The sequence below is a fragment of the Paraburkholderia sp. FW306-2-2C-D06C genome (genome assembly GCF_058781505.1).
In genome coordinates, this window is the sequence record NZ_JBYSWU010000005.1 from 57672 (window position 1) to 114987 (window position 57316).

Sequence of the window (57316 nt, forward strand, 5' to 3'; positions counted from 1 at the left end):
ATGGATCGCAGTATTGCCGGTGATTGCCGGTGATTGCCGGCGATTCGCTCGAGCTAGCCAAACGGCTGGAACGGCCGGCTGAAAACGGGTGCTTACATCACTCGCAAACCGAGTTCGGTCACCAGCACGGCTGCCTGCTGATGTGAAATCGTCGCGCCTTTGAACAGCGCGGCGTCGACGAGCCGCACGCCGCTCAGATCGGCTTCGCGCAGGTCGGCGCCGTCAAAGCGCGCGCCCTTCAGATGCGCGTCCTTCAGACTGCCGCCGTCGAAAACCGCCTCGCGGAAATCGACCCCCGCGAGATCGGCGTCCGAGAAATCGAGTTGTTGCAGCGTTGTCTTGCGAAACGACAGTCCGCGTAAATGCGCTCCCACCAGCAAGGTCTCGACAAAGCTCAAGCCCAGCGCCGCGCAGCCCTCGAAGTTCGCGCCGGTCAGCTTGCAGCTGTGGAACGACGCCGATGCGAGCTTCGCGCGGCGCCAACTGGTGTTGTTCAGATCGCTCGACTGGAACGCCGCGTCGACCAGATCGGCTGACGCGAAATCCGCCTCGCGGCCGCGGCAACGCACCCAGCGGCTATGCGCCAGCGTCGCGCCGAAAAACGACGTTTCGACGATCGTGCAGCGATGAAACTCAGCACCGCGCAAATCGAGTCGCGACAGATCTGCGCCTTCGAAATCGCAGTCGGTGAAATGCAGCGGCTCTTTGCTGAGCGCGACGAGGCGCTCCACGTCGGCGCGCGTGAGCGTCGCGCCGTTCACCACATGAGCTTGCGCGCCCGAAGCCGGTGTCGTTGAATCCAGTGACATGAAAATGGAGAATGAGTGGAGAATAAAAATCGGAAGACCCCAAGCGTACCGGAATGCGCGCCGCCGTGGCAGTCGAGCGCCGATGGTTTATAGTAACGGCCCATCAGAACCCCCGCCCACCATGACTTCCAACGACGCCCCCCAGAGCCCGCTGTACGCCAGGCTGCTTGCGGAAACCGCCAAAATCGGCTGGACCGAGCTCGAACGCTTTTTTGCGCGCGGCATGCTGCTGCGCGTCGCGCGCGACCTCGATCTGGTGAGCGTCGCCGAAGCCATCGCCAGCGACGACACCGCGCAAGTCACGCAATGGCTGTCGTCCGGCCTCGTCGAACGCGTGCAGGCAGACACCGCCGCCGATTTCGCCGCGCGCGATCCCGATCTGTGGGCGGTAGTCGTGTCGCCGTGGGTCTGCGTGCAGGAACGCCATTGAGCGAAAGCGCACCCGGCGCGCAGACACTCGAAGCGGCAGCGCCCGCCGTGTGCCCGCGTTACCCGTGCGCTGGCATCGGCGCGTGCTGACACTGGCGTTTCCGATCGTCCTCGCCAATCTGACGCAACCGATCCTCGGCGCGGTCGATACGGCCGTCGCCGGGCATCTGAACGGCGCATCGTATCTCGGCGGCGTCGCGCTCGGCGCACGCGACCGGCACGCGTTCCTGCAGGCGGTCAAGGTAGCGGCGTTAGGGTCCGCACTCGGCGCAGTCGGCTTCTCGCTGGTGTACTGGGGCGCGGGGACATGGATCGTCGAACGTCTGACCGATCAGGCCACAGTGCGCGCCACTGCTGAAGCTTATTTGCCGTGGGCCGCGCGGCTGATCTTCATGGCCGCGCGCGGCGCAACGCTCGCGCGGTTCTTGCCTGGCGTCGCGCGCTCTGCCAGGGGCGCCGGGGTTGCCCCCGAAGTTGCCCATTTAACCTTTGTGCAGTATGCGGTTACGGCTTGAAACAAGCGCATACATATACGGCGCACCGCTCGCCCTAGAATGCCTGCAGCCCGCGCTCTCCGCGCGAACAGTCTGCGCGGGTCAGAAGCGCCGGCGTGCCCGCGCCGGCGTTTCGCCTTTCCTTTTCTCCGCGACGCAGCGAGTGCGGCCGTCACGTATATCCTCGATGTGGACAGCCAGGCAGACCGCCTGGCCGCTTTCACATCCGGTCAAAGCGCGGCCGGCGCGGGCACCATCGAAGGCGGCCGGTCGTCGGTGGGCACGCCGTGATAGTCGCTCGGATCTTTCGGCGGCGGTCCGCCATGATGGCCGGATGGATCATTGGCGCAGCCGGTCAGGCTGGCGGCCAGCAGTAGCGCAATCAGTAGAACGCGATTCATAGACTCTCTAGACGGAATGAATATCGGCGGCAAAGCGCCAAGAGTCTACCTGCAAAGCGCTTTACACGACGGCCCCGCACGCAGCCTCCCCCTCCCATTTCGTTACGCGTGTCCTACTATGAAGGCATGACTGCCTCATCAAAGGAGACTGCCATGGACGCTGAATCGATCGCGGGTCTGGTCGGACTCGGAATAGGTCTGCTCGTACTGCTCGCCTTGTCGATTTTCGAATCGAGAACCTACCGGCGCGAACACGGCGGCGAAGGCATGGTGCATCACTGGCTGACTCATCAACACCTGCTGGACTGGATGCATCGGCGGCATTGAGGGAGAGCCGCCCGTTCGTGCGCTTGCGCACATTCCGGCTATCTAGCGAGACACTGCGCTCGCCGACTGACTTAACCGCCACGATTAACCGCAGCGACGGTCTGCCTGCCGCCGACCGTCGCGCGCCGACGCATGCCGCAAAGCTGTTGTGGCGCGCCGGCGTCAATCTCTCCAACACGCCTCAAGCGGGCACGGCGCCCGCGCACTGAGGCGTGTTGCTGTTGATGGGACGCATATAGACATGCAGACATGCGTGTTTGGTTCATTTTCAGCCCGATGCAATTCGAGATTGACTCTGGCACCCAATGCCACGTAGAATCTCGGATTCGTCGGAGCGTAGCGCAGCCTGGTAGCGCATCTGATTTGGGATCAGAGGGTCGTAGGTTCGAATCCTATCGCTCCGACCACGGAATCAAGGGGTTATGAGTTTTTACTCATAACCCCTTTTTCTATTGATCATCCGTTCGCGCTGAATAGCCCGTCTTGCCGTCACACGTACCGCATGCGACAGTGGTGACAGTGGTACAAAGAGCGGTGCAGCCCTCCCGATCGCCGCCCCGGGGACAAGGAGCTCAACATGAATCTGATCCTCTGGCGTCATGCCGAAGCCGAAGATTTCGCCTCGAGCGATCTCGCTCGCGCGCTGACCACGCGGGGTCGCAAGCAGGCACAGAACGTCGCCAAATGGCTGCGCGCCCGCCTGCCCGACGACGCCGTGATTCTCGCGAGCCCCGCGGTGCGCACCGTCCAGACCGCCGAGACGTTGAGCGACCAGTATCGCGTGGTGCGTGAACTCGCGCCCAACGCCGGCGCCAACGACGTGCTCACCGCGGCAGGCTGGCCCGAAGGCATCGCGCAAACTGTCGTAATCGTCGGCCATCAGCCGACCCTCGGCCATGTCGCCGCGCTGCTGCTTGCCAACAGCGAAGCGAGCTGGCCGCTGAAGAAGGCAGGCGTGTGGTGGATCTCCAACCGCGAGCGAAACGGCGACGAACAGGCCGTGCTGCGCGCGGCGATCAGCCCTGATCTGGTCTGAGCACGCGCGGCGAGGCGTCGAGCGCCGCCGTAGACGGTCGCGCCGCAACAACACATCCCCGGCATACGACAAGCCGCGGACGCCCAGCTTACGGGCAGTCATCCAATCGTCACGGCTTTGCCATGCGAACGTCACCAGGCGTTACTACATTGGCGAAAAAAGCAATCTCCCTTTTTTCGACCAGGACGCCACATGCGAGAACTGCCGACGCCCACCCTGCCCCTCGCTTCGATCTTCGAGTTGCGCCGCCTGCCGCGCGCCGAAGAGACGGTCACCGCCCAGCATCGCCTGCAAGTCACATGGGCACGCTCCGACGAAGAACTGCGCGAGGCCCAGCGGCTGCGCTACCGGGTGTTCGCCGATGAAATGGGCGCACGCCTGACGGGCCCGGCCGGCCTCGACGTCGATTCGTTCGATGCGTATTGCGATCATCTGCTGGTGCGCGACCTCGACACGCTGAAGGTGGTCGGCACATATCGCGCGCTGCCGCCGCATCAGGCCGCGCGCGTCGGCCGCCTGTATGCGGAGAGCGAATTCGACGTCTCGCGTCTCACACACCTGCGCGCCAAGATGGTCGAAGTGGGCCGTTCGTGCGTGCACCCCGACTACCGCAGCGGCTCGGTGATCATGTCGCTGTGGGCTGGGCTCGCCGCCTACATGAAGCACAACGGCTACGAGACGATGCTCGGCTGCGCGAGCGTCGCGATGGTCGACGGCGGTCACTACGCGGCGAATCTGTATTGCTCGCTGCGCGACAACGCGCTGACGGCGCCGGAATATCGCGCGTTTCCGCATACGCCGCTGCCGGTCGACGAGCTGCAAACGGGTGCGGACGTCGCACCGCCGCCGCTGGTGAAGGGCTATCTGCGCCTTGGCGCGAAAATTTGCGGCGCACCGGCCTGGGATCCCGACTTCAACACGGCAGACTTCCTGACGCTGTTCCGTCTGTCGGACATCAACGCACGTTATGCGCGTCACTTTTTGGGCGACGCGCTGCCGCGCTGATTGACTCGAACGCGCTCGACGCGTCTGCCAAACGCGTCTGTGCTGAGTTCACGGCAGGTTCGCGACGCGCAAAGAAAGCCCGGCGAATTTGCCGGGCTTTTTTTCAACAGTCGTTTTTTAATCGTCCGTATAAACCACGCGATACGGGATGCCCACTTTCTCCCATTCCGCGGCTTCCTGAATCAGGCTGTAATCGGTGAGCGGATTATTCGCCACCCATTCGCTCGGCAAGCGCGCTTCATAGCCGCCGTTCACCTGCGCGACTGCGATGCCGGGCAAACCGACATCGGCACGCCGCCGGCACAGCAGCGCCGCGAGCCGCAAGCAGAACAGCAGCGGCCATTCCACTTCGCGCGTTTGCGACAGCTTGCCGAGTTTGCCCGCGTGGCCAAGCACCAGCGCGGCGAGCCGCGCCTGATCGGTGCGCGAAAAGCCCGGCATATCCGCATTGCTCGCGATATAGGCCGAATGCTTGTGATACGCGCTGTGCGAGATCGACCGCCCGATTTCATGCAACGCCGCAGCCCAACCGAGGAACATGCGGTTTTCCACCCGGCGTTCTTCGTCCGGCTCATCGAACTGATCGTAGAAACTCACCGCCAGATCGCCGATGCGCCCGGCCTGCGCACGATCGACGCCATAGCGGCGCATGAAGCCCCCGGCAGTGACCGTACGCATGTCTTCGTGCTGCGAGCGGCCCAGCAGGTCATACAGCACGCCCAGACGCAATGCGCCGTCCGTCGTATCGACGTAATCGACGCCGAGTTCGTCGAACACCGCGATCATGATCGACAGACCGCCCGCCAGCACCGGGATCCGGTCGGCCTTCAACGCGACCAGCTTCAGGCGATTGACGTTCTCCGCCTTGATCAACGCGCGCTTGAGCCGTTCGAGCCCGCCGCGCGAGATGCCGTGTGTAATGCCCGGATCGTTGAAGCCGTTCGCCTCGACCAGTTCGGCCAGCGCACGCGCGGTGCCCGACGAGCCGATCGCCTGCTCCCAGCCGGCCTTCTTGTACTCGGCGGAAATGATCTGGATTTCGCGGCTCGCGGCGAGTTCGGCCTGGCGCATCGTGTATTCGTCGACATTACCCGCCGGAAAGAACGCGCGGCTATGGCTCACGCAGCCGATATACAGGCTTTCCATCTTGATCGGCGTGTAGTGCGAACCAATGATGAATTCCGTCGAGCCGCCGCCGATGTCCACCACCAGCCGCTTGCCCGAGCTCGCGGGCACCGAGTGTGCGGCCCCGGCGTAGATCAGGCGCGCTTCTTCACGGCCGGCGATCACTTCGATCGGGAAGCCGAGCGCGGCTTGCGCCTCACCGAGAAACTCGTTGGCGTTCTTGGCGATGCGCAGCGTGTTGGTGGCGACCGCGCGAACGTGATCGGGATGAAAGTCGCGCAGCCGTTCGCCGAAGCGCTTCAGCGCGTCCCAGCCGCGCACTTGCGACGCGCGATCGAGCATCTTGTCGCGCGACAGACCGGCGGCGAGGCGCACCGGTTCGCGCAACGCGTCGACCTGATAGATCTGGCTGCCCGCGTCGGTTTCCTCGACCCTGCCCACAATCAGGCGGAAGCTGTTGGAGCCGAGATCCACGGCAGCGAGGAGTTGTGGAGTATTGACCATCGATTGAGCGGGCTCCATGCGCGCGAGCGCGGCGGCCGAGGATGCGGAAGACGCCGAACGTCCCTCGGGCGCCGTATGCGCCTTATAGCCGGCCGCGCTGTTAAAAGACGCCATTTTAAGCGTACCGGACCTCACGGTGTCACCTTGCAGTGTTGGGTGTGCGCCATGGTCCCATAAACACTGCGTCATATTGACGACACGCGGCAAATGCGGCGTAGAATTTGAGACATCTAAAATGTCATAACAATGTAATCATACTGTGAGAATTTCCGAGCGTCTTTCCGCCTCCGTTCCTGACATTCCATTCTCGCTGCCGATGTCCATCCGCTACCCCTTATTGAATCGCGAGCTGGGCATTCTAGGTTTTAACGAGCGTGTGTTGGCACAAGCTGCCGACCCCGCCGTCCCTTTGCTCGAGCGACTGCGTTTTATCTGCATCACCAGTAGCAACCTCGACGAATTCTTCGAAGTCCGCATGGCCGGGCTGCAGGAACAGATGCGCGACAACCCGGGCGCGCTGTCGCCCGACGGCATGTCTCTCCAGCATGTGTACGACCTCGTCGTCGAACGCGCGCAGAGGCTCGTGCATCGTCAGTACACGATGCTGAACGACACGGTGTTCACGGCGCTCGAAGCGGAAGGCATTTACTTCCACGGCACTGAAGCGTGGAACGAAGCGCAAACCGAATGGGCGCGCAACTACTTCTTCGACGAACTGCTGCCCGTGCTCACGCCGATCGGACTCGACCCGGCGCATCCCTTCCCACGCGTGCTCAACAAGAGCCTGAACTTCGTCGTCGAACTGGAAGGCAAGGACGCCTTCGGCCGCCAGGCGATGATGGGCATCGTCCAGGCGCCGCGCGCGTTGCCGCGCCTCGTGCGGATGCCACAGGAGCTGTCGGGTTATCCGCACGGCTTCGTGCTGTTGAGCTCGCTGTTGCAGCGCTTTGTGGGCGAGCTGTTTCCGAATCTGGTGGTGCGCAGCTGCAACCAGTTTCGCATCACCCGCAATAGCGAACTGTTCGTCGACGAAGACGAAATCACCAATCTGCGCGTCGCGTTGCAGGGCGAATTGCCGGCGCGGCATCTGGGCAATGCGGTGCGGCTGGAAGTGTCGGCGGAAACACCCGCGCACGTCGTGCGGCGCCTGCTCGACGAAGGCAATCTGTCGGACAAGGACTGCTATTACGCTAACGGCCCCGTCAATCTGGTGCGGCTGATGCAATTGCCGGAGATGGTGGACCGGCCCGACCTGAAGTTCGTGCCGCACATCCCCGCCATACCGTCGCGAATCGCCAACAGCACCAGCCTGTTCGACATGATCGATCAGGACGACGTGCTGCTGCATCATCCGTACGAGAGCTTTCAGCCGGTGCTCGAACTGCTGTTGCAAGCGGCCAAAGATCCGAACGTGGTGGCAATCAAGCAGACGATCTATCGCACCGGCACCGATTCGCCGCTGATGGACGCGCTGATGCAAGCCGCCCGCAACGGCAAGGAAGTCACGGTGGTGGTCGAACTGCTCGCGCGCTTCGACGAAGAAACCAACATCAACTGGGCATCGCAGCTCGAAGCGGTGGGCGCACACGTGGTGTACGGCGTGGTGGGTCACAAGTGCCACGCGAAGATGATGCTGATCGTGCGGCGCGTGTCGGCGGGCGGCAAGACCTCGCTCAAGCGTTATGCGCACCTCGGCACCGGCAACTATCATCCGCGCACCGCACGGCTTTACACCGACTTCGGCCTGATGACCGCCGACCAGAAAATCTGCGAGGACGTCCATCACGTGTTCCAGCAACTGACCGGCATCGGCGGCGAATTGCGGCTGCATGAGTTGTGGCAATCGCCGTTCTCGCTGCATCCGAAAATGGTCGAAGCGATCCGGGCGGAAGCCGAGCATGCGCGCGCCGGCAGGAAAGCGCGCATCGTCGCGAAGATGAATGCGCTGCTCGAGCCGACCGTGATCGCCGAGTTGTACGAAGCGTCGCAAGCGGGCGTGAAGATCGATCTGATCGTGCGCGGCGTGTGCTCGCTGCAACCGGGCGTGCCCGGCCTGTCGGAGAACATCACGGTGCGCTCGATTGTCGGGCGCTTTCTCGAACATCATCGCATCTTCTATTTCTACGACGGCGGCAAGGAGCAGGTGTATCTGTCGAGCGCCGACTGGATGGACCGCAACTTCTTCCGGCGTGTGGAAGTGGCGTTCCCGGTCAACAACCGCCGTTTGAAGCGGCGTGTGATTGCTGAAGGCCTGTCGGCGTTTCTCGGCGACAACCAGTCCGCGTGGCTGATGCAAAGCGACGGACACTATCGCCGGCGCCAGCCGGGCAAATCGTCGCGCAATGCGCAGATGAGCTTGCTGAGCAAATTCTGTTCGTGAGCGAATCGGCAAGCCAGCCAGGCTCGTAAAAAAGCCCGCCTTGAATCAAGGCGGGCTTTTTTTCAGGTCGACGCTCTTCAAGCCGGCGCCGGTTGCCTGCGCGCCGTGCGATACACCGGGAAGCGCACGGTGAAGGTGCTGCCGCGCCCCTCTTCGCTCTTCACCTCGAGTTGCGCATCGTGCCGTTGCAGCACATGCTTGACGATCGCGAGCCCGAGGCCGGTACCGCCGGTATCGCGCGAACGGCTGCGGTCGACACGATAGAAGCGCTCGGTGAGCCGCGGGATGTCCGCCGCAGGAATCCCCAGGCCGCTGTCGGTGACCGAAAACACCGCGCTGCCGCCATTCGCGTGCCAGTCCACCTGGATCAGGCCGCCATCCGGCGTGTAGCGGATCGCGTTGGTCACGAGGTTGCCGAACGCGCTGAGAATTTCTGTTTCGACGCCCGTGACCGTGAGCCCTTCGTCGGCGTCGAAGAGGATCTTGTGATGGTCGCTCGACAGGCTCTCCGCGTCGTCTTTCAGATGCCGCAGCACCGCGCGCATGTCGATCATCTGATCGCTTGGCGGCTTGTTGTCGCCTTCCAGTTTGGCGAGCACCAGCAGATCGTTGACGATGTGCCGCATGCGCGAGGCCTGCTGCTCCATCAGATCGAGATAGCGCGAGCGTTCTGCTTCGCTCAACGGCAACTCGCGCATCGTCTCCAGAAAACCCGAGAGCACGGTGAGCGGCGTCTTCAGCTCATGCGATACATTGGCGACGAAGTCACGGCGCATCGCGTCCGTGCGCTCCAGCTCGGTGATGTCTTGCGACAGCACCAGCTTGCGATTTTCGCCGTACGGAAACACCTGCACCGACAGCACGTTCTGGCGCTTGTCGCCCATCCCGCGCATGATCAGCATCTCTTCGTAACGATGCAAACTCAGATAGCGGACGAAGTCGGGCTGGCGCACCAGATGCGTGATGTGCTGGCGCAGATCGCGTTTCGCGTCGAGCCCGAAGTGGAGTTCCGAGATCGCGTTGCACCACTCGATCTGGTCGTGATCGTCGAGCATCGCGACGCCGTTCGGCGAAGCCTGGATCGCCTGGATGAAACGCGAGTGCTGCTGCTCGACCTGACGTACCTGTGCATGCCAGCGCTTCGCGAGCTTATGCAGACGGTAATAGATTTCGCCCCAGACGCCAGGCGCGCTCGGCACTTCGCCATAGACCGGCGCGTCGAGCAAACGCCATAGGCGCTGCTTGTGAAAAGTGCCGAAGAGGCTCTGTGCGAGCAGCAAAACGATCGCGAGGGCCAGTCCTGCCTTGACGTTCACGAGTGCGCCGACCACCGCGCACAGAACAGCCAGCAGCACGACCGACACGAGGGAGCGCGCCCAGATGATGTTCATGTTCTAGCGATCGAAGAGAAAACCGTACGCGCCGTGGTCCGGGACCGCGACGCCAATTCGTCACGTGCGTGACACAGGTGGCGTGAGCGCCGTTACCAGGGCCTTCGAAACTTTCGGCGCGACCGAAAGAAGTCAGGCGCTCTTCGCGAGCCGGTAACCGCTGCCGCGCACCGTCTCAATCATAGCATCGCACCCGGCCGGCTTGAGCGCCGCGCGCAGACGCTTGATGTGCACATCCACCGTGCGTTCTTCGACGAACACGTGATCGCCCCACACCTGGTCGAGCAGTTGCGTGCGGCTGTGCACTCGCTCCGGATGCGTCATGAAGAAGTGCAGCAGACGGAATTCGGTCGGGCCGAGATCGAGCTTGATCTCGCTGCCTTCGGCATGCGCGGCCACCCGGTGCGTTGCCGGGTCGAGCTTCAGACCGTTGATCGCGACGACGTCTTCGGTCAGCTGCGGCGCGCGGCGGCGCAACACCGCCTTGATACGCGCCATCAGTTCCTTCGGCGAAAACGGCTTGGTGACGTAGTCGTCGGCGCCGATTTCGAGGCCCAGCACCTTGTCCTGCTCGTCGCCGCGCGCGGTCAGCATGATGATCGGAATGTGCTTGGTGCGTTCGTTGTTGCGTAGATCGCGTGCGAACGCGATGCCCGACTTGCCCGGCAACATCCAGTCGAGCAGGACGAGGTCGGGCAACACATCGCTGATCAGATTCTGCGCCTGCTCCGCGTTGTACGCGCGAATCGGGCAGTGTCCGGCGTGTTGTAAATTGACCGAAATCAGTTCGGAAATGGCGGGCTCATCTTCAATGACGAGAATGCTGCTGGGCATCGGCACCTCTTTGACCTTTATCCAGAGTTAACTGAGGGCTTCGCGTTCGAGCGCGTCGCGCGACTTGTGCCGAACGTCAGTACCCTTGACGATGTAGATGATGAATTCGGCGATGTTCTTCGCGTGGTCGCCGATCCGCTCGATCGCCTTGGCGATGAACAGGAAGTCGAGGCCCACCGAGATCGAGCGCGGATCTTCAGTCATGTATGAAATCAGCTTGCGCACGAACGCGCGGAATTCCTCGTCGATCGCCTTGTCGTCGCGCACGATCTGCGCGGCGGCCACCGTGTCGAGGCGCGCGAACGCATCCAGCGCGCGGCGCAGAATCGACACCGCCATCTCGCCCGACAACTTGATCTCGGCGATATTGATGGTGCGCGACGCGCCGTCTTCCATCAGTCGCTTGGTGCGCTTGGCGATCTTTTCGGCTTCGTCGCCGGCGCGCTCGAGATTCGTGATGGTCTTCGAAATCGCGATCAGGAGGCGCAGGTCACGCGCGGCCGGCTGACGGCGCGCGATGATGTTGCTGCACTCTTCGTCGATATCGACTTCCATCTGGTTCAGGCGATCTTCCGCGGCGATCACCTGCTCGGCGATGTCGAGATCGAATTCGTTGAGCGCCTGCATCGCGTTGACGATCTGCGATTCGACCAGACCGCCCATCTCGAGAACCTTCGACGAAACGAGATTCAGGTCGGCGTCGAACTGGCTGGACAGGTGTTTATCGGGCATGTCGTACTCCGTTATTTTGCTCGTCGGCTTAGCCGAAGCGGCCGGTGATGTAGTCCTCGGTTTCCTTGCGGACCGGCTTGATGAAGATCTTTTCAGTGTCGCCGAATTCGATCAGTTCGCCGAGGTACATATAGGCAGTGTAGTCCGAACAGCGGGCCGCCTGCTGCATGTTGTGGGTCACGATCACCACCGTGTAATCGCTCTTCAATTCGGCGATCAGTTCCTCGATACGGCCCGTCGAAATCGGGTCGAGTGCGGAGCACGGCTCGTCGAGCAGCAGCACTTCAGGACGGATCGCAATGCCGCGGGCGATACACAGGCGCTGCTGCTGGCCGCCCGACAAACCGTAGCCGCTCTGGCCCAGCTTGTCCTTTACCTCGTTCCACAGCGCGGCCTTGGTCAACGCCCATTCCACGCGGTCGTCCATTTCCGAACGCGGCAGCGTTTCGAACATCTTCACGCCGAACGCGATGTTGTCGTAAATCGACATCGGAAACGGCGTCGGCTTCTGGAACACCATGCCGATCCGCGCGCGCAGCAGCGAAATATCGCGCCTGGAAGTCAGCAGGTTTTCGCCGTCCATCAGGATCTCGCCTTCGGCCCGCTGCTCCGGATAGAGCGCGTACATCTTGTTGAAGGTGCGCAGCAGCGTGGACTTGCCGCAACCCGACGGGCCGATGAACGCGGTCACCTTGCCTTCGGGAATGTGCAAATTGATGTTCTTCAGCGCGTGATACTTGCCGTAGAAGAAATTCAGGTCGTTGACCTCGATCTTCGGACGCGACGGCGTTTGTGCCTGGCCGCTTTGGGCGGGATCGAAACCGGCGGGCGCGGTGGCGCGCGCGATCGGATTGATTTGAGTTTCTGCCATATTCATCGGATTACACTCCGCCCTTACTTATTCGAAAAGATCGTACGCGCGAGGATGTTCAGTCCCAGCACCGCGAGCGTGATCAGGAAAACGCCGGCCCACGCGAGCGATTGCCATTGCGCGAACGGGCTCATCGCGAACTTGTAGATCGTGACCGGCAGGTTCGCGACCGGCTGGCCCATGTCGAACGAGAAAAACTGGTTCGACAGCGCCGTGAAGAGCAGCGGCGCGGTTTCGCCGGCGATCCGCGCGACGCCGAGCAGCACGCCGGTGACGATACCGGCAATGGAGGCCTTCAGCGTGATCGACAGCACCATTTTCCACTTCGGCGTGCCGAGCGCGAAAGCGGCTTCACGCAGCGCGTTCGGCACCAGCTTCAGCATGTTTTCCGTGGTGCGGATCACGATCGGAACCTGCAGCAGCGCGAGCGCGAACACGCCGGCCCAGCCGCTGAAGTGGCCCATCTTCGCGACGACCAGCGCATAGACGAACAGACCCACCACGATCGAGGGCGCCGACAACAGAATGTCGTTGATAAAACGCGTGATGCTCGCGAGCCAGCCTTTCTGGCCGTATTCGGCCAGATACACGCCGGCGAGGATGCCGATCGGCGTGCCCACGAACGTCGCGAGCGCGACCAGCATCAGACTGCCGACGATCGCGTTGGCGAGACCGCCGCCATCGGTGTTCGGCGGGGGCGTGGATTGCGTGAACAATTCGACCGACAGGCCGCCGATACCGAGACGCAGCGTCGTATACAGAATCCACACGAGCCAGAGGAGACCGAAGGCCATCGCCCCGAGCGACAGCGTCAGCGCGACGGCGTTCTTCAGGCGGCGACGGCCTTGCAGACGCACGCGCATCGCTTCGAGCGCGGCGGCGTCATTCGAACCCGGCATGTTCAACGTGGGCTGGCTCATTTCGCGCCCTCCCCTTTTTCGAGGCGAAGCAGCATAACCTTCGAGATCGCCAGCACGATGAAAGTAATCACAAACAGGATCAGGCCGAGTTCCATCAGCGCCGACGTATGCAGGCCCGCGTCAGCTTCAGCGAACTCGTTGGCGAGCGCCGAGGTAATGCTGTTGCCCGGCGAAAACAGCGACACGTTGTCGAGCAGATTGGTGTTGCCGATCACGAAGGTGACCGCCATCGTCTCGCCGAGCGCGCGGCCGAGGCCGAGCATCACGCCGCCGATCACACCGCTCCTGGTGAAGGGCAGCACGATCCTCCACATCACTTCCCAGGTCGTGCAGCCGATGCCGTATGCCGATTCCTTCAACAGGACCGGCGTGACTTCGAACACGTCGCGCATGACCGAGGCGATATACGGAATGATCATGATCGCGAGAATCACGCCCGCGCACAGAATGCCGATGCCGATGGGCGCGCCCTGAAACAGCGCGCCGACGAGCGGAATGCCGCCGAGCACCGCGCCGAGCGGCTTTTCGAACCACGTCGCGAAGATCGGCGCGAACACCAGCAGGCCCCACATGCCGTAGACGATCGACGGAATCGCAGCGAGCAGTTCGATCGCGATGCCGAGCGGACGACGCAGCCAGGCTGGCGAGAGTTCGGTCAGGAAGAGCGCGATGCCGAAGCTGACGGGCACCGCGATGATGAGTGCAATGATCGAGGTGGCGATCGTGCCGTAGATCGGCACCAATGCGCCGAATTGCTTGCTGGGTGGATCCCAGTCGGCGGTCCACAGGAAGCTGAGGCCGAATTGCTTGATCGACGGCATGGACGCGACGATCAGCGAGACGATGATGCCGCCGAGCAGCAGCAGCGTAACAATGGCGGCGAGGCGTGCGAGGCCGCCGAAAATAACGTCGCCGGCGCGGCTGGGCGCTTTCTGCTGCGCCGAACTGCCGGGCGGTGTCGACCTGGTCGCGCCAGACGCTAAATGGATATCGGACATGAGAGCCTGATGGACCTGTTTCCAGTTGTCGGATGACATGTGTCGTGCGGCCGGCAATGCCGTTGGCCGTCCTCACATGAGGACGGCCAACGTCTTACGAGATGCGACTGCTTACCGCTTCGCTTATTCCGCGAGCGGCTTGCCCGAAGCGTCCTTCACCTTCGCCTTCCATTGCGTGCGGATTTCCGACACAACCGAATCCGGCAGCGAGATGTAGTCCAGGTCGTTTGCGGCTTGCGTGCCGTTCTTGAACGCCCAGTCGAAGAACTTCAGCGTTTCGGCGCCTTGCGGAGCCTTCTCCTGCGTCGTGTGCAGCAGCACGAACGTCGCGCCGACGACCGGCCATGCGTTCTTGCCCGGCTCGTTCGTCAGGATCTGGTAGAACGACTTCGACCAGTCCGCGCCCGCTGCCGCTGCCTTGAACGTTTCCGTCTTCGGCTCGACCACCGTGCCCGTCGAGTTCTTCAGCGCGACATACGTCATGTGGTTCTGCTTCGCGTACGCCCATTCCACGTAGCCGATTGCGCCCGGCAGGCGTTGCACGAAGGCTGCGACGCCGTCGTTGCCCTTGCCGCCCGTACCGGTCGGCCAGTTGACCGTCGAACCTTCACCAACCTTCGACTTCCAGTCTGCGTTGACCTTCGACAGATAGTTCGTCCAGATGAAGCTGGTGCCCGAACCATCGGCGCGGCGCACCACGGCGATGTCGGTATCCGGCAGCTTGACCTTCGGGTTCAGTGCCACGATCGCCGGATCGTTCCACTTCTTGATCTTGCCCAGGTAGATGTCGCCGAGCACTTCGCCCGACAGCGTCAGTTCAGCCGGCTTCACGCCCGGCACGTTCACGACCGGCACCACGCCGCCGACCACCGTCGGGAACTGGAACAGGCCTTCCTTGGCGAGTTCGTCGTCCTTCAGCGGGGCGTCCGAACCGGCGAAGTCGACCGTCTTGGCGACGATCTGCTTCACGCCGCCCGACGAACCGATACCCTGGTAGTTAACCTTACCGCCGCCGGACTTCTGGTAGGCGTCGGCCCACTTCGTGTAGATCGGTGCTGCGAAGGTGCTGCCCGCGCCGGTGATGTCTGCGGCCTGCGCTGCGATCGCGAAAAGCGCGCCAGCGACGCCAGCGAACACGGTTTGCATCAATTTCATGAGACCTCCAAGGGTGTGAGCGGATGACACGAACACCGCGAAGCTTAGGGTCTCTTTATGACAGTAACGTGACCAATCATGAAACGTATGTGACAACCGGATTACTAATGTGAAAGGCGTTTTGACAGCTGAATCGGCGTTTTTACGATGTTGCCGCTGTAACTGTAGAGATTAGGTGAAAAAGATGGGGCGCGAACGTTTGCGTGAACTTTTGTGCACGACGAACGGGACGTGACGCGGGATTTTGGGGTTTGGCGGATGCCGGTTCTGGACGTGCCGGTTGCGGACAATCGGGTGATGGTCCGCAACCGGCACCGCCTGGCAGTCGTGTTCGCTTAAGCCGTAGCCAGCTTCACAGCGTTAGCGATCGTTTCGGCATGGTGGACCGCGTCATTGACGTGCTCCGCCTCGACCATCACGCGCAGCACCGGCTCAGTGCCCGATGCGCGGATCAGCACGCGGCCGCGACCATTTAGCGCCCCCTCGGCGTTGCTGATCGCCCGACGGATCGCGTCGCTGCCCTTCCAGTCGGCGCCCGGCTGCATCCGCACATTGATCAGCTTCTGCGGGAACAGTGTGACGCCCTCGAGCAATTCGGCGAGCGTCTTGTCGCTGCGCTTCATTGCCGCCAGCACCAGCAGCGCCGACACGATGCCGTCGCCGGTTGAATGGCGGTCAAGGGAGAGGATATGGCCGGAGCCTTCGGCGCCCAATTGCCAGCCGTGCTCGCGCAACTGCTCGAGCACGTAGCGGTCGCCCACTGCCGCGCGGACAAACTTCACACCGGCTTGCTGCAACGCGACTTCGACTGCCATGTTGGTCATCAAGGTGCCGACCGCGCCTTCCACCTTACCGTCCGTCGCGATCCGGTCTTTCACCAGCACGTACAGCAGTTCGTCGCCGTTATACAGGCGGCCGGCCGCGTCCACGACCTGCAAGCGGTCGGCGTCGCCGTCGAGCGCGATGCCGAGGTCCGCATGGTTTGCCCGCACCGCACGCACCAGCGCGTCCGGCGCGGTCGCGCCCACGCCGTCGTTGATGTTGAAGCCGTTCGGCGCGACGCCGATCGGGATCACGTCGGCGCCGAGTTCATGGAACACGTGCGGCGCGATGTCATACGCGGCGCCGTGGGCACAGTCGACCACCAGTTTCAGGCCGCGCAGGTCGAACGCAGCCGGGAATGTGCTCTTGCAGAACTCGATGTAGCGGCCGGCGGCGTCGTCGAGACGCCGGGCCTTGCCGAGTTGTTCGGACGCCGCGCACGCGAGCGGCAAATCGAGTTGCTCTTCGATCTGCAATTCCGCTTCGTCCGGCAGCTTGTTGCCGTCGGCGGAGAAGAACTTGATGCCGTTGTCGTAATACGGATTGTGCGACGCGCTGATCACTACGCCTGCGGCAAGCCGCAGCGCGCGCGTCAGATAGGCGATGCCCGGCGTCGGCATCGGGCCGGCCAGCATCACGTCGACGCCTGCTGCGGAAATTCCCGCTTCGAGCGCGGCTTCGAGCATGTAGCCCGAGACGCGGGTGTCCTTGCCGATCAGCACCGTGGGCCGCGCGCCCGTCCTGGCCCAGCGATCCGCGCCCGCGAGCACCTTGCCGGCCGCGTAGCCGAGCCGCAATACAAATTCCGGCGTGATGGGCCCCTCGCCAACCTTGCCCCGAATCCCGTCCGTTCCGAAATAACGACGTGCCATATTTTATGTTCCTCCTTGCTTGCGGGCTCAGCGGCGCACACGGCTGTGATTCGCCGCGTCGCGCATGGCTGCCCATACTTTCAATGCATCTACTGTTTGCGCAACGTCATGCACGCGCAAGATTGCGGCACCCCGCTCGGCGGCGCACACCGCTGCGGCAATGCTGCCCGCGACACGCTCCGGCGCCGGACGCCCGACCACTGCGCCGACCATCGACTTGCGCGACATGCCCGCGAGTATCGGGAACGGCGGCTTCGCGTGCGGCGCCGTGTCCGGCAGATGCGCGAGCAGCGCGTAATTATGTTCGACCACCGCCTTGCCGAAGCCGAATCCCGGGTCGACACTGATCCGCGCGCGGGCGACACCGGCTTGCATCAACGTCGCCACGCGCTCTTCGAGAAAGCCACGGACTTCGGCCACCACATCCTCATAGGCAGGCTCGCCGAGCTGCATGGTTTGCGGCTCACCGAGCATATGCATTACGCACAGACCGCATCGACTGTCGCGCACCGCGTCGATCGCGCCGGGCATCCGGAATCCCCAGATGTCGTTGATCAGGTCGGCGCCCGCGCTCAATGCGCGGCGCATAACTTCCGGCTTGTATGTGTCGACCGACAGCGGCACATTCGCGCCGCGCAGTTGCTCGACTAGCGGAATCACCCGCTCCAACTCCTCGTCGAGCGGCACCGGCGGCGCGCCCGGGCGAGTCGACTCGCCGCCGATGTCGATGATGTCGGCGCCATCGAGCAGCATGCGTTCGGCCTGGCGCAGCGCGTCGCCGCGCATCGCGTACTTGCCGCCGTCGGAGAAGGAATCGGGTGTGACGTTCAGAATGCCCATCACCAACGGGCGTTCAAAGGTCAGTTTGAAGCGGCCGCATTGCAGCGGCTCGGGCATGGGAAAAGCGGGGAATTCAGCGTTCAACACGTTCGACACGTAGTGGATCATTCAGATAAAACGGACAAATGCAAAACGGGCCGGTGTGAATCACACCGGCCCGCACTTTCTTCCTGTCGCCTATCAGGCCGGCGCTGTTGCACTGCCCGGCTTGACCTCGGTGCCCGGGCTGCCGCCCGACGAGGCGTCGCTTGCCGACGGCGGCGAACTCTTCGGCGAACGCGGCGGACGGCCTGCCATGATGTCGTTGATCTGATCGGCGTCGATCGTTTCCCACTCCATCAGCGCGGCGGTCATGGCTTCGACCTTGTCGCGGTTCTCGCCCAGCAGGCTCTTCGCGAGATTGTACTGTTCGTCCAGCACGCGGCGGATTTCCGCATCGACCTTCTGCTGCGTCGCTTCCGAAATGGTCCGCGTGAAGCCACGGCCGAACGGCGTTGCGTCGTTTTCGTCGTCGACGTACACCATCGGTCCGAGCGCATCCGTCATACCAAAGCGAGCCACCATGGCGCGAGCCGTCTGCGTCGCCTTGTTGAAGTCGTCCGATGCGCCGGTGCTGATCAGGTTCAGGAACAGTTCTTCCGCGACACGACCGCCGAACAGGATCGCGAGACGATCCAGCAGGTAGTCCTTCGAATACGTTTCGTTGTCATGCTCCGGCAACTGCCACGTGACGCCCAGCGCACGGCCGCGCGGAATGATCGTGACCTTGTGCACCGGATCGGCCTTCGGCAACAGCTTGGCGATCACCGCGTGACCCGACTCGTGATACGCCGTGGCGCGCTTCGATTCTTCGCGGATCACGGCCGACTTGCGCTCCGGCCCCATGAAGATCTTGTCCTTCGCGTCTTCGAAGTCCGTCATTTCGACGATGCGCTTGCCGCGGCGCGCCGCGAACAAGGCTGCTTCGTTCACGAGGTTCGCCAGATCGGCGCCCGAGAAGCCCGGCGTGCCGCGTGCGATCACCGCAGCGTCGACGTCGTTCGAAATCGGCACCTTGCGCAGGTGAACCTTCATGATGTGCTCGCGGCCGCGGATGTCTGGCAGACCCACGTACACCTGGCGGTCGAATCGGCCCGGACGCAGCAACGCCTTGTCGAGCACGTCCGAACGATTCGTTGCAGCGATCACGATCACGCCCGAGTTCGCCTCGAAGCCGTCCATCTCGACCAGCATCTGGTTCAAGGTCTGTTCGCGTTCGTCGTTACCGCCGCCCATGCCGGCGCCGCGATGACGGCCGACCGCGTCGATTTCGTCGATGAACACGATACACGGCGCATGCTTCTTCGCCTGCTCGAACATGTCGCGCACGCGGGCCGCGCCGACGCCGACGAACATTTCGACGAAGTCCGAACCGGAGATGCTGAAGAACGGCACCTTCGCTTCGCCGGCGATAGCGCGCGCCAGCAGCGTCTTACCGGTTCCCGGCGGGCCGACCAGCAGCACGCCGCGCGGAATGCGGCCACCGAGCTTCTGGAACTTCTGCGGATCGCGCAGGAAGTCGACCAGTTCGGAGACTTCTTCCTTGGCTTCGTCGCAACCGGCGACGTCGGTGAAATTGATTGCGTTGTTGTTTTCGTCGATCAGACGCGCACGGGATTTGCCGAACGAGAACGCACCGCCTTTCCCGCCCCCCTGCATCTGTCGCATCATGTAGAACCAGAAACCGATGATCAGGATCGTCGGCCCGAGGTAGTACAGCGCGGACACCAGCGCATTCGGTTCGTCATCGGCCTTGCCGCTCACCTGAACGCCATACTTCATCAGATCGCCGACCATCCAGATGTCGCCCGGCGACACGATCTGGTACTTCTGGCCGTCTGCTGGAGTGACCGTGAGGTTCCGCCCCTGAACGATGACAGTCTTGACTTTGCCGTTCTTCGCGTCGTCCATGAACTGCGAATAGGAAACGCCTTCCTGGACACGGGGCTTGTCGAACTGCTTGAACACCGTAAACAGCACCAGTGCGATAACCAGCCACACTGCTGCCTTCGAAAACATATTGTTGTTCAAAGCACCACTCCTTCACTTAGACGGGCGCCTACATTTGCCTTGCGGCACCACGAAAGCATTCTAATCCAGTCCGCAGACCCCTGCCATAAGGTTTCGCTACCACAGAAATAGCGTAGCGGGTTGTTGCAGCGCCATTTTCCGGCGCCACGGAGCCCTTATCGGCCCATCCGGAACTGTCCTGCAGCGCCCCTTTCATGCTGGCCGCTTCAGATGCTTACCCAAAATAAACGTTTCTGACGATTTGTCCCGCGACGCTTTCGGCTTGCGGGCCGCCACCACCTTGAACTGATGCTTGAACTTTTCGACAATCTGGCTGTAACCGCTGCCGTGAAAGCATTTGACTAAAAGGGCACCATCCGGCTTCAAGTGATTTTGCGAGAATTCCAGCGCGAGATCGCACAAATGCTCGATCCGCGCGGCATCCGCCACCGCCACTCCCGACAGGTTGGGCGCCATATCCGAAATTACAAGATCAACCTGGCGCTCGCCGACTAATTCTTCCAGTTGGACCAGCACCGAGTCTTCGCGGAAGTCGCCCTGAATGAAATGGACGTCGGCGATCGGCTCCATCGGCAGGATGTCCAGCGCGATGATGGTGCCGTCAATGCCACCCTCGCGCTCGGCGTCGCGTTGCGTGCCCTTGGCGAGCTTGTTGCGGGCGTACTGGCTCCAGCTGCCCGGCGTGGAGCCGAGGTCGACGATCACCTGGCCGGGCCGGATCAGCTTGTCCTGCTCGTCGATTTCCTTGAGCTTGTAGGCTGCGCGGGCGCGATAACCCTCCCGTTGCGCCATTTTTACGTACGGGTCGTTGATGTGATCGTGCAACCACGCCGTATTGAACTTGTTTTTTGCCATTAAACGTTGAACTCTTGCTGCGTGATGTCGCGCTTTAGGGGATAATACGCGGTTAATTCGCGCGGCCACCGCCAAAACTGGCAGTCATCCGCGATTCTGTTGTTCTGACGCGCCGCCCTGCGCAAAATGCCGAATCTCTCGGAAATGCAGGTGCCGCCATTTTAGTCGAGTCTCCCACTTTCCATGCCAGCCCTCAAAGTCTCTTCCGACCAACGCGCCGAGTTGCGCTCCCAGGCACATGCGCTCAAACCGGTCGTGCTCGTCGGCGCCGAAGGGTTGACCGACGCCGTGCTCGCCGAAATCAAGGTCCACCTTGGCGCGCATCAGCTGATCAAAATCCGCGTGTTCGGCGACGAACGCGAGGAACGCATCGCCATCTACGAACAGATCTGCGACAAGCTCAACGCCGCGCCGATCCAGCATATCGGCAAGCTGCTGGTGATCTGGAAGCCGGAAGCCGCGCAACCGGCCGTGAAGGCGCGGCGCGGCGCCCTGCCGAGCGCCCGCGAAGCCGCGGTCGACGCCAAACCGGGTAAAGGCCGCGCGCCTCGCGTGGTCACGGTCGTGAAGCCCAGCGAGATCCCGATGCGCAAGCCGAAGGCGAAAGCCGTCGTGGTGCGCGGCAATGAACGCGTAACGCAAGGCGGCAACATCAAGCGGGCCAAGAAGCGCCAGACCAGCGCGAAGCGCGCGCATCAGTCGAAGTAAGCGAATGATGACGGTGCGGGCAAGGTCCGCACTTTAACGTGTGCCGCCTGGGCAAACCGAAGCGACGCTTGCGGCGCCGCCGAGCCTCACTCAGCCGGCCACTTTCCCAGCGGAAGCTCGAGCGCCCTGCTCCGCCGCCGCTACGCCGACACCCACCGGCAGCTTCCACACCAGCGCCAGGCCCAGCAGGCTCTCGATCAGATAGAACAGACTCGACACGCCGTGCAGAATGCCGAAGCGCGTCGCATAAGCCGAATGCCCGACGTCGCTGCCCGCTTCGAGCGCGGCAATGCGCATGGCATTCATGAAAGGCTGCAACGCAAAGTAACCCACCAGCACGCATACGAGCATGCCGGCGATCAGCCAGCGCAAGCGGCGATATGCGTCGCTGCCGCGGCGAACCAGCACATTGGCCAGTCCGAGCAGCAAGATGCCGCATACCGCACCCAGTACACCTTCGATACGGAACAATTGCGCCGCAACCGCACCCGCCGTCATCCGGTCCAGCGAGGTGAACAGCACCGGCGCGACCGCATAGCCGGTCGTCAGCAAACTGCCGACCCACAACACGGTCAGCAGACGAAACAGTCGATGCGGCATCAAGGACACCGGGGCCACCTTCAAACGTAGCTCACCGCGACGACTTCGTACTCGCGCACGCCACCCGGCGCCTGGACCGATGCAACATCGCCCTCCGACTTGCCGATCAAGGCGCGCGCGATCGGCGAACTGATCGAAATCAGCCCGTCATCGATGTCCGCCTCGTCGTCGCCGACGATCTGGTATTTGACCGAAGCACCCGAATCGAGGTCTTCCAGTTCCACCGTCGCGCCGAACACCACGCGGCCGTCCGCGTCCACCTTGGACGGGTCGATGACTTGCGCACCGGCCAGTTTCGATTCGATTTCGGCAATACGGCCTTCGATGAAACCCTGCTTTTCCTTCGCCGCGTCGTATTCCGCGTTTTCCGACAGATCGCCCTGGGCACGCGCTTCCGCGATCGAGTTGATCACCGAGGGACGTTCAACCGATTTCAGGCGCTGCAATTCATCGCGCAACATTTCTGCGCCGCGCTTCGTCAATGGAATAGTGCTCATAAACAACTCTAGAGGCTAAAAAACGGCCATAAAAAAAATCACCGCGGTTAAGTGCATTCCGCGCGGGCCAGAGCACCGGGGAAACCCGGGCTCAAGCATCTGCGGAACGCCGCTTAACCGCGGCACTTACATCCTGGACAGATATTCGAAGCCTTAGTTTAGGCGAGCGTGGAGTCCTTGTAAATCATAGACTTCCAGGTTCTTCAAATAGCGCAAACCTTCCACTGCGGCCCGCGCGCCGGACATCGTCGTGTAGTACGTGACCTTGTTCGCCTGCGCGCTCATGCGGATCGAGCGCGAATCGGCAATCGCGGCGCGGGTTTCGTCGACGGTCGTGAAGACCAGCGCGATCTCGCCGTTCTTGATCATGTCGACGATGTGCGGACGGCCGTCCTTCACCTTGTTGACGACCTTGACCGGCACGCCTGCCGCTTCGATCGCGGCAGCCGTGCCCTTGGTCGCGACGATCGGATAGCCGAGCTCGTGCAACATGTGCGCGACTTCGACGGCCTTCGGCTTGTCGGCGTCCATCACGGTCAACAGCACCGTGCCCGACTCCGGCAGACGCGAACCCGCCGCGAGCTGCGACTTGAAGAGCGCCTCGCCGAACGTCTGCCCCACACCCATCACTTCACCGGTCGAACGCATTTCCGGTCCGAGCACCGGGTCGACTGCCGGGAACTTGACGAACGGGAACACCGCTTCCTTCACGCTGAAGTACGGCGGATCGATTTCCTTCGTCACGCCCTGCTGCGCGAGCTTCTGGCCGACCATCGCACGCGCCGCGATCTTCGCCAGCGGCAGGCTGGTCGCCTTCGACACGTACGGCACCGTACGCGACGCACGCGGGTTCACTTCCAGCACGTAGATGATGTCTTCCTTCGCACCATCCGCCTGCGGCACTTGCTGGATCGCGAACTGCACGTTCATCAGGCCGACCACGTTCAACGCCCTGGCCATCGCGCCGGTCTGGCGCTTGAGCTCTGCAACGGTTTCCTTCGACAGCGAGTACGGCGGCAGCGAGCAAGCCGAGTCGCCCGAGTGCACACCCGCCTGTTCGATGTGCTCCATCACGCCGCCGATGAACACGGCTTCGCCATCAGAAATGCAGTCCACGTCGCATTCGATCGCATCGTTCAGGAAGCGGTCGAGCAGCACCGGCGAATCGTTCGACACCTTCACGGCCTCGCGCATGTAGCGCTCGAGATCACGCGGCTCGTGGACGATTTCCATCGCGCGGCCACCCAACACGTACGACGGGCGCACCACCAGCGGATAGCCGATTTCGTCGGCGAGCTTGAGCGCTTCGTCTTCGGCGCGCGCGGTGCGGTTCGGCGGCTGGCGCAGACCCAGGTCTTGCAGCAGCTTCTGGAAACGCTCGCGGTCTTCAGCGGCGTCGATCATGTCCGGCGACGTGCCGATGATCGGCACGCCGTTCGCTTCGAGATCGAGTGCGAGCTTCAGCGGGGTTTGACCGCCGTACTGCACGATCACGCCGACCGGCTTTTCCTTGTCGACGATTTCGAGCACGTCTTCGAGCGTCAGCGATTCGAAGTACAGACGATCGGACGTGTCGTAGTCGGTCGAAACCGTTTCAGGGTTGCAGTTGACCATGATCGTTTCGTAGCCGTCTTCGCGCATGGCGAGCGCGGCGTGCACGCAGCAGTAGTCGAACTCGATGCCCTGGCCGATCCGGTTCGGGCCCCCGCCCAGCACCATGATCTTCTTGTTGCTGGTCGGGTTCGCTTCGCACTCTTCCTCGTAGGTCGAGTACATGTACGCGGTTTTCGTGGCGAACTCGGCCGCGCACGTGTCGACGCGCTTGTAGACCGGACGCACGTTCAGCTCGATACGACGCTGACGCACTTCCGCCGGTTTCGCGCCGAGCAGCTTCGCGAGGCGTCGATCCGAGAAGCCGCTTTGCTTCAGGTACTTGAGCTCTTCCTTCGACAGGCTCGCGAGCGTGCGGCCCTGCAACGCCTTTTCCTTCAGGATGATCTGTTCGATCTGCGCGAGGAACCACGGATCGATCGAGGTTTCTTCGAAGATTTCCTGCGCGCTCATGCCGACACGGAACGCGTCGCCGACATACCAGATGCGATCCGGACCGGCTTCGCCGATCTCACGGATGATCTCGTCGCGGTTGTCGGTCTTTTCGTCCAGACCGTCGACGCCGACTTCGAGACCGCGCAGCGCCTTCTGGAACGATTCCTGGAAGGTGCGGCCGATCGCCATCACTTCGCCGACCGACTTCATCTGGGTGGTCAGGCGCGAATCGGCTTCGCGGAATTTCTCGAACGCGAAACGCGGGATCTTGGTGACGACGTAGTCGATGGTCGGTTCAAACGACGCCGGGGTCTGGCCGCCGGTGATTTCGTTCTTCAACTCGTCCAGCGTGTAGCCGACGGCGAGCTTCGCTGCGACCTTCGCGATCGGGAAGCCGGTGGCCTTCGACGCCAATGCCGACGAACGCGACACACGCGGGTTCATTTCGATCACAATCATCCGGCCATCTTTCGGATTGATCGAGAACTGCACATTCGAGCCGCCCGTGTCCACGCCGATCTCGCGCAGCACCGCGAGCGACGCGTTACGCAGCACCTGATATTCCTTGTCGGTGAGCGTTTGCGCCGGCGCGACGGTGATCGAGTCACCGGTGTGGATGCCCATCGGGTCCAGGTTTTCGATCGAGCAAATGATGATGCAGTTGTCCTTCTTGTCGCGGACCACTTCCATCTCGTACTCTTTCCAGCCGAGCAGCGATTCTTCGATCAGCAATTCGCGGGTGGGCGACAGATCGAGGCCACGCCTGCAGATCTCTTCGAATTCGTCGCGGTTGTACGCGATGCCGCCGCCCGAGCCACCCAGCGTGAACGACGGACGGATCACGACGGGATAGCCGCCGCTGCCGGTTTCCGCGGCGATCTTCGCCTGCACCTGCAGCGCTTCTTCCATCGAATGCGCGGTGCCCGACTTGGCCGAGCCGAGGCCGATCCTGGTCATCGCGTCCTTGAACTTCTGGCGGTCTTCCGCCTTGTCGATCGCTTCCGGCGACGCGCCGATCAGCTCGACCTTGTACTTGTCCAGCACGCCGTGCGCGTGCAGATCCAGCGCGCAGTTCAGCGCGGTCTGGCCACCCATCGTCGGCAGGATCGCGTCCGGGCGCTCCTTGGCGATGATGCGCTCGACCACTTCCCACGTGATCGGCTCGATGTAGGTCACGTCGGCCGTGTTCGGGTCGGTCATGATCGTCGCCGGATTGCTGTTGACGAGAATGACCTTGTAGCCTTCCTCACGCAGCGCCTTGCATGCCTGCGCGCCCGAGTAGTCGAACTCGCACGCCTGGCCGATGATGATCGGACCCGCGCCGATGATGAGGATGCTCTTGATGTCTGTCCGCTTGGGCATAACGCTCTCGCTAATGTATTCCTGAATTCTTTCCGTCGGCGCGCGTCGTTTCTACGTTGCACGCGCTCTGTTGTGTGCGGCTCCGCGACGCCCCCAGGGGTGTGGCGAGCCGCGCGCTGCCGAGGCCTTTATGCCGCTGCGGACTTGCCGGCCTTCTTCGCATCCATCAACGCGGTGAAGCGGTCGAACAGATAGGCGATGTCGTGCGGGCCGGGCGACGCTTCCGGGTGACCCTGGAAGCAGAACGCCGGCTTGTCGGTCAGCGCGAAGCCTTGCAGCGTGCCGTCGAACAGCGATACATGGGTAACCTTGGCGTTGGCCGGCAGCGTGTCGGCGTCGACCGCGAAGCCGTGATTCTGCGACGTGATGACCACGCGCCCGTCGTCCAGATCCTTCACCGGATGGTTCGCGCCATGATGGCCGGTCTTCATCTTCATCGTCTTCGCGCCGACCGCGAGGCCCATGATCTGGTGGCCGAGGCAGATGCCGAAGGTCGGGATGCCGCGCTCGATCAGTTCCCTGGTGGCCGCGATCGCGTAGTCGCACGGTTCCGGGTCCCCCGGGCCGTTCGACAGGAAGATGCCGTCCGGGTTGAGCGCGAGCGCGTCAGCCGCGCTGGCTTGCGCCGGCAGCACGGTGACGTGACAGCCGCGTTCAGCCAGCATGCGCAGGATGTTGTACTTGACGCCGTAATCGAATGCGACCACGCGGTGCTTCGGCGCGTTCTGCTTGCCGTAGCCCTCGCCCAGACGCCATTCGGTCTGGGTCCATTCGTAGGTTTCCTTCGTCGACACGACCTTCGCGAGGTCCATGCCCGACAGGCCCGGGAACGAGCGCGCGAGTTCGATTGCCTTCGCTTCGTCATCCGAGCCAGCCAGAATGGCGCCGTTCTGCGCACCCTTGTCGCGCAGCACGCGGGTCAGCTTGCGAGTATCGAGCCCGGCGATGGCGACCACGCCTTCATCCTGCAGGTATTGCGGGAGCGTACGCTCCATGCGGAAGTTCGAGGCGAGAACCGGCAGATCGCGAATGATCAGGCCGGCGGCATGGACTTTGGTGGCTTCGACGTCTTCGGCATTCACACCGACGTTGCCGATGTGCGGATACGTGAGGGTCACGATCTGACGCGCGTAGCTCGGGTCGGTCAGGATTTCCTGATAGCCAGTGATAGCGGTGTTGAACACGACTTCGCCGATCGTATGCCCTGGGGCGCCGACCGAGTAACCACGAAAGACCGTGCCGTCGGCGAGCGCGAGCAGAGCGGGAGAAAATGACGGCAACACGGGAGACTCCTTGGGGAACACCCTGTTGCCGACCTGTCTATCCGACTGCGAGCCGCAGCAAGGCGCATCGGCGAAGATGCGGGCGCAGGCTCGCTCGCGGTCTGCTGCCTACGCTGCAAGGGGCGCGACGGGTCCATTGTGTAGACGGATCGGCTGGGTGCGGGGCCCTTGCTACGCTGGCGGCGCGCGGCGGATGAACGGTATGGGAGAGGTAGACGCTAGGGTGCGGGTTGATAAGCTCAAACCTTCAAATTATAGCCTGAAACCACCATTCCCTCCAAATCCGAGATGACTAGCGGACGTGGAAAGGCGCCTCCTGATTTCTGCCAGAGCCTTGCTGCGCTTGACGCGCAAGCTGTCTGAGGAAATTTGCACGAGCCAGAATCAGGATCGGCGCGGCAAATGGGAAGCAGACGCGGGACGCAGACGCGACGCCGGCGACGGCTCTACCTGATAACCGCGAACAGCCCGCTCAGGACTGGCGTTCCGCGTGCACGTGCGCCGGATGAATCTGCGTGCGGCCTGGCAATACGTACCAGATCGCGCTCAATACTTGCAACGCCACCAGAATGCCCCAGGCGCTCAGATGCGCGGCCGCCGGATAGTGGCCGCCGCTCGCCGGCCAGTGCGATAACACGGCGCCGACGCCGATCTGAAATCCGAAAATCAGCAAAAAAATGATCAGCGTCAGCGTGGTGTTGGCCCGGCCGATCATCTGCGCCGGGAAATGCCGCGCCATCACCGCGTAGCTGAGAATGCCGGTCCCGCCGAAAATTCCGTACGCCGCCCACAGCAGCCCGGCAGGCAGCGGCGCGCCGAACATGATCAGCAACTGCGTGAGGACGAAGAACGCCATGCCCATGCCGCAGAACGCGTACAGCGACACCCCGCGCCGCTCGAGACTGCGCGCCGCCGCGCCGAAGCCAACGCAGCCGGCCATCATCGCGAAGCCGAGAATCGATACCAGCGCAGCCGCTTCACGCGGCTCGACACCCTGCACGTCGCGCAGCCAGGCGCCGACCCAGAGCGACTGAATCGCGTAGAACACGCCTTGAGTGACAACCGAAAACGACGCGATCTTCCAGAACGCCGCGCTTCTCAGGATGTGCAAGGTGCCTTTGAACTGAGTGCCGACGCTCGCCTGATGGTGGGTTTCCCTTGTGTCCGGTGCGAGCGTCCACAGCGCCGCCGCGACCAGCACAGTCAGGAGACCCAGCCCGACGCAGACCGCGCGCCAACCCGCGAAGGTCAGCACCCAGGTGAGCGGCGAGCCGACCATCACGCCGCCCAGACCGCCCACCGCCATCACCAGCCCGTTCATCAGCGGCAAGCGAGCCGGCGCAAAATGCTGCGCCAACGCCTTGAAGGCGGCGCCAAGACACACCGATACGCCGACGCCAATCAGCAGGCGCCCGAGCATCATCACGCCGACGCTGTGCGCCGCGCCGAACACCCCTATCCCCGCCGCGGCAAACAACAGCGTGGCGGCCGTCACCCGGCGTGCGCCGAAATGGTCGAGCAGCACGCCGGCGGGAATTTGCGCGCCCGCGAAGCCAAGAAAGTACAGACTGGTCAGCAAACCGAGGTCGGCGGCCGACAAGCCGAGATCGCGCGTGATGACGGGCGCAAAGCCGAGATTGACACCGCGAAATACGTACGAGACGAAGTAACCGGCGGAAAAGAGCAGAAAAACGCGGAGCTGGGTCGACGACATAAACGGAGAATGGACTGCCGATCTGGCCGAAGCACGAAAGATAAAGCAAACCAGCCCAATTCGCCGGAAATAATCTGCAGAATGAAAAACGCCGTCACCACAGGAGACGGCGTTGGAAAAAACACGGTGTGATCGGAGCGCAATTCACGCGCTGCCCCCGCAGCGCATGTGGTCACTCCCGTGGGAGCCGCTTTTGGTCTACTTACCCTTCTTCGCGTTGGCCGCGGTCTTCGGGCGGCTGTCTGCCGCGGCCTTCGACGCCTTGCTGGACGTGGAAGCCGACACCTTCGTCACCTTGCCCTTGCTGGCGCCCGATGCTGTCGGCTTGCTGGCTTTGCCCACCGGTTCGGAAACCTTCACCACGGCGGACCGGCCACGCCCCTTCTTCCTGTCGTAGCGTGAATCGTTCCTTGTGTCTGCGACGCGGGTGCCGATCTTCTCGACGCCGCCGCCCTGCACGTCCGTCGCGATGCGCTCGGGGCCGGGTTCGCTCGGCATCGCCTTGCCGACCGGCACGTGCAGCACGATCACCTGGCCACGCGAGACCTGATCGCGATGCGTGCGATTCCACGCCTTCAGCTGACCGACCGAGACGCCGTAGCGCACGGCGATAGCCGCCATGGTCTGATTGCGGCGCACGCGGATCAGCATCTTGCGGGTATCGGGGACGTCGGGCTCCATCGCCAGCACGGCGCTTTCGGCGACGTCCGCGCTGATGTCCTCGTCGTCGTCCGAAGCGCGCGGCACGACGATCGTCGAGCCCGGCTTCAGACGCATGCCGGCCGGAATCTTATTTACTTCCATCAACGTGTCGGCGTCGACACCGATCTTTTGCGCGATCGCCGCCGGCGCCGAACGCTCCGTGACCGTGTAGGTGGTCCAGGACGACAGCGAACCGGAGTAGGTTTTCAGATTGCGCTCGAAGGCGCTCGCGTTGTCGAACGGCAGCAGGATTTGCGGCTGCGTGGCGCCGAGAATCACCGGCTTCCTGAACGACGGATTCAGCGAACGGAATTCGTCGAGCGAAAGATTCGCGAGCTTTGCCGCCATTTCCACGTCGATGTCGTGCGAGGTGGTCACCGTCACGAAATACGGGTGGTTCGGAATCGACGGCAGCGCGAGCCCGTACATCTGCGGGTTCATCACGATGTTCTTCACCGCCTGCAGCTTCGGCACGTAGTTACGCGTCTCGTTCGGCATGCGCAGGCTGAGATAGTCGGTGGGCAGACCCGCCGCTTCGTTGCGCGCGATCGCGCGCTGCACGTTGCCTTCACCCCAGTTGTACGCGGCGAGCGCCAGCTGCCAGTCGCCGAACATGTCATGCAGGCGCGACAGATAGTCGAGCGCGGCGCTGGTCGAGGCCAGCACGTCGCGGCGCTCGTCCTGCCACATGTTCTGCTTGAGGTTGTAAGTGCGGCCGGTGCCCGGCATGAACTGCCACATGCCGGCCGCCTTCGCCACCGACAACGCTTGCGGGCTATACGCCGATTCGATGAACGGCAGCAGCGCGAGCTCGGTCGGCATATGGCGCGCCTCGAGCTCCTCGACGATGTGATACAGGTACTTCTGCGAGCGCTCCGTCATGCGCTGGACGTAGTCGGGGCGCTGCGCATACCAGTTGACCTGCATGTCGACGAGGTCGGTTTGCAGATCCGGCATTTGAAAACCACGCCGAATACGGCCCCACAGGTCGGCGTCCGCGCTCGTCAGTTGAGTGACCGAGCCTTGGTCGACGTTAATCGTCTCTTTGGCGGTGGCTGTCTTGCGAAGGGCGTCGGCTACGGCTTCCTGACTGGCGGGGTTTGTTGCGGTGGTCGGGCTATTCGTCGCTGGTCCCTGGCTCGCGCAGGCGGCGAGCGTCAGAACCAACAACGCACTAAAGATAAATCTCATGAACGTCTCGGCTTCCACAAGGGCTGGAATTTGCAGCCGATAGTACGAAACGGCAACGTTTACGTCAATCGGAAAATTACGAAAAAACCAAGCAAATCTTAGGCTTGGCGAATTTTCGCGATTCTTCGCGTGAGCAATGCCCTTATGCCAATCCGGTCAACGGAAGCGGTTCTTCCATTCGCGCATCAGTGTGAATGCGGTCAACCGGTCAGGCACTTTTTCGTGCAACTGCTCCTGCAAGGTCGTTTGAATCGCCGGCTTGTCGGCGCGCAAAAACGGGTTCACCGCGCGTTCGTGGGCGATGGTGGTCGGCAGCGTCGGCACTTGACGCGCGCGCAGCGCGCTCACCTCGTCGCGCCATGCCTGCAGTTCGGCGTTGCCCGGTTCGCACGCCAGCGCGAAGCGAATGTTCGACAGCGTGTATTCGTGCGCGCAGTGGACCTCGGTGGCGCCGGGCAGCGCAGCAAGCGAATCGAGCGATGCAAGCATCTGCGCGGGCGTGCCTTCGAAAAGCCGGCCGCAGCCGCACGCGAACAGCGTGTCGCCGCAAAACACGTGCGGTGTGCCGCGCGGATCGGCCGCCTGAAAATACGCAATGTGACCGCTCGTATGCCCCGGTACGTCGAGCACGCTGAATTCGAGCGCGGGCGCCTCAATATTCACGCGATCGCCATTTCTGAGACGATGCGTGAGATGCTCGATCGCTTCACCGGCGGGGCCGTACACCGGCACCGCCTGGCCGTTCAGCAGATCGGCCACCCCGCCGACGTGGTCTTGATGATGGTGCGTGAGTAAAATAGCGCTCAGCCGCCAACCCCTTTTCGCCAGATAAGCGCGAACAGGCGCGGCCTCACCCGGATCGACGACCACCGCATGGTGTCCGTCTGACACGAGCCAGATGTAATTGTCTTCAAACGCCGGGACCGGTACGTACTCGAGCGCATTCATAGGCGACGCATTTTGATATGACTGATCGAGCGATTATAGACTGGCCCGCGTGGACCGATTCGCCCCCCGGGCGCTACGTGCTCGACTGGGAACAGACCCAGCTCGACCGCGTGGTGTCGGACGTGTTCGGTTACCATGCGCTGCAACTCGGCCTGCCGCAGCTCGACGCCTTGCGCGAAAACCGCATGCCGTGCCGCGGCCTCGTGCTCGACGCCGCGAGCGGCGCCAGCGCGCCCTACGCTTTTCCGCGCGGCCCGGCGCAGGCAGGCAATGGCCCCGGCAACGGCGCCGTGCAAGGTTCACCCGCGGGTTTGCCCGCGCCGGCCGGGCGCAGCACAGTGTGGTGCGATCTGCTCGACTTGCCGTTCGAAGCACAAAGCGTCGATCTGATCGTGATGCCGCACACGCTGGAATTCACCAGCGATCCGCACCGGCTATTGCGCGAAGCGGAGCGCGTGCTGATGCCCGAAGGGCAGCTGATCATTCTCGGCTTCAATTCGCTGTCGCTGTGGGGTGCGCGGCAGTCGGTCGGCAAGATGACCGGCCGGCCGTTCGTGCCCGCGGCGGTCGATCTGATTGCGTTCACGCGCCTGAAGGACTGGATCAAGCTGCTCGGTTTCGACCTTGAACGCGGGCGCTTCGGCTGCTATCGTCCGCCGCTTGGCAGCGATCAGTGGCTCTCGCGTTACGGCTTCATGGAGGCCGCCGGCGACCGCTGGTGGCCGATTTTCGGCGCCACCTACATGATCAAGGCGATCAAGCGCGTGCGCGGCATGCACCTCGTCGGCCCGCTGAAAGTGAAAAAACCCGTCCTTGCCGCGGGCCTCACGCCCGCCGCCACACCGAATACACGCAACCACACCCAATGACTTCTGATCTCATCGATATTTATACCGACGGCGCCTGCAAGGGCAACCCCGGCCCCGGCGGCTGGGGCGCGCTGCTGCGCTTCGGCGCCCAGGAAAAAGAACTGTTCGGCGGCGAAGCCAACACCACCAACAACCGCATGGAACTGATGGGCGTGATCGCCGCGCTCGAAGCGCTGAAGCGTCCATGCAAAGTCGTCGTCCATACCGACTCGCAATACGTGCAAAAAGGCATCAGCGAGTGGATTCACGGCTGGAAAAAGAAAGGCTGGATGACCGCCGCGAAGACGCCGGTGAAGAATGCCGATCTTTGGAAACGGCTCGATGCGCTGGTCGCGCAACACGAAATCGAATGGCGCTGGGTGCGCGGCCACAGCGGTCATCCGGAAAACGAGCGCGCGGATCAACTCGCCAATCGCGGCGTCGCATCGCTTGCAGAGATGTGATGCCCGCCTCGATGCACGCGGCGCGGCACTCACGCGCGCCCTTCTTTTCCGCTGATTTTTTTAGAGCAGGCTAATCCGACATGCGTCAACTCATCCTCGATACCGAAACCACCGGACTCAATGCACGCACCGGCGACCGGATCCTCGAACTCGGTTGCGTCGAACTGGTGAACCGCCGGCTCACCGGCAACAACCTGCACTTCTACATCAACCCGGAACGCGACAGCGATCCAGGTGCATTGGCCGTCCACGGGCTGACCACGGAGTTCCTCAGCGACAAACCGAAGTTCGCGGAAATCGCCGACCAGTTTCGCGACTTCATCCAGGGCGCGGACCTGATCATTCACAACGCGCCGTTCGACATCGGCTTTCTCGACGTCGAATTCGCGCTGCTGAGCTTGCCGCCGGTCAGCACCTATTGCGGCGAAATCATCGACACGCTCGCGCGCGCCAAGCAGATGTTCCCGGGCAAGCGCAATTCACTCGATGCGCTGTGCGATCGCTTCGGCATCAGCAATGCGCACCGTACGCTGCACGGCGCTCTGCTCGACTCGGAGCTGCTCGCGGAAGTCTATCTGGCGATGACGCGCGGCCAGGAAAGCCTCGTCATCGACATGCTCGGCGACACGCACGCTGGCGGCAATGCGCACGCGCCGCGCGTCGCGCTCGACTCGCTGGACCTCGTGGTGATTGCCGCCAGCGACGACGAACTCGCCGCGCACCAAGCTGTGCTTGACGGCCTCGACAAAGCGGTCAAGGGCACGAGCGTATGGCGTCTCGAACCCGCGCCGGCCGCGGATGAGCAAACTGCTTAAAAAATACTGGACGGGTGGAAAAATCCCTGACATAATTCGGCTCTCTTCGGGTGGTTAGCTCAGCGGTAGAGCACTGCCTTCACACGGCAGGGGTCACAGGTTCAATCCCTGTACCACCCACCAGATTCGCGTGACCCGCAAGAACAAAGGCCCTCCGGCGAAAGCCGAGGGCCTTTTTCTTTGCCGCGAAACCTCCGCGAATTTGCTTTTGGCGGAAGATTGGCGGAACGGCAAGATCCAGCCCAGACGATTTTTCAACTTTTGTCTGGAGTCTGTCGATGGCATCCATCTGGAAACGCAACGGGAACTGGCGAGCCGAAGTTCGGCGCCGGGGACACCCTCTTCTCACAAGCACGTTCGACACGAAGGCAATGGCCGAAGCGTGGGCACGACGTATCGAATCGGAAATGGACCGCGGCGCGTTCGTCGACCGCACGGAAGCTGAAAGAAACACGCTGGGCGACCTCCTCATTCGGTACAGCAAGGAAGTCTCGCCCAGTAAAAAAGGCGGCGTTGGGGAGATCCAACGGATCAAGGTTCTGTGCACCGATCCGCTAGCGCGGCTGAAGGCTGCATCGCTAAGCGGCAAGGCCATGGCAGAATTCCGGGACCGTCGCCTTAATGGCTACGGCACAAGAAAAAAGGTATCCGGTTCGACAGTCAACCGCGAACTCACGCTGATTGGCCACGTTATCAACGTCGCGCGCAAGGAGTGGGGAGTTCACGTCGATGTCAACCCAGTGTCGATCATCAGGCGCCCAAAGGAGAACCGGGGCCGCAGCCGCAGACTTGCTCAAACGGAGGAGGCGCGCCTGCTCGCAGAACTCGAACTCAGGCCGCGCCACGATCACGGCCATTTTCTGAAGGGCGGATCGCGAAACGAGTGCGCCCGGCCCATTGTGATCCTTGCGATCGAAACGGCGATGCGACGCGGCGAATTGCTGTCATTGCGCTGGGAAGATGTCCACCTCGACGATCGGTTCGTGCGACTACACGACACAAAGAACGGCGAGGCTCGCGACGTACCCTTATCTCTGCGGGCTGTTGCGACGTTGCGTGTGTGGCGCGAGAGACCCCACTGCGCAGACGACAATGTGTTTCCCACTTCCGCTGACGCGCTAAAAAAGGCGTTCGTTCGGGCATGCTTTCGCGCGAAGATCGACGATCTGCATTTCCACGATCTGCGCCACGAGGCAACCTCTCGGATTGCGGAAAAATTGGACAATATTCTCGAACTCTCTGCAGTGACCGGCCATAAAACGGTCCAAATGCTACGACGCTACTATCATCCACGCGCAAAGGACCTAGCCTTGAAACTAGGATGAGGCAAAGAGGTAGAACTAGGAAAACGAATTGAAGTAAGCGGCCTGACACGGTGCTACCAACACCATGCCAAGCCTGACCACAAACAACCTATCGAAGAGGTGAATCATGGCTGCAAAGAATTTTACTCTGGTCCACAAGGCGTCCAATCCGGACGACCTCGAAATCGGCGATGAGCAATATGTCGCCTCGCTGGAGCGGGCGATTGACGACCTGACAGCTGCGCACGGCAAGCTCACATATCTGCTCGGTCTCGCCCATCGAGATCTCAAGCAAGAGCGCGAACGACGCAACGCACTGGAAATGCAGTTACTGGGCGGCTAGCCCTTCCACGTTTCCGCATGCTATTTTCTCCCGGCGACCGGACGCCCAAAGGTTATTCATGTCCGCTCGCTGAGAACACTCTAGGCTTTCGTGTCCAACAATCGGCGAGCCACACCATGAACGATCGCAACGACGAAGTAATCAAAAATCTGCGTGACTACAATACGCCGAATGGCTTTGTGTACGCGGGAATCGACGCTGGCCAAAGCCTCCGCCCCCTTGTTGTCGCCCTGATCAAATTGCCTTTCAGGCTGATCCGCCTGCTGTTCAACTTCATTCGCGGCTAGGACATTCAATGCTCCTCCACATCAACACACCCCCATTACTAAGTATTCCTACTTTACTAGTGGCATTGATATTTATCGCTTTTTTCCCGTTACGAAACGTAGTAACACGGGTAGTAACGTACCGAGTTCTAGCGGGAGGAGCGGCTTTCGTGTGCTCGATCGACGCCCACGCAGACACGGGCGGCAGTTCGTTATGGGGCCAGTTGAGCCAGCTATTCCCGTCTTCAGGCGATCCCGTGCGGTCGATGGTGTCGGGGATCTTCGGCGACGCGGGAGGGATCGGTCTGTTCGGCGGACAGACGTCGATCGGCGACATGTTTCTCGCGTTCAACTCCTGTCTTGTGATTATTGCTGGCGCATGGCTAACGTGGATTTCCTTCAAGGCCACGGTGAATTCAGCACACGACGGCGAGTTCCTCGGCAAGCAGTATCACAGCGCGTGGGTGCCCGTGCGCAATGCGATCGGCATCATTTCGCTCACTCCGCTGCCGTTCCTCCATGGATGGAACCTCGCCCAAGCGGTGATGGCTACTTGCATGCTCATCGGCATTGGCATGGGCAACATCACAGCGACGCATTCCGTCGATTTCATCCAAGCAACGAGCAAGGTCGGCTTGGCGATGCCTGCGGTGCCGGACGTCACGCGAATCGGAGCACAGATCCGCGCTGCAAGACTGGACCTGCTCCAGCTGCAGAACGTCATGGCGCAGCGACAGCGTGACGGTGTGTCGAGCGAAGATGCGAGCGTCAACTTCACCTACACGGTCGGCTATGGCAGTGACAAGTCCATGTACCTGACGTTTGGTGCCAACCCGCCGATCAATGGTTACAGCGCAGCCCGTGGGCAAATCATGATCCCTCAGGTCAACGTTGTGAGCACCAACGATCCGGATCTGGTTGCACTGCAGAACACGATCAATACGTCAGTTTTCAACGCGGCGATTGCGCTGGCACAACGCATCGATGCGCAGTGTTCGACGCTCGTCGGGCTGGACCCGTCGGACCCGGCCTATGCGTCACGTACCGCCGCTGTGGAGCAGGCGGTATCGGGCATCGTTCAGGACGAACAAAATGCGGTTCACGATGACATTAAGGCGGCTGTTGACAATGCGAACAATAACGTGAGCGCAGCGAGCACCCAGTTTCTGCAGTCGCATGGGTGGATGGGCATTGGCTTCATTCTCCCCTTCGTGTCGCAGAGAAATCAGGAGGCGAACGACGCCGCGACCGCTTCGTCATCGACGGCAATCGGCACGGCGAAAGAACAGCCGATGGTGACTCAGACTGTCTGTTCCGGCACGGAATGGATCATCTGTAGCGATGAGCAGGTGCCCGCCACGCAGCAGACCGAGTGCGGAAGCGCCGGTGGCGGGATGTTCGCCGACTTCCTGAACGCGCTCGGCTTCAACGAGATGATGAGCATCATGAAGGGCGCGTCGGACACAGCGACAACCATCTTCAAAGAAGGGCTAGTCAAATACCTTGACGACAAGATGATCGAGGCGCTGAACAAAGGCGGATTGCTTGGCAGCCTAACAGATGCGGTCGGCGCGACAGGTAGTGGCGGGACGATCGCAACCATGTCATCGATCGGTATCAAGACCGTCAAAATCGCATCGACCATTTCGGTGACGCTTGGCGCGGCTGCGGTCGTCGCGGGTCTTATCCCGTTTGTTTCGCTCGGCGCGTCGGTCGCAGCGATCGCAGCAATTGCCGCACCGTTCGTTGCCATGCTGTTTGCGTCGGGCTTCGCGATGGCGTCAATCCTCCCATGGATTCCGTTCACTTTATGGCTCGGAGCAATCGCTTCGATGTTCGTGGTGTACGCGGAAGCCCTGATAGCCGCGCCGCTGTGGGCGCTAGCGCACCCGGAAGACAGCGGAGACGGGATGGGACAGCAGTCAACGCGGGGCTATGTGTTCACCCTGACGCTCCTGTTTGGGCCAGCCGTACTCGTCATTGCTTACACATTCTCGACCGCCTTGTTCGAAGCGCTCGCGGCCATGTCCAACAGTTTCATCTCCGCAGGCCTCATCAAAATGATCGCCGGGTCAGACGGCTGGTTCACGACCATCATTCTGCTGATCGGCGCAATCATCGCGCTTTTCACGGTCAACATTTCGCTGATCTACGCGTGCTACGGCATGCCCATTAAGGTCGTCCAGAAGGTCTTTACATGGATCGGCGGTGACTTTGGTGCAGACGTGACACCAGACATGGAGAGTGCGGGCAAGGAATCGATGTCGAAGGGTCATGCCGCAGGCGAGGCTGCTCACAAAGCGCACGACGGTGCAGTGGCAGGGGCATCAAAAGTAGGCGGAGCCCTCGTGAATGACTTCAGCAGGAAGAAAAAAGACGAGACGACCGCAGGCACGTCGGACGCCGCGCGGAACAGCATTGAACCCACCAATACCTGATCTCGAAAGCCTTTCGGCAAGGCTTCCCGAAAGGCTTCCGGCAAGACATCCGGAAAGCCTTGGCGGAAGCCTTAAAAAAACACGCATCAAAACAAGGGCTTCGAACTTCGAATCCCAAAACTACATAGGTCAGCAATCGTGAAAAACAAAATGAACAAGCAGAGCGTTTCCATTCTTGTCGCAATTTCGTTGAGCGCGATGCTCGCGGCCTGCGGCGGTGGCGGTGGCAGCGCCGCAGCCGGTTCGCCTTCCACGCCATCGACGCCAGCCACACCGACAACCGGCGCAAGCATCCCCCCACAATCCGCCGTTCCGGCGACAACGTACGCTTCTGGTTCAATGCAGGCGTCCGCTTTCTCGACGTTGAACGCGTACCGTCTCGCGATGGGAGTGGGCGTACTTGCACAGGACCCGATCCTCGACACGTCGGCCCAGGCGCATTCCCAGTACCTTTATACCAACCTCACGAATTCGAAGCTCTCCGCTGTCACTCATAACGAGGTCTCGACGTTCGCCGACTACTATGCCGACACACCGCTCGCTCGCGTGCAGAAAGCAGGTGTTCCGGCGACGGAATGGGTCGGTGAAGTTGTTGCCGAAAACTTCGCCCAGGCATCTGCAACGGCGTACGGATCAAGCTGTGTCGGTTGGCACCTGAATTCGGTCTATCACCTGCAAAGCGTCGCGGCGTCACAGCAAACAATTGGCATTGGCTTTAACCAACCAAGCGTCGGCGGCTTCGCAAACTACACATGCGTTCTGGACTTCGGACAGACAGCAGGCGTTTTCGGTACGCCTATCTCGAATGGCTTACAGACAGGCGCGGGCCAGCAAATAGCCATGACTGCGATCGCACACGCTCCCTTGTCAAACGAGACGAATGTCGTCGTAGCCATGAGTAGCGGTGAAGCGCCGAACCCGGCGCCCGATCTTACAACGCCCGGACGACCGATCATGGTCATGGTGAACGCGGCGAATGCCGGGGACGTTCTGACAGTGTCCAGTTTCACATTGACGGCGGCCAACGGCACGGTCGTGCCTGCCCGCATCATCGTCCCCTCGGCAGCGATAGCTGGTTCGGCATCGAACGCGACGGCCGACGTCAACAACGCGCTGTTCCCCGGCGTTGCCTTCCTGCTACCTCTCGCACCGCTGCCAGCCAATACCACCTACACCGTGCAATTCAGCGGCGCGCGTGACGGCTCGCCGATCAGCACGGCATGGACGTTTACAACGGCAAGCTGACGGGCGACGGAAACCCATCATGAAAAAACTTCTTTTTTTACTGTCCTTCCTGACCGTGGCCTTATTCAGCCGCGGGGCCTTGGCAGGCCCTGTGCGTTGCTCGTATGGCTATCAAGACTCGACGTGCGGGGACATTCTGTATTTCGCACCGCAGGTGGCCCCGACCTGTTCGACGGATCCGGGATGGACGACGACGGCCGCAGCGCAGTGGCTCGGTTCTCGTTGGTCATCGCCGTCATGCAACTACCAGAATCCGCCAACCTGTTCCGCTGGCTTTACGCAAACGCAAGCTCCAAGCTGGACTGGCTCGAGCTGGGCAGGATTGGGGTGCTCACCTAATCCAGGCGGGGCATCACCGGGCCAAAGCAATCCGCAATCACAGTGTCAGGCAGCGCTACCGTCGTCGTATTTCCAAAGCCAAGATCCGCGCTTTTCGTCATCGTTCACTTTTTCGCCCGCTAACAATCCGGGATATATGCACGACCTTGCGCAAGTCCTGACGGGTGTGAGTTACCCTGGCGACTCGGTATATACCAATCTAAGCCTCGGCCCAATTTATCCAAACACATGCTACTGGGCCAACTCCTACATGAACATCTGCTTTGTGAACGCAAGCGGCGCAGTAGACGGCATTGTTAACGATCCCACCGGAGGCACAAGTAGCGGCCAGTGCAACCACTAAGTGATGTGCTTTGTTCATCCGAGTGGCGTGTTGAATGGTTTTGTCGCTACGCCAGCGACGAACTATTCAAGCGGGCAATGTAACCATAAAAAATGAAGTCCCTGCCGCTGCCTGCAGGGACTTCAGCCCGACAACCATTCAACCATTTCGGCAGGCAGATGCAGGCGATGGAACTTGGCATATTCAGATATCGTGCGGCGCATCTGCGCACGGTCTGATTCTTGAAAGTCGCGGATAGCTTTTTGCCAAAGATCGGCCGGAACTTCCTCGATCGCGTAGGCCAATTGCACTTTGCTATCGTCGTCCACAACGCCATCCCTTAGAAACGCGAGCAACGACTCGGGTGTGAGATTGCCGCTGTAACTGGTCGCCGCGCTCCTGCAAAGCGCCTGTATCGCATTGTTCGGCTCCATCATGTCCTACCTCAGGGCCCCACAGGTACGTTCGATGTACCTATTGAAGCTGTTGCGGAAGGCTGTAGTCGAGGTAAACTCCCGCATTCCGCTCACTCCACCGCCCACCGCAGTGATTTTGTGCCACAAAACAAACAGGCACCTCTAGCCAACATCTGAATCAGGATCCTTTAAAAATCCCGCTCAAACGCCGTTTGGCATCGCCAACCTTGTTCAGCAGGTTTTGCACTGCGGATATCATCAATACGCAAGTAACGCTACCCGTCCAAAAGCAACTCACCAATACAATGAATTCACCGCGAAGTGATGCTGACGGCAACCAGTGTGCGCAGTAGGTCGAGATGAACGTTAAAGCGGTAGCGAAGACGCACCAATAGCCCATCCATACGCCCTTTTGCGTCATGGCGCGATCTCGCCATCGACCGAGCATCGACATACGTCCACCTAGTCGCTCAGGAAAGTAATGTTTTACACGCGCGGCCAGAGCCTCGATCGACGGACGCTCAGCGCCTTCATACTCAGTCTGCACAAAGCTGGCAGCCTGCCTTGCAGCTTCAATCTCCCTTTCGCGCCAGCGCCGCGGAACAAGCAATGGCCACTCTCCGCTAACGGTAAGCTCAATGATAGAGCCGTTATAGCTTGGGAAATAATAGAAACAGGTAAGATGCAATAGCGCGAGATAGGGCGCCCCATGAAACCCTTGGTAGCCGATTGTCCGACCTGCCACGGAGTGACAAAGCTCGTGCACGATGACAAAGTCGTTCGGCTCGTCGCTCAGCGGTAGCGTAAGCGTATGAGTCTGTGGCAAATACACCCCGGCCAACCGGCGCGAAAATTGCTCCAGTCCCGGAGCCAGCTTTAGAGTTGGCCGACTGGCAATCTCCAAAACGTCGCAAATCTCAGCATAGCGCGCCTCAACGGCTTCCTTTGTACTCACCGCCTATCTCACCAAAAAAACCAATTCCCATGGTTTACGGCAGATCAAAATCCATTCTTGAGTTTTTCTTGCGTTCGCGTATTTGTGGTAACTGATCGCCGAGCGAAGAGAACGAATGTTTCTGTTCCTCTTGTGTCCGGCTCCGGCGGCTGATATCCACATCTACCGCCGCCTGATTCAACGCCTCCCCTCTACGGTTATATAACGGCATAGGGGGTGTCTCTGCCGCGCACAGCTCAATGAGTGCCTCGTGCATTGCTGACGGGCCGTCCGCCCAAACACTAGGCCAACCTTGACTCACCGCATGGTGCAGCACCAGCTTGGCTGTCGTCTTCGGACTTGGGCATGAACGAACTTGGATGGATGCTGCATCGCGCGCGATTTCAGCCAGAACCAGGTTTCGCTCGGCGTCGAAGATCCTCCAATATCGGAGACCTGCTCGACCTGCGACACCGTCGTGCCGCATACTGTTAAATGCGAATACATCGAGGCGCCATCCAGCGGGCTCAGGGATCTCGCACCACTCCCAGCGCGCGGAAGACGTACCACACCGCGTTCTGCCCGCAGGCCTGTACCCAGCATCTTTATGAAGCGCCGCGCTCACCTCCTCAATCTCACGCTGAAGAGCCTCACTCTCCTCTTCCAACACCCGCCAGTCGGCCCGTGCGCTACGCAACTGACGCACGACAGCCACACGCACCGCGCGACGTGCGCTACGCTCTGCGCGCGGATGCTTAGGGCCAACTTTCGGTTCGGGCTGCACCACGGCATTTCGTTTCATGCTGATGAGCGCAGCGCCCCGCCTCATCATTTCCTCATTGACCAAGCGCTCATATAGCGCACGCGATTGCGCCACGAACCCGCGGCTGTTCATCGCGCGATCCTTCGCTGCGCCCCCCTTGCTCGGAATCTTGGGATTAGCGCGACGGAAAAACTGCTCTGCAACCCGGTCGATACCATCATTTTTTCGTTCGCTAAACATCAAGTGAACGTGCACGTTCCGCCCGCCATCGGCGGCTTTCTTATCGTGGATAGCCAGCGTAAAGGCATGTCCAGAACCGACAATCTCTGCGGCGAAACACCGTGCGAAGCACAGTTGCTCGTGTTCCGTTTCCAGCTCACGTGGAACCGCGAACTCGACCTCACGGTAAGCGCGGCCATTTGCCCGCTCGTAGGTATCCGCCGCTTGCCAAAAACTTAGCGGATTTTCGTGCGCAAATGACGGCATGTTGCCGTGCTCGACGTGGACCACGTCATCACGATCTCCGTAACGGCCCATGCCCTGAACATACAACGCATGTGCCGCGCCCTTTCCTGCCCGACCGGTCTTCACACGACAATGCCGAATCGCCATTTCCCGTAGGCTCATGTCTTATATCGGGGTGCAGGGGCGTCAGCCCTTGCCGCGATCGTTTCTCGAAGAGAAACGAGTAATCGCGCTTCCGTTACACGGAAGACGCTGGTCCACCCATTGTATATGCTTTGGAATGCCAATAAAATGATAGATATAACCAACACATGGCGTGTCAAGACTACTATGGCAGAAACGACCCAGCAGAAGCAGGAACGCCTAGATAGGCTCAAGGCCAGGCAACAAGCATTGCTTGATCGCGCGAGGAGTGTGCAGCGCAAAATCGCCCGCGCCGAAAGTGTCGATAAAGCAAAACGCAAGAAGCAGGACGATCGAACCAAACTCATCGCCGGTGTCGCGATTCTGAACGCCGCACAACGGGACGCGCGGATACTGTACGTCTTGCGCGAAGCCATCAGAGGTCTCACCAGCAAGGACCAAAGGTTTTTGGCCCAAGAGTCAACCTTATGGGCGGAGATAATCAAGACGCAAATCGCTCCGCATAGTCACCTACCGGAAGTCGTGACAGCCGACAGCGCCCGCGGCACATTGCTACCCGATAGCCCGGTAGCGACGAGCCACCGAGGCATGTTCGTTGAGCGCAGCGACTTGTAGGAAATCGATTTTCTGCCGCGCAACGCCAAACGAGCGTTTGTTAACAGTTGATAACGGTTGATAACGCTCGATTTCTCTGGTCGACGCACTAGAAAATAGGCTTCCCGAAAGCCATGTGCAAAGCCTTTCAAGAAGGTTCTGCGCTTACCTTTCGTGAGCCTTCAACTTGGGCTGCCGGGGTGCTTCCCGAAAGCGGCCTAAAAACGGCTGCGCGCGACCTATCGACTGCCTCAACAGCATGGGGCTAAAAACCTTGCCAAGCCTTTGTAGACATCGAATGAAAGGCTTTCGGAAAGGCTTCCTGGAAGGCTATCGGGAATCAGAAACAGGAACAGGAACAGGAGGAAACATCAGACGCGCGAGCGCGGGCGCAAGTCCTGTCGTCGAACGAAATGCCGCCGATGATGATCACGATGCCCCCTAAAAAAGGCGACGCCTTTGAACCGACAATAACGGCCAGACGCGAATACAGGCTCGTGGTGCGGCTGGCTAACGTGACAACCCGTTGGGGTCAAAGCAAGCGCGTGCGAACGGCCGCAGTGACCTATAAACCGTCCGACGCCGCATGTCCGAAGCGCTCGTCGGGTAGCCGCTCTGCCGACTCCCGCGGCCTAAGGACTCCGGCAACTCGATTCGGCTAGATTGGCTCTTTTTCTCATTGAGGCAAGCGCCAACGGCGCGCGTCAGGCCGTAGGCAAAGCTCGCGAGGAGCCGGTGGATATCTGGGGTACCCCGGAGGCGGCGAAGCCTCGGAGGGGCTGTACACAGCCTTGCGCTGTGTGCAGCCCAAATATCCACGGGCGGACGCGGGCAAACCACAGCCTCATGCACAACCGTCCGTTAAAGCCTTTAAGGTTTAAAGTTATCTGCGCGCGCGTTACGGTTTCTGAAACCCACGCCAGCACAGGCTTTGCGATCGGTTCGCGTGTGTAAACGCACGTGTTTTTATGTGGGTAAAAGCACACGCCGATCGACATGGAAGCGTGTGTGAAAACACGTGCCCACCCACAGGACGGGAGATCTTCGCGGCAAGCCGGGACACGTGCCTTTACCCACGCACGGACTTTTTCGTTTCTCCGAGCAGGTCGGCAATCTGCGCCCTCGCGCCCTTCGGAGCGCGGGCGTAAAAGGTCACTGAGTCGCTCTTAGCGTCGAACGTCATGCGATATTCGGGTAGCTCGTTCGAGTCAGCCAAAGCCTTCACCAGTCGCCGGAATTCGCGCTCTGCGGACACGCTCCCGCTCTTCTCATGAAGTGTGGCCAACTTTACGTGCCACTTTGGCTGCTTTGCACCGCAGTGCTTACGTGCCAGTTCATAGATACGGCGGTCCAACGGCTTCCTCAGGCGAAAGTAGCCTCTGCTGAGGGTCAGCACTTGCTTTGCCTGAATCGAGCGCCAAAGCCAGTCAGGCAGCGTGACCTCTACTGCGACCATGCGCTCGTCATGATCGCGCTCGATGACGCGCCACGCATCGAGGAGTCCGAACCCTGCCCGCTCGCGCCTGCCGTTGGTAGCAATGTTGGTCTCGATGCGTGTCCCACTGAGACGGCGCAGGGCGTTTGCCATGCGCTCATAGCCTCGCCCGTCTGTGCTCCGATTGGTTGTCGCAAGAAAGTCATAAGCCGTGAATCGGACCGTGCGCCCGACGTCTTCACGACCACTGTCTCGCGCAACCATGAGCTGACTGATGCAGTAGATCCATACGTCTTTGTCATGGATCGTCGCACAACCATCTACCCCTGGCTTTACCTCGACGATGGTCCCTTTGCGCTCGTAACGGCGCACACGCCTGTCACCAGCCTTCAGGGCGAACAGCGGATGCTCCATGCTGGCCAAGTCATCCTTCGGTGCGGCATCGAGGATATCCGCGACAAAGAAATCACGCTGCGGATGTCGATTGGGCGATAGGCGACCAGCGTTATTTGTGCCGTCCGGCATGTAGCCGTTTCGATTGCCCAATGTATCGAGGGGCCGCCTCGCCAAGGGGATCTCGCGCGCTTCATTAAGACTGTCTCCGTATCTCGCCCCTGCAAGAGTGCGAGCTCTCATCATGGTGCCGGACACTTGATGATCGAGCGTTACTTGCGCGACAAGTGGGTCAACGTCAGCGGGCAAGCAATCCAATTGGTCTTTGCGCCGTTGAGCAATTCGCTCTGCAGCTTCCTCTTCGCGCTGCCGACACAACGCAAGAGCTTTAGCTGCGGAGCCAGACGTATGGCTGAATGTCATGCGTGGCGTGCGGTGAAGGGCGTCAAATGACCGCCAGCGTTGCGCCAGCTACCTTTCGGGGACGGCCGCGACCACGAGGTGCGGCATCCTCCGGCTGCAAGTCCTTTAGCCATTGGCGAACGGCGCCGGCACGCCATCGCAAATGCCGATTACGTTCAATCAAGGGCGCAGGCAACCTTCCTTTGGCGCGCATTTGGTAGAACGCTGTCTCGGTGATTGCTAATAGCGACGCAAATTCGGCCGCTGTTACGAGTGCGGAGTCGTCGATAGCGCCAAACACTGCCCGAAAGTCGATTTCCTGCCCGTGACCGCTACTCATTTCTCTACCCCCGACCTTGATAATGCTGATGATTTTCTTTACGCTTGCGCGAAGCGAAAAAAGCAAATTCGGCGGGGTTTCTGCGAGGTGAAGATGGCTGTAATGCGAGGCGGTGCAGCAGGTCACCAACGAATGAAGGCGGTCACAACTACGCTTCTTGAGCGTATCCGTGACGCTGTGCCTCATATGCAAGAGCGAGAACTAGAATCCCAGCTCCCTATGGGATTGAGGTCGTACGCGCTCGACTGCCTGAACGGAGAACAACACTCAGCGGGCGACAAAAATACGGGCCAAGCGTTTCGCCGGTACCTGACTCAGAAGACGGCCCTTACTTGGTCAAAAATGTCGTTGGTGGTTGCGGCTTCTGAATCCGCTCTGGGGCTTGCTTTTTCAGACGGTGACTTATTCAGTTTAGGGGTACATGGTCTGCCGAGCGGCGCAGATCCGACGCCTCGGTTCGAGAACTACGAGAATGCGCAAAGACAGTTCAATATCGGATTGGAACGCATGCGAAGCGGCGTGCTGCCTTGCGGACTGAGCGAACGGGGCGGACGTCCGCGAGCGCCGCGAAACAAGGCAGAGGCGCAGCATGCTTTTGCGGAATGGAAGCATCGGATCGCGCAGTGCGGGGGCCGGGTATACGAAGATCGTCCCTGCGGCCCACCTGATCTGCTGGAACCCGAAGACGAAAACGAACGGCGCGAATGGGACTATCAGTCGCTTGATGAGTGCCAACGGCCGCTAGATCCGTTCAACCCTCACCCGGCCGCGCTAGATCGGATGCGACTTATGCTTGTCGGCAACTGGGGAGCCAGTCGGCCGATTTATCCCCAACCACTTACACCTCAGCGAGCGTCGCTCCTGTACGTAACGGCATCAACGACTGCCTCGAGTTGCGACGGCGACCTGGAGTCGGAGCTTCGCCACTTGCTATCCGGTGGCTAGGCTAGCCGTCATGAAATCGACCATCTTGAGTGCCGCCGAAACTTTGCGGAGCCCTGACACCGCTGCAGAACCAGACCCGCGCACGACGATGTTCGCTGGACAGGCTCTGCCATCCCTAGCTGCTCACCACCGCGACATCGAGGCCATACAGCTCGCCATCGGCGTGCCCGAAGCCGTAGCCATTCAGTTCGAGACGGCTCGTAACCTCTACCTCTATGCCTGGCACGTGTACCGCTTCTTCCCAGTGGCTCAAAGCCAAGCGCTATTCGCACTGGAGTTTGGGCTCAGAGTGCGGTTTCCCGATAGACTGCCTGAGCGGTATCAGCGTCCACGGCAGCAGCAACCGATGCTGGCTGGCCTGCTGGGCTATGCGATAGACCAGGGTCTCATCGGGAACGAAGGCTTCCGTCGCTGGCATCGGGCCGCAGAAGGCCGTGCGCGGCAGCGCCGATCATTGGAAATTATCCAAACCATGATCGATCAGCAACTCGAAAGCATGGAGGTTGACGAGGACGAGCCGGTCAACATCACTCCAGATGATCAGAGTTGGGATCTGGTGCAGATACTGCGAAAGAGCCTTCCCAGTTTGCGGAACGAGTTGGCCCATGGCTCGTCGATGTTGACGAACCAAGTGCTGGGAACCATTGAACTGGTCGCGGAGATCCTGTCCCAGATCTATGCGCCGGACTAGGGCGCAACGGTCTCAGCGACCAGCCAGGGCCAGCAGTCCGTCTGCACGGTACGGCGTCCGTACATCAGCGGCACAGCTCGCCATTTCCCGCTGAGCTCAACTTCGCTAAGCAGTCTGCGATTCCCGCGAACGACTGTTTCGAGGCGACGAACTTGAATCCTTGTAGGCCCGATTTGGGTCCCATTCTGCCGCTGGCTGTTGGGGCGAGCGTTGGTCGGGAGGCGGTCGGCAAGGTTCGGCCAGTTACGGCCATTCGACATGACCGGGAAGATCGCCGACAATGTGACTTAAGGGAACTGCATGCCGGTAAGGCATGCCTTCGTTAGATGCACGCGCGGATATGGAAGGTAGTGGCCACTGGGAGGAAAGGACAATTCAGGTCGACCGTGTCGTCGAGCCTAGCTGGCGCCCAATGCATTCGCGATTCCAATGTCGTTGTCATTACACGTGTTATTGCAAGACCTTTGATGCTATAAAACGGTCACTCGTCGAGCTTTCCTTCTTCGGAGTCGTTCTTGAAGATTATCTCAGTTTTCAACAATAAAGGTGGCGTCGGTAAATCGACCCTTAGTTTTCATCTTGCGCATGCGCTTGCCGAGCAGGGAACTAAGACTTTGATGATCGACTTGGATCCACAATCTAACCTAACGCTGCAGTGTCTTGAGCCGAATGCGTTAGAGAAGCTGTGGACAGAGGAAGAGCCGTTTATTGAAGACTTCCAAGACGCCCTAGAGCGTGTTAGGAACTTTGAAGTACTGGCACCGCGTGAACGAGCATGAGCATTGCGAAGACCACGAAATGAAGACCGGCAAGCGTTTCAGGTAGTCGCTCATAATCACGTGCCAGACGTCGGAAACGGTTGAGCCAGCCAAAGCTGCGCTCGACCACCCACCGCCGGGGCAGCAGTACAAAACCCTTTTTCGCTTCCTCGAGTTTGATCACCTGTAGTTCAATGCCTTCGTCGAGTGCAGCCTGCGCGGGCTCTTTGCCGGTGTATCCCTGATCCGCAAATGCAACCTTGACCGTGTGTCCCGTCACTTGCTGGACCTGACGTGCCAGCTCTGCTACCTGCGCGCGCTCCTGTTCATTGGCCGGTGTCACATGCACCGCCAGCAATTGCCCTAGGGTGTCCACCGCCATGTGGACCTTGCTGCCGCGTTTGCGCTTATAACCGTCATAGCCCGCACGCGGGCCGCTTTCGCAGGTCGACTGTATCGTGCGGCCATCCAGAATGACGGCGCTGGGCTGTCCCTGTCGTCCCTGTGCCACGCGTATCACCGAGCGCAGGTCGCTGACCATGTGCTCAAAACAGCCTGCCTGCAACCATCGTTGGGTCTGCTGATACACCAGTTCCCAAGGTGGGAAATCATTGGGCAGCATCCTCCAGGGCGCGCCGGCCCGAGCCATCCAGCGCAATGCATCAAACATGTCGCGCAGTTCGTATTTGCGCTGCGGCGCGCCGACGTCCATCAGCGTCAGATAGGGTGCCGCGAAACTCCATTCTTCGTCCGACACATCGGTCGGATACCCTTTGCGGTCTGCTCTTTTCATTCCGCCAGGATACCAGGTCTCACTCAAAGTGCCTAACACGCTCTAGAAAATAGCAATAAGTCATTTGACGAATTCGTCGCGATTCCACGATCGATCCATTGCCTTCTAAAACCAATTGAAGACGGTGTATTTGAATCATTCGCGCTGGGGGCGGTGCACAAGATAACACCAAAACTCGGGCTGATCCCGGGTCGCCTTAGCCTTCATACCTTTGAAGACAAACTTGCAAAATCGTGGAGCGACGCGTTTCTCGGTGAACCTCAGTCGCTAAGGCTACTCACCGCGATTCGCAGTTTATGTCTTGAGGCTGCTAAAAAATACGGTTATGAAGTGGCAATAATAGACACTTCTCCGAGTTTGGGGATCTTAAATCGCGTCGTCATATCCATGTCGACAGGATTTTTCGTTCCGTGCATGCCGGACATGTTTTCGACGTTTGGCCTTACCAATATTGGGTTGGCTCTGAAAACATGGAGTTCCCAATTCTCGACAATGTATAGCGTTCTTTCTGACAAGAAACGGGCTGCGTTCCCACCCCACTTTGTGAAGTTCCTCGGCTACACCCTCTATAACGCCCGGAGGTATGCAGGGCAGAACGATTATGACCTTGCCACAGCGCATTATGGATACGCGAAGACACTTCCGAAGATCGTCGAGACCAAGATTCCAATGGAATGTTATTCCCATCTAGAAAAGGGGGTTGTTACGAAGCCGATCGGTGGCACATCGATTATGCATTCGCACAACACACTACCATCGATGGCGCAAAAGTATCGAGCGCCCATGTGGAAAGTGCCTGCGCTTCCGGAACTGCAGCATGAGGACAAGAGCACCATCGCCGGAAATAAAGAGACATACCTTGAAAAGAGGGCGATGTACCATGCGTTTGCCAAAGACTTGATGTCGCGTCTCGTGCACTTGGAGGACTGATATGGTGCGCGAAGAATTGAGAGAAAAGCACGCGGACATTCTTAAAGCATATGAACAACATATTGAGTCCTTTGAATTTTTCCACAAACATGTGAGAAATTTCTTCGAGAGCCGAAGTCTGGCCAAGTACGTGCACTCTCTTCGATTCAGGCTGAAAGATGTCGATCATCTGCTTGAAAAGATTGATCGAAAGAATGCTGAAGATGCCAGTCTTTCGCCGGAGAAACAGAAGGGCCAGATTACTGCCGATAATCTATTTTCAAGAATCACAGACATCGCGGGTATCCGGGTTCTTCATCTTCACATCTCACAGTTTGAGCATATTCACCGTGCACTGATTGCCAAGGTCGATGAAGGGGAATTTACCTTGTTCGAACCTCCAAAGGCATACACCTGGGATCCGGAATCAGGCAATTATTTCGATGGATTAAATATCAAGCGCGAATTAAAGGAGAGTTACTATACGAGCATTCATTACGTGCTTCGACCTAACTCAAAATCGCAGGCAACGTGCGAAGTGCAGGTGCGTACACTTCTGGAGGAAGTTTGGGGCGAGGTCGATCATACGATGAACTACCCACAGCCGACATCAGATCCCCATTGCCGCGAACAGATACGGATACTTGCAAGACTAGTCGGCGCTGGCACTCATCTCGCCGATTCGATCATGCGTCGCTACGCGAAATAGTCAGAATGACATGCCTCGATGCTGTCTCTGTCAGTCGATGGTTGCGATCAGAAAGTCTGCTTTGGAGAAGGTCGACGGGCGGGAACGGGTCGCGTGCTGCCGATCATGTCATTACAAGACTCGGGTAGTCCATGCCAATTGCATGAGGCGGTGAACGGCCATCTACGGACGTTGGCCCACGCTTTCACCCGGACGTTCGAAGGACCGCTCCGCCCCGATAACGGCCCTTCGTGCGCAGCACACGTCAGGCGTGTTGTCGGCCGGAGCGGTCATCCGCAACACATTGCGCCAGGCCTACGCACGTATAGAAAAAGCGCGCACCATTGGGCGCGCGCCGGTGGTTCGGAAGCGCGACGCCCGGCGGCAAACCGGGCAGCACGAATCAGAATATGTTGCGAAGGCCGAGCGCGACGCCGGTCTGGTTGTTGCGACCCGGAAAGTCTGCTTTCGCCGCGCCAGTGCCGCGGATGAAATCGACCGTGCCATACACTTCAGTCCGCTTGGACAGCGAGTATTCGGCTAGCAGCACGCCGGAGTAGCGGACGCCGCGGCCGAGCGTGGTGCCGTCGGCGTTCAACGCATTGCGGGAGTGATCGTAGTAGGCCGCCGCAGTCAGCAGCAGCGGCGCCGTGACCTGCCAGGTGGTACCGACGTAGAAGCCGTCGTCGATGCGGTTGGTATTCGTCACCGGCGTCGAAAAGCCGGCAGCCGGCGCGTTTGCGGCCGCCATGTAAAGGTCGACGATGCCGGTATTGTCCTGCGCATGCAGCCAGCCTGCATAGGCCTTGATCGTGCTGAACGCATAGACAGCGCTCACGTTGACAACATTGAACTTGTTGTTGTGCGCATCGCTGTTCTGCTGAAAGCCGGCATCAAGGGACAAGCCGCCGTACGTATAGGACGCCGTCAAGCCGTACATGTTGTTCGCGCCGGTGCTGCCGGCCACACCGCCAAAGCTATACATGGCTTCCACGTTCAGGCCGCCGAACTGGCCGTTGTACTTGACGGAGTTGTTCTGGCGCAGGCCGTAGCCGAGTGCGCCAGGCAGCCAGCCGTCCTGATCGTAGTTACCGACGGTCAGCGGGTCGTAGACGTTCCCTAGCTGGTCGAATAGCGGCGTATTCTGGCGACCGAAGGTCACCGTGCCATACTGGTTGCTAGACAGCCCAACATAAGCCATCCGGTTGAAGAGGGTATTCTGGCTCGCAAACTGGCCGTTCCACAGGTTGAAGCCGTTCTCAAGCCGGAACACCGTAGACAAGCCGCCGCCCAGGTCTTCAGAACCCTTCAAGCCCCAACGGCTTCCGGTGATCGGGCCGACGCCCATCGATACCTGGCTGTCGTTGTTCGCATTGGCGTTGGTGAGATAGCGGACGCTCGTGTCGACGATGCCGTACAGCGTGACTGAGTTCTGCGCGAAAGCGGATTGGGCCGCGATGGCGATAAGTGCGCCGCCGATGGCGCTGATGGTTTTCTTCACAGAGTGTCTCCCCATGTTTAGTTGTAAGGCAAACCGCTGGTCTATATAACCGCTGCGGTTCATGCGCGGCTTTTGGCCTGCGCGCAATGATATTTCCGCCAAATTAAATCGGGACCTGTTTTCAATTTTTGTGTCTCCCGTTTACAACATTGGATTGACTTTCGTATCACCGGACACTGCCAGCGAATTCTTGTATATGGTCGGAACAGCCCTGCCCTGTTATGCGTGCTGCTCATCGTTGTTGAGCCGATTGCAGGCCAGGCTGACGGCACAAAGCCGCAGAAACGCGACTAGACGCCAGAATAGCCAGGGTGGCCGTTTGACCTCGAAAGCTGTCGTCTAGATGCTGCATGGACGACCGTCTGAGATGGGTCGGTCTATGCCGATCGCATCAAACTCTGTTCGGCCAGCTGCAGACCTTCGACGTGTCGACCAAAATCGACGACAATGTTCCCAAGGAACGATTGCGGGTCGTGCTCCGTCGTCGGAGACGCCGCTGAACCTAAAAGGCAACATGAGACGACAGTTCTCCGCTGCGCTCGCAGCCGCCTCTTTCGCGACTTGCGTTCATGCGCAAAGCAACGCGTCCGGCCCGCTCGGCACGCCCTCGGGCAAACTGCAATTCGTGCGCGTCGACCACGATTTTGCGGCTATGCTCGACAAGGAAATTTTCGATCGGTTTGGCGCGAGCACGCTCACGCATTTCGACGACATGGGCAACGAAAATGACACTGTTGACCGCACGCTCGTGCAGACCGAGTCCGGCCCGGTGCTGTACGACCTTCGCCACCGTCCTCCACTTGTGCAGCGCTGTGGCACGCGCATGACGGTCAAGCGCGTGTTCTGGCAAGGCGATGAGGTCGTGATGCAAGGCTCGCAAGGCTGGTTTCGATTCCAGCGCGGCGCGCTAACGAAACTGCAGTCGTCTACGACGACGTACCACTGACTACGCGCACGCCATTGCCGGTCTCCAAGTCGCCTCAGTCTGTTGCGGGTCGGGCTGAGCCCGTCGTCGTGGGACAGGGTTCGGCCACCAGCAGCCTGTCGTGGCCGTCCGCTTTCGGGCATACTCGCGGCAACCCATTGATCGAGATATGGCAATCGACCACGGCGCACTCGACGCATGATCCTTCGCCTCGTGAAGACCGTCCCGCAGCGGCTCGATGCCATCTTGGCTGACAGTGTGGTGTGTGTGGCCGCAAGCAGGATCAGCCGTCGTCGCGCCAGCGCCTCTGCCGCGGGAAGTGTGGACGAGACGATCAGGGAGCGTCTGCAGGCGCTCCGGCGCGCCGAGCAGATCGCTTATGACCCTGCGATCACTTTGACGATGGTCGCCCGCATCGATGAGCCGCTGACACGACTAGACCGCTGAACACCATGAACCAACCCCGGAACACTACCTTGACCAAAGCGCGCGCCGTGCCCATGCCTAGCAACAGCGTGCTAGCGCCGCTTTACGCGGGCGCGGACCTTTTGGACGCCTTTGCAATTCGACTGCCGGCGGAGGCCAGCGATGATCTAGAGGTGTTGGCACGCGCCGCGTTCGAGCGGCAGGCGTGGTGGATTCGTGCGCTCACGCGTGTCCGCGATGTGGTGATGGTGACAGTCGGCGTCAAATCGTCTCGTGCCGTCGGTCTTGCCGCAGCGGCGCGTGGGCCGGTTATCGGCTACTTACCGCTGCTGTCAAAGAGCGCGACGGAGTTGGTAGTGGGCGCGGATGACCGGCATCTCGACTTCCGCGCCACCATCCAACTTCGCGCCGATGCGGCAAATGGGCGAGAGCTGCTCGCAGGCACGGTGGTGCATTGCCATAACAGACTGGGGCGAATCTATCTTGCGACGATTGCGCCGTTTCATCGCGTGATCGTGCGGGCAAATTTGGAACGGGCAGTAAGAGCAATGAGGATTTAAGCATGCTTTGGCGGTGCTACGGGAGGAAATATGACTGAGCGCGACACTGAACTCCACGGTTGCTGGCGGTTGATTTCTTTTAATACTGAGCTTCAGGATTCAAACGAGCGCACTCAACCTTGGGGCGCCGACCCGAACGGGTACCTTATCTTCGGCTCTGATGGGCGAATGATGGTACTGGTTACCGCAAAGGCGCGGGAGCCAGGGAACACAGATGAGAAGGTGGTGGCACTCTTCCGCACTGTGATGGCCTATACAGGACGGTATCGGATAGATAAGGATAGGTTCATTACAAAGATTGACTCATCTTGGAATGAAGCCTGGAACGGCAGTGAGCAGGAACGATTCTACAAGCTTGATGGAGACACGCTCGACGTCAGTACGGCCTGGATGCCGAATCCGTTAGTGCCAGGAAATCCAATAGGAAGGGCTATTCTCAGCTTTAGACGCGAGTAATTTCGCGACGTTGAGTTCGCAATGTTAGTTTTCAGGTCATCAACTTGACGATGAGTCTGGCAACCAGGCAGCTACCTTTGGCTGACCAAATTTGGGTTGCCTCTCGGTCGGCTTGAGGTCGGAAGCGGCAGGTCGCTTTAGCGGATCACGAACGTCCGGTTTCGGGCAGGCGATTAACCACCTCCACCGGCTCCTTTGGGTCGACTACGGCCGACCGCGCGGGGCGGCACGCTGCCTACACAGCAACCTCTTCTTCGGCATGAGAGAGACGACTGTTGAAGAACTCCCACCGCTCGGCAAGTGCGGCGTGGTCCGGTCCACTGGTGCCGTTCGTAAACAGCGGCGCGCCCTCAAAAGAACCGTATCCCATCCCCAGCAGCGCGGGGTGCAATGAAATTGTCATCGTGGCGGGATTGATTGCCAGCAGCCCCAGGTCGAACAGCGTGTGCAGATCGCTTCGCAACAACAGTCCATTGTGAACACCGTTTTCGCTGGTCCTAGCATACGGAGCAATGTGGGCCGCTTCCACGAGGCCAGGAAAGGCACACCGGCTTATCTGGCAGGCGTTTCCGTAGCGCAAGATGAGCCGATTCCGGAATTGCGGCTGCCCACGCCTGAGATTTACTTCACGCAGCACTCGTCGCCGTGCCTCGATAATTGATCGCGGCATCTCAACGTCGGTATCAATCTGCGCAGCAGTGTCGGCGTCGATCGCATCCGCATACTCAACGACAAGCCGGTGGCAACCGATATCGTCCAATAGTACTTCCTCGAACTTTGCGAGATCGAGTTCTTTGATCGACATCTGGTCGCTCGGCCGCATGACTGCGTCATTCAACTGCTGCAGCGTTAACGCGCGAGGTGCCGGACGAAAGGTCCCGCCGTAGTGCGCCTCGAACGTCTTGACGCTAACCGTTTCTCGCTTGGGCGCGTCGAAATCATGATGGTCCCGGCAGGCCCAACGCGGCTGCATCGTGACCCGTTCCTTGATTTGGCTGATACCGCAGACCGGACAGCGCAACCGCTGCTTTTCACCCTCACCCGTCAGGATCTCCTCAATTCTCGCGATACCCAGAATCTTGATCCGAGAACGCAAGACAATCACGTCTCCCTCTGACACCTGCCGATAATTTGAGACGTTACTGTCGTATCGGTAGACCGCTGACGGGTCGTCCTCATATCCGGCGTTTCCACCGTATTGCCGCATCCCGTCGATCGTGAGTAGTGACCATGCGCGCGGACTTGCCACTATGCCCCCCCGCAGTAACTGACACTGCTGTCCGATGGGTGCATAGAACAACAAGGGAAATGCTTCAGGTCGCTAACTTGACCGGCAAAAGTGAATGTCATGGTCTAAATGCACCGTTTTTTATTGAATCGAAGCGTGCCACATTCACGTTCGGCAGGCAATGCGGCGGCCCGGAAACCAGCTCTGATGTACGACCAGGGCCGACTGTCGCCGTTCGCGACAGGCAAAGTGCGGCCATTAGCGGCCGTTGGCCCGCGCTGCCGTAGGGACACTCGAACGTCGGTTCCGCCTTGGGAACGGACCTTCTTGCGCCGACCATGCCCGTCGCGTCGTCGGCGATTCGCTCTACCTTGCTGTAAGGGTTCCCGCCTATATTTTCAGCTGACGCCGTTCGTCTACGGGGTATGGCCTAAAACACGGGGGTGCGCGATGCAGGAGGCAAGCATTGCTGGCTCTGGCAACACGATCGTGCAGATCGTCGGCGACGGCAACAGCATCACGGCGGGTTATAAGCACCTGACGCTCACGCGGCATCTTGGCTGGCGGCAAATCCGGCAGGATCTGGACCGCCTCTCCCCGTACACACGCGCCATACCGCTACTGGGTCGCGAGACTGAGCTGGCCAGCTTGCACGCGTTCCTGTGTGACGCGCGCCCGCTGTTGGCCCGCGTGCTTGTGGGTGGCGCGGGCAGCGGCAAGACACGGCTCGCGCTCGAATTTTGCGAGCAGGCAAGTGCCACTGGCTGGAACGCAGGATTTGTCACTGGCACGGAGTTGGGCCGGTTCGTTGGGGAGCAGAACCTGAGTGACTGGGGTTGGCAGAAGTCCACGCTGATCGTGGTGGACAACGCCGCCGGGCATGCGGAGCTGCTGCGCAACTGGCTCGACGAGCTCACTGACCATGCGGCACCGCCGCAGCATGCGCTGCGGTTGCTGCTGCTTGAGCGCAGCGCCAGCATCGATACCGGCTGGTGGACCACCGTATTTGCCTCGGGGGGCTGGGGCGCCGCGAACAAGAGGGCCGTACTCGATCCGCCCGAACCAGTACCGATCCTGCCGCTGGCGCACGCCGAGGACCGTCTGGCGCTGCTTAAGGCGATGCTGGCCCAGGCAAGCCCCCACCGGCCGATCGATGTACCTGTAGATGACGCCGTATTTCGCGACCGGCTCATGCAACTCGCATGGGGCGGCGATCCACTATTCCTGATGATGGCCGCGCTCGAG

The 57316-nt window shown here is 60.6% G+C and carries 56 protein-coding genes and 2 tRNA genes (1 of these 58 running past the window's edge); 29 read left to right on the forward strand and 29 right to left on the reverse strand.

All coding sequences use genetic code 11. The features are described from left to right. Window positions 1-92: 92 nt before the first annotated feature. Window positions 93-809 carry a pentapeptide repeat-containing protein gene (locus tag AC3WLT_RS05335; RefSeq protein ID WP_492590870.1) on the reverse strand — a complete coding sequence of 239 codons (717 nt, stop codon included), beginning with the start codon at window positions 807-809 and terminating at the stop codon, window positions 93-95. A 121-nt stretch (window positions 810-930) separates the two neighbouring features. Between AC3WLT_RS05335 and AC3WLT_RS05340 the strand changes: the two genes are divergently transcribed. Then, window positions 931-1239: a DUF2288 domain-containing protein gene (locus AC3WLT_RS05340; RefSeq protein ID WP_492590871.1), complete on the forward strand. Its 309-nt coding sequence runs from the start codon at window positions 931-933 to the stop codon at window positions 1237-1239. Window positions 1240-1288: 49 nt separating this feature from the next. Next, a complete protein-coding gene (locus tag AC3WLT_RS05345; RefSeq protein ID WP_492590872.1) occupies window positions 1289-1753 on the forward strand; it encodes an MATE family efflux transporter in 465 nt (154 codons plus the stop codon). Between the two features lie 209 nt (window positions 1754-1962). Here the strand turns inward: AC3WLT_RS05345 and AC3WLT_RS05350 are convergent, their stop codons facing one another. Further along, window positions 1963-2133: a hypothetical protein gene (locus tag AC3WLT_RS05350; protein WP_492590873.1), complete on the reverse strand. Its 171-nt coding sequence runs from the start codon at window positions 2131-2133 to the stop codon at window positions 1963-1965. Between the two features lie 153 nt (window positions 2134-2286). On the opposite strand from AC3WLT_RS05350, the gene AC3WLT_RS05355 reads away from it, so the two are divergent. The 4 genes from AC3WLT_RS05355 (at window position 2287) to AC3WLT_RS05370 (ending at window position 4501) form a co-directional block, all read left to right on the forward strand. Beyond that, window positions 2287-2460 (forward strand): hypothetical protein, encoded by a 174-nt coding sequence (locus AC3WLT_RS05355; RefSeq protein WP_492590874.1) that lies wholly within the window; start codon window positions 2287-2289, stop codon window positions 2458-2460. Between the two features lie 330 nt (window positions 2461-2790). After that, window positions 2791-2867: transfer RNA gene (locus tag AC3WLT_RS05360), tRNA-Pro, on the forward strand. Window positions 2868-3037: 170 nt separating this feature from the next. Then, complete coding sequence (locus AC3WLT_RS05365; RefSeq protein WP_492590875.1) at window positions 3038-3496, forward strand: SixA phosphatase family protein; 459 nt, start codon at window positions 3038-3040, stop codon at window positions 3494-3496. A 192-nt stretch (window positions 3497-3688) separates the two neighbouring features. Then, window positions 3689-4501, forward strand: coding sequence for a GNAT family N-acetyltransferase (locus AC3WLT_RS05370; RefSeq protein WP_492590876.1), 813 nt, complete (start codon window positions 3689-3691; stop codon window positions 4499-4501). Window positions 4502-4618: 117 nt separating this feature from the next. Here AC3WLT_RS05370 and ppx read toward each other — a convergent pair whose 3' ends face one another. Next, window positions 4619-6244 carry an exopolyphosphatase gene (gene ppx / locus AC3WLT_RS05375; protein WP_492590877.1) on the reverse strand — a complete coding sequence of 542 codons (1626 nt, stop codon included), beginning with the start codon at window positions 6242-6244 and terminating at the stop codon, window positions 4619-4621. A gap of 202 nt (window positions 6245-6446) precedes the next feature. Here ppx and ppk1 point away from each other — a divergent pair, with 202 nt between their 5' ends. After that, window positions 6447-8510 carry a polyphosphate kinase 1 gene (gene ppk1, locus AC3WLT_RS05380; protein ID WP_492590878.1) on the forward strand — a complete coding sequence of 688 codons (2064 nt, stop codon included), beginning with the start codon at window positions 6447-6449 and terminating at the stop codon, window positions 8508-8510. Between the two features lie 77 nt (window positions 8511-8587). Here the strand turns inward: ppk1 and phoR are convergent, their stop codons facing one another. From phoR to AC3WLT_RS05435, 11 genes are all read right to left on the reverse strand, one after another. Further along, entirely contained in the window at window positions 8588-9901 is a 1314-nt protein-coding gene (gene phoR, locus AC3WLT_RS05385) for a phosphate regulon sensor histidine kinase PhoR (protein WP_492590879.1), read from the reverse strand. A 132-nt stretch (window positions 9902-10033) separates the two neighbouring features. Next, the gene (gene phoB / locus AC3WLT_RS05390; protein WP_006051991.1) at window positions 10034-10735 is read right to left on the reverse strand and encodes a phosphate regulon transcriptional regulator PhoB; all 702 of its coding nucleotides are present in this window, start codon (window positions 10733-10735) and stop codon (window positions 10034-10036) included. A 27-nt stretch (window positions 10736-10762) separates the two neighbouring features. Next, window positions 10763-11467 (reverse strand): phosphate signaling complex protein PhoU, encoded by a 705-nt coding sequence (gene phoU / locus AC3WLT_RS05395; RefSeq protein WP_492590880.1) that lies wholly within the window; start codon window positions 11465-11467, stop codon window positions 10763-10765. A 28-nt stretch (window positions 11468-11495) separates the two neighbouring features. Continuing rightward, entirely contained in the window at window positions 11496-12344 is an 849-nt protein-coding gene (pstB, locus tag AC3WLT_RS05400) for a phosphate ABC transporter ATP-binding protein PstB (protein ID WP_492590881.1), read from the reverse strand. Window positions 12345-12361: 17 nt separating this feature from the next. Continuing rightward, on the reverse strand, window positions 12362-13258 hold the full coding sequence (gene pstA / locus AC3WLT_RS05405; RefSeq protein WP_492590882.1) for a phosphate ABC transporter permease PstA: 897 nt from the start codon (window positions 13256-13258) through the stop codon (window positions 12362-12364). Then, the gene (gene pstC / locus AC3WLT_RS05410) at window positions 13255-14256 is read right to left on the reverse strand and encodes a phosphate ABC transporter permease PstC (RefSeq protein ID WP_492590883.1); all 1002 of its coding nucleotides are present in this window, start codon (window positions 14254-14256) and stop codon (window positions 13255-13257) included. Before pstC ends, pstA begins: the two co-directional genes overlap by 4 nt. A gap of 123 nt (window positions 14257-14379) precedes the next feature. Beyond that, entirely contained in the window at window positions 14380-15411 is a 1032-nt protein-coding gene (gene pstS / locus AC3WLT_RS05415; protein WP_492590884.1) for a phosphate ABC transporter substrate-binding protein PstS, read from the reverse strand. A gap of 335 nt (window positions 15412-15746) precedes the next feature. Then, window positions 15747-17105, reverse strand: a complete 1359-nt coding sequence (gene glmM / locus AC3WLT_RS05420) for a phosphoglucosamine mutase (RefSeq protein ID WP_492590885.1) — start codon at window positions 17103-17105, stop codon at window positions 15747-15749. A gap of 27 nt (window positions 17106-17132) precedes the next feature. Beyond that, window positions 17133-18053, reverse strand: a complete 921-nt coding sequence (folP, locus tag AC3WLT_RS05425; RefSeq protein WP_492590886.1) for a dihydropteroate synthase — start codon at window positions 18051-18053, stop codon at window positions 17133-17135. Between the two features lie 72 nt (window positions 18054-18125). Further along, window positions 18126-20015, reverse strand: coding sequence for an ATP-dependent zinc metalloprotease FtsH (gene ftsH / locus AC3WLT_RS05430; protein WP_492590887.1), 1890 nt, complete (start codon window positions 20013-20015; stop codon window positions 18126-18128). 192 nt (window positions 20016-20207) lie between these two features. Then, window positions 20208-20870, reverse strand: a complete 663-nt coding sequence (locus AC3WLT_RS05435; protein WP_492590888.1) for an RlmE family RNA methyltransferase — start codon at window positions 20868-20870, stop codon at window positions 20208-20210. Between the two features lie 183 nt (window positions 20871-21053). On the opposite strand from AC3WLT_RS05435, the gene AC3WLT_RS05440 reads away from it, so the two are divergent. Beyond that, window positions 21054-21578, forward strand: a complete 525-nt coding sequence (locus AC3WLT_RS05440) for a YhbY family RNA-binding protein (protein ID WP_492590889.1) — start codon at window positions 21054-21056, stop codon at window positions 21576-21578. 90 nt (window positions 21579-21668) lie between these two features. Here the strand turns inward: AC3WLT_RS05440 and AC3WLT_RS05445 are convergent, their stop codons facing one another. From AC3WLT_RS05445 to gloB, 7 genes are all read right to left on the reverse strand, one after another. Further along, window positions 21669-22178, reverse strand: coding sequence for a DUF4149 domain-containing protein (locus AC3WLT_RS05445; RefSeq protein WP_492590890.1), 510 nt, complete (start codon window positions 22176-22178; stop codon window positions 21669-21671). 20 nt (window positions 22179-22198) lie between these two features. After that, window positions 22199-22675 carry a transcription elongation factor GreA gene (gene greA / locus AC3WLT_RS05450; protein ID WP_492590891.1) on the reverse strand — a complete coding sequence of 159 codons (477 nt, stop codon included), beginning with the start codon at window positions 22673-22675 and terminating at the stop codon, window positions 22199-22201. A gap of 153 nt (window positions 22676-22828) precedes the next feature. After that, a complete protein-coding gene (carB, locus tag AC3WLT_RS05455) occupies window positions 22829-26083 on the reverse strand; it encodes a carbamoyl-phosphate synthase large subunit (RefSeq protein WP_492590892.1) in 3255 nt (1084 codons plus the stop codon). A 128-nt stretch (window positions 26084-26211) separates the two neighbouring features. After that, a complete protein-coding gene (gene carA, locus AC3WLT_RS05460; RefSeq protein WP_492590893.1) occupies window positions 26212-27366 on the reverse strand; it encodes a glutamine-hydrolyzing carbamoyl-phosphate synthase small subunit in 1155 nt (384 codons plus the stop codon). A 472-nt stretch (window positions 27367-27838) separates the two neighbouring features. Then, window positions 27839-29080 (reverse strand): MFS transporter, encoded by a 1242-nt coding sequence (locus AC3WLT_RS05465; protein ID WP_492590894.1) that lies wholly within the window; start codon window positions 29078-29080, stop codon window positions 27839-27841. Window positions 29081-29278: 198 nt separating this feature from the next. Continuing rightward, complete coding sequence (locus AC3WLT_RS05470) at window positions 29279-30973, reverse strand: transglycosylase SLT domain-containing protein (protein ID WP_492590895.1); 1695 nt, start codon at window positions 30971-30973, stop codon at window positions 29279-29281. Between the two features lie 156 nt (window positions 30974-31129). Further along, on the reverse strand, window positions 31130-31921 hold the full coding sequence (gene gloB / locus AC3WLT_RS05475; RefSeq protein WP_492590896.1) for a hydroxyacylglutathione hydrolase: 792 nt from the start codon (window positions 31919-31921) through the stop codon (window positions 31130-31132). Between the two features lie 17 nt (window positions 31922-31938). Between gloB and AC3WLT_RS05480 the strand changes: the two genes are divergently transcribed. The 10 genes from AC3WLT_RS05480 (at window position 31939) to AC3WLT_RS05525 (ending at window position 39983) form a co-directional block, all read left to right on the forward strand. Then, window positions 31939-32790: a class I SAM-dependent methyltransferase gene (locus AC3WLT_RS05480; RefSeq protein ID WP_492590897.1), complete on the forward strand. Its 852-nt coding sequence runs from the start codon at window positions 31939-31941 to the stop codon at window positions 32788-32790. Further along, complete coding sequence (gene rnhA, locus AC3WLT_RS05485; RefSeq protein WP_492590898.1) at window positions 32787-33233, forward strand: ribonuclease HI; 447 nt, start codon at window positions 32787-32789, stop codon at window positions 33231-33233. Before AC3WLT_RS05480 ends, rnhA begins: the two co-directional genes overlap by 4 nt. An 80-nt stretch (window positions 33234-33313) precedes the next feature. After that, on the forward strand, window positions 33314-34048 hold the full coding sequence (dnaQ, locus tag AC3WLT_RS05490; RefSeq protein WP_492590899.1) for a DNA polymerase III subunit epsilon: 735 nt from the start codon (window positions 33314-33316) through the stop codon (window positions 34046-34048). 48 nt (window positions 34049-34096) lie between these two features. Then, window positions 34097-34171: transfer RNA gene (locus tag AC3WLT_RS05495), tRNA-Val, on the forward strand. A 155-nt stretch (window positions 34172-34326) separates the two neighbouring features. After that, window positions 34327-35373: a site-specific integrase gene (locus tag AC3WLT_RS05500; RefSeq protein ID WP_492590900.1), complete on the forward strand. Its 1047-nt coding sequence runs from the start codon at window positions 34327-34329 to the stop codon at window positions 35371-35373. Between the two features lie 106 nt (window positions 35374-35479). Further along, window positions 35480-35695 carry a hypothetical protein gene (locus tag AC3WLT_RS05505; protein ID WP_492590901.1) on the forward strand — a complete coding sequence of 72 codons (216 nt, stop codon included), beginning with the start codon at window positions 35480-35482 and terminating at the stop codon, window positions 35693-35695. A gap of 116 nt (window positions 35696-35811) precedes the next feature. Beyond that, complete coding sequence (locus AC3WLT_RS05510; protein ID WP_492590902.1) at window positions 35812-35982, forward strand: hypothetical protein; 171 nt, start codon at window positions 35812-35814, stop codon at window positions 35980-35982. Between the two features lie 149 nt (window positions 35983-36131). Further along, window positions 36132-38399, forward strand: coding sequence for a DotA/TraY family protein (locus AC3WLT_RS05515; RefSeq protein ID WP_492590903.1), 2268 nt, complete (start codon window positions 36132-36134; stop codon window positions 38397-38399). A gap of 150 nt (window positions 38400-38549) precedes the next feature. Further along, window positions 38550-39644, forward strand: coding sequence for a CAP domain-containing protein (locus AC3WLT_RS05520; RefSeq protein WP_492590904.1), 1095 nt, complete (start codon window positions 38550-38552; stop codon window positions 39642-39644). Window positions 39645-39827: 183 nt separating this feature from the next. After that, on the forward strand, window positions 39828-39983 hold the full coding sequence (locus AC3WLT_RS05525) for a hypothetical protein (RefSeq protein WP_492590905.1): 156 nt from the start codon (window positions 39828-39830) through the stop codon (window positions 39981-39983). A 465-nt stretch (window positions 39984-40448) separates the two neighbouring features. On the opposite strand, the gene AC3WLT_RS05530 is transcribed toward AC3WLT_RS05525, so the two are convergent. The 3 genes from AC3WLT_RS05530 to AC3WLT_RS05540 form a co-directional block, all read right to left on the reverse strand. Then, complete coding sequence (locus tag AC3WLT_RS05530; protein ID WP_492590906.1) at window positions 40449-40742, reverse strand: hypothetical protein; 294 nt, start codon at window positions 40740-40742, stop codon at window positions 40449-40451. A 157-nt stretch (window positions 40743-40899) separates the two neighbouring features. Continuing rightward, a complete protein-coding gene (locus tag AC3WLT_RS05535; protein WP_492590907.1) occupies window positions 40900-41676 on the reverse strand; it encodes a hypothetical protein in 777 nt (258 codons plus the stop codon). A gap of 34 nt (window positions 41677-41710) precedes the next feature. Continuing rightward, on the reverse strand, window positions 41711-43045 hold the full coding sequence (locus tag AC3WLT_RS05540) for a MobA/MobL family protein (RefSeq protein WP_492590908.1): 1335 nt from the start codon (window positions 43043-43045) through the stop codon (window positions 41711-41713). Window positions 43046-43213: 168 nt separating this feature from the next. Between AC3WLT_RS05540 and AC3WLT_RS05545 the strand changes: the two genes are divergently transcribed. Further along, a complete protein-coding gene (locus tag AC3WLT_RS05545) occupies window positions 43214-43642 on the forward strand; it encodes a hypothetical protein (protein ID WP_492590909.1) in 429 nt (142 codons plus the stop codon). A gap of 1048 nt (window positions 43643-44690) precedes the next feature. Here the strand turns inward: AC3WLT_RS05545 and AC3WLT_RS05550 are convergent. After that, window positions 44691-45581, reverse strand: a complete 891-nt coding sequence (locus tag AC3WLT_RS05550) for a replication initiator protein A (RefSeq protein ID WP_492590910.1) — start codon at window positions 45579-45581, stop codon at window positions 44691-44693. Window positions 45582-45710: 129 nt separating this feature from the next. On the opposite strand from AC3WLT_RS05550, the gene AC3WLT_RS05555 reads away from it, so the two are divergent. Next, entirely contained in the window at window positions 45711-45902 is a 192-nt protein-coding gene (locus AC3WLT_RS05555) for a hypothetical protein (RefSeq protein WP_492590911.1), read from the forward strand. Here the strand turns inward: AC3WLT_RS05555 and AC3WLT_RS05560 are convergent. After that, window positions 45895-46377, reverse strand: a complete 483-nt coding sequence (locus AC3WLT_RS05560; protein ID WP_492590912.1) for a helix-turn-helix transcriptional regulator — start codon at window positions 46375-46377, stop codon at window positions 45895-45897. The genes AC3WLT_RS05555 and AC3WLT_RS05560 overlap by 8 nt on opposite strands. A 769-nt stretch (window positions 46378-47146) precedes the next feature. Between AC3WLT_RS05560 and AC3WLT_RS05565 the strand changes: the two genes are divergently transcribed. Continuing rightward, complete coding sequence (locus tag AC3WLT_RS05565) at window positions 47147-47827, forward strand: hypothetical protein (RefSeq protein WP_492590913.1); 681 nt, start codon at window positions 47147-47149, stop codon at window positions 47825-47827. A 515-nt stretch (window positions 47828-48342) separates the two neighbouring features. Beyond that, window positions 48343-48606 carry a ParA family protein gene (locus AC3WLT_RS05570; protein ID WP_492590914.1) on the forward strand — a complete coding sequence of 88 codons (264 nt, stop codon included), beginning with the start codon at window positions 48343-48345 and terminating at the stop codon, window positions 48604-48606. Here AC3WLT_RS05570 and AC3WLT_RS05575 read toward each other — a convergent pair. Beyond that, a complete protein-coding gene (locus AC3WLT_RS05575; protein WP_492590915.1) occupies window positions 48566-49378 on the reverse strand; it encodes an IS5 family transposase in 813 nt (270 codons plus the stop codon). The genes AC3WLT_RS05570 and AC3WLT_RS05575 overlap by 41 nt on opposite strands. 153 nt (window positions 49379-49531) lie before the next feature. Here AC3WLT_RS05575 and AC3WLT_RS05580 point away from each other — a divergent pair, with 153 nt between their 5' ends. Beyond that, the gene (locus tag AC3WLT_RS05580; RefSeq protein WP_492590916.1) at window positions 49532-50308 is read left to right on the forward strand and encodes a ParA family protein; all 777 of its coding nucleotides are present in this window, start codon (window positions 49532-49534) and stop codon (window positions 50306-50308) included. Between the two features lies 1 nt (window position 50309). Then, a complete protein-coding gene (locus tag AC3WLT_RS05585; protein WP_492590917.1) occupies window positions 50310-50996 on the forward strand; it encodes a RelA/SpoT domain-containing protein in 687 nt (228 codons plus the stop codon). 382 nt (window positions 50997-51378) lie between these two features. Here the strand turns inward: AC3WLT_RS05585 and AC3WLT_RS05590 are convergent, their stop codons facing one another. Beyond that, window positions 51379-52476, reverse strand: a complete 1098-nt coding sequence (locus AC3WLT_RS05590) for a porin (RefSeq protein ID WP_492590918.1) — start codon at window positions 52474-52476, stop codon at window positions 51379-51381. A gap of 514 nt (window positions 52477-52990) precedes the next feature. On the opposite strand from AC3WLT_RS05590, the gene AC3WLT_RS05595 reads away from it, so the two are divergent. The 4 genes from AC3WLT_RS05595 to AC3WLT_RS05610 all read left to right on the forward strand — a co-directional run bounded on the left by AC3WLT_RS05595 (window position 52991) and on the right by AC3WLT_RS05610 (window position 54843). Beyond that, the gene (locus tag AC3WLT_RS05595) at window positions 52991-53422 is read left to right on the forward strand and encodes a hypothetical protein (protein ID WP_492590919.1); all 432 of its coding nucleotides are present in this window, start codon (window positions 52991-52993) and stop codon (window positions 53420-53422) included. A gap of 177 nt (window positions 53423-53599) precedes the next feature. Further along, window positions 53600-53848 (forward strand): hypothetical protein, encoded by a 249-nt coding sequence (locus tag AC3WLT_RS05600; protein WP_492590920.1) that lies wholly within the window; start codon window positions 53600-53602, stop codon window positions 53846-53848. Between the two features lie 29 nt (window positions 53849-53877). After that, window positions 53878-54387: a DUF2867 domain-containing protein gene (locus AC3WLT_RS05605; protein ID WP_429260651.1), complete on the forward strand. Its 510-nt coding sequence runs from the start codon at window positions 53878-53880 to the stop codon at window positions 54385-54387. Window positions 54388-54417: 30 nt separating this feature from the next. Further along, window positions 54418-54843 carry a lipocalin-like domain-containing protein gene (locus AC3WLT_RS05610; protein ID WP_047895087.1) on the forward strand — a complete coding sequence of 142 codons (426 nt, stop codon included), beginning with the start codon at window positions 54418-54420 and terminating at the stop codon, window positions 54841-54843. 235 nt (window positions 54844-55078) lie between these two features. Here the strand turns inward: AC3WLT_RS05610 and AC3WLT_RS05615 are convergent, their stop codons facing one another. Next, window positions 55079-56050: an HNH endonuclease gene (locus AC3WLT_RS05615; protein WP_492590921.1), complete on the reverse strand. Its 972-nt coding sequence runs from the start codon at window positions 56048-56050 to the stop codon at window positions 55079-55081. Window positions 56051-56521: 471 nt separating this feature from the next. On the opposite strand from AC3WLT_RS05615, the gene AC3WLT_RS05620 reads away from it, so the two are divergent. Further along, window positions 56522-57316 carry part of the coding region annotated (locus AC3WLT_RS05620) for a tetratricopeptide repeat protein (RefSeq protein ID WP_492590922.1) on the forward strand (this coding region is incomplete at its 3' end). Its footprint extends 2275 nt past the window's final position, so 795 of the 3070 annotated nt are shown.

Coding starts and splice junctions, on each gene's coding strand:
- pstS (WP_492590884.1), bottom strand. CDS start 15,411: ATGAAATTGATGCAAACCGTGTTCGCTGGCGTCGCTGGCGCGCTTTTC.
- glmM (WP_492590885.1), bottom strand. CDS start 17,105: ATGGCACGTCGTTATTTCGGAACGGACGGGATTCGGGGCAAGGTTGGC.
- pstC (WP_492590883.1), bottom strand. CDS start 14,256: ATGTCCGATATCCATTTAGCGTCTGGCGCGACCAGGTCGACACCGCCC.
- AC3WLT_RS05505 (WP_492590901.1), top strand. CDS start 35,480: ATGGCTGCAAAGAATTTTACTCTGGTCCACAAGGCGTCCAATCCGGAC.
- folP (WP_492590886.1), bottom strand. CDS start 18,053: ATGATCCACTACGTGTCGAACGTGTTGAACGCTGAATTCCCCGCTTTT.
- AC3WLT_RS05550 (WP_492590910.1), bottom strand. CDS start 45,581: ATGCCGGACGGCACAAATAACGCTGGTCGCCTATCGCCCAATCGACAT.
- ppx (WP_492590877.1), bottom strand. CDS start 6,244: ATGGCGTCTTTTAACAGCGCGGCCGGCTATAAGGCGCATACGGCGCCC.
- greA (WP_492590891.1), bottom strand. CDS start 22,675: ATGAGCACTATTCCATTGACGAAGCGCGGCGCAGAAATGTTGCGCGAT.
- AC3WLT_RS05595 (WP_492590919.1), top strand. CDS start 52,991: ATGAGACGACAGTTCTCCGCTGCGCTCGCAGCCGCCTCTTTCGCGACT.
- rnhA (WP_492590898.1), top strand. CDS start 32,787: ATGACTTCTGATCTCATCGATATTTATACCGACGGCGCCTGCAAGGGC.
- AC3WLT_RS05465 (WP_492590894.1), bottom strand. CDS start 29,080: ATGTCGTCGACCCAGCTCCGCGTTTTTCTGCTCTTTTCCGCCGGTTAC.
- AC3WLT_RS05500 (WP_492590900.1), top strand. CDS start 34,327: ATGGCATCCATCTGGAAACGCAACGGGAACTGGCGAGCCGAAGTTCGG.
- carB (WP_492590892.1), bottom strand. CDS start 26,083: ATGCCCAAGCGGACAGACATCAAGAGCATCCTCATCATCGGCGCGGGT.
- AC3WLT_RS05335 (WP_492590870.1), bottom strand. CDS start 809: ATGTCACTGGATTCAACGACACCGGCTTCGGGCGCGCAAGCTCATGTG.
- AC3WLT_RS05340 (WP_492590871.1), top strand. CDS start 931: ATGACTTCCAACGACGCCCCCCAGAGCCCGCTGTACGCCAGGCTGCTT.
- dnaQ (WP_492590899.1), top strand. CDS start 33,314: ATGCGTCAACTCATCCTCGATACCGAAACCACCGGACTCAATGCACGC.
- AC3WLT_RS05435 (WP_492590888.1), bottom strand. CDS start 20,870: ATGGCAAAAAACAAGTTCAATACGGCGTGGTTGCACGATCACATCAAC.
- gloB (WP_492590896.1), bottom strand. CDS start 31,921: ATGAATGCGCTCGAGTACGTACCGGTCCCGGCGTTTGAAGACAATTAC.
- AC3WLT_RS05540 (WP_492590908.1), bottom strand. CDS start 43,045: ATGAGCCTACGGGAAATGGCGATTCGGCATTGTCGTGTGAAGACCGGT.
- ppk1 (WP_492590878.1), top strand. CDS start 6,447: ATGTCCATCCGCTACCCCTTATTGAATCGCGAGCTGGGCATTCTAGGT.
- AC3WLT_RS05600 (WP_492590920.1), top strand. CDS start 53,600: ATGATCCTTCGCCTCGTGAAGACCGTCCCGCAGCGGCTCGATGCCATC.
- AC3WLT_RS05350 (WP_492590873.1), bottom strand. CDS start 2,133: ATGAATCGCGTTCTACTGATTGCGCTACTGCTGGCCGCCAGCCTGACC.
- pstA (WP_492590882.1), bottom strand. CDS start 13,258: ATGAGCCAGCCCACGTTGAACATGCCGGGTTCGAATGACGCCGCCGCG.
- AC3WLT_RS05480 (WP_492590897.1), top strand. CDS start 31,939: ATGACTGATCGAGCGATTATAGACTGGCCCGCGTGGACCGATTCGCCC.
- AC3WLT_RS05585 (WP_492590917.1), top strand. CDS start 50,310: ATGGTGCGCGAAGAATTGAGAGAAAAGCACGCGGACATTCTTAAAGCA.
- AC3WLT_RS05555 (WP_492590911.1), top strand. CDS start 45,711: ATGATCGAGCGTTACTTGCGCGACAAGTGGGTCAACGTCAGCGGGCAA.
- phoB (WP_006051991.1), bottom strand. CDS start 10,735: ATGCCCAGCAGCATTCTCGTCATTGAAGATGAGCCCGCCATTTCCGAA.
- pstB (WP_492590881.1), bottom strand. CDS start 12,344: ATGAATATGGCAGAAACTCAAATCAATCCGATCGCGCGCGCCACCGCG.
- AC3WLT_RS05370 (WP_492590876.1), top strand. CDS start 3,689: ATGCGAGAACTGCCGACGCCCACCCTGCCCCTCGCTTCGATCTTCGAG.
- phoR (WP_492590879.1), bottom strand. CDS start 9,901: ATGAACATCATCTGGGCGCGCTCCCTCGTGTCGGTCGTGCTGCTGGCT.
- AC3WLT_RS05610 (WP_047895087.1), top strand. CDS start 54,418: ATGACTGAGCGCGACACTGAACTCCACGGTTGCTGGCGGTTGATTTCT.
- AC3WLT_RS05510 (WP_492590902.1), top strand. CDS start 35,812: ATGAACGATCGCAACGACGAAGTAATCAAAAATCTGCGTGACTACAAT.
- AC3WLT_RS05445 (WP_492590890.1), bottom strand. CDS start 22,178: ATGCCGCATCGACTGTTTCGTCTGCTGACCGTGTTGTGGGTCGGCAGT.
- AC3WLT_RS05365 (WP_492590875.1), top strand. CDS start 3,038: ATGAATCTGATCCTCTGGCGTCATGCCGAAGCCGAAGATTTCGCCTCG.
- AC3WLT_RS05355 (WP_492590874.1), top strand. CDS start 2,287: ATGGACGCTGAATCGATCGCGGGTCTGGTCGGACTCGGAATAGGTCTG.
- AC3WLT_RS05470 (WP_492590895.1), bottom strand. CDS start 30,973: ATGAGATTTATCTTTAGTGCGTTGTTGGTTCTGACGCTCGCCGCCTGC.
- AC3WLT_RS05615 (WP_492590921.1), bottom strand. CDS start 56,050: ATGCGGCAATACGGTGGAAACGCCGGATATGAGGACGACCCGTCAGCG.
- AC3WLT_RS05565 (WP_492590913.1), top strand. CDS start 47,147: ATGAAATCGACCATCTTGAGTGCCGCCGAAACTTTGCGGAGCCCTGAC.
- phoU (WP_492590880.1), bottom strand. CDS start 11,467: ATGCCCGATAAACACCTGTCCAGCCAGTTCGACGCCGACCTGAATCTC.
- AC3WLT_RS05560 (WP_492590912.1), bottom strand. CDS start 46,377: ATGAGGCACAGCGTCACGGATACGCTCAAGAAGCGTAGTTGTGACCGC.
- AC3WLT_RS05545 (WP_492590909.1), top strand. CDS start 43,214: ATGGCAGAAACGACCCAGCAGAAGCAGGAACGCCTAGATAGGCTCAAG.
- AC3WLT_RS05525 (WP_492590905.1), top strand. CDS start 39,828: ATGGACGACGACGGCCGCAGCGCAGTGGCTCGGTTCTCGTTGGTCATC.
- AC3WLT_RS05440 (WP_492590889.1), top strand. CDS start 21,054: ATGCCAGCCCTCAAAGTCTCTTCCGACCAACGCGCCGAGTTGCGCTCC.
- AC3WLT_RS05530 (WP_492590906.1), bottom strand. CDS start 40,742: ATGATGGAGCCGAACAATGCGATACAGGCGCTTTGCAGGAGCGCGGCG.
- AC3WLT_RS05520 (WP_492590904.1), top strand. CDS start 38,550: ATGAACAAGCAGAGCGTTTCCATTCTTGTCGCAATTTCGTTGAGCGCG.
- AC3WLT_RS05575 (WP_492590915.1), bottom strand. CDS start 49,378: ATGAAAAGAGCAGACCGCAAAGGGTATCCGACCGATGTGTCGGACGAA.